49 protein-coding genes, 1 pseudogene and 1 riboswitch (1 of these 51 only partly in view) are annotated in these 56,394 nt (G+C 69.3%); of the genes and pseudogenes, 17 read left to right on the forward strand and 33 right to left on the reverse strand.

Annotated features, from left to right (window positions below):
* The coding region (locus tag DYS74_RS19060; protein ID WP_147435480.1) for an integrase core domain-containing protein at positions 1-151 on the forward strand (151 nt) is incomplete at its 5' end.
* A 36-nt stretch (positions 152-187) separates the two neighbouring features.
* Here DYS74_RS19060 and DYS74_RS08910 read toward each other — a convergent pair.
* Positions 188-785: pseudogene (locus DYS74_RS08910) on the reverse strand (IS5 family transposase); the annotation flags it as partial.
* 717 nt (positions 786-1,502) lie between these two features.
* Between DYS74_RS08910 and DYS74_RS08915 the strand changes: the two are divergent.
* Entirely contained in the window at positions 1,503-2,483 is a 981-nt protein-coding gene (locus tag DYS74_RS08915) for an ATP-binding protein (RefSeq protein WP_121532989.1), read from the forward strand.
* Positions 2,484-2,823: 340 nt separating this feature from the next.
* Here the strand turns inward: DYS74_RS08915 and DYS74_RS08920 are convergent, their stop codons facing one another.
* From DYS74_RS08920 to DYS74_RS08930, 3 genes are all read right to left on the reverse strand, one after another.
* Positions 2,824-3,849, reverse strand: coding sequence for a GlxA family transcriptional regulator (locus DYS74_RS08920; protein WP_121532991.1), 1,026 nt, complete (start codon positions 3,847-3,849; stop codon positions 2,824-2,826).
* Positions 3,850-3,970: 121 nt separating this feature from the next.
* Positions 3,971-5,320 carry an esterase-like activity of phytase family protein gene (locus DYS74_RS08925; protein ID WP_121532993.1) on the reverse strand — a complete coding sequence of 450 codons (1,350 nt, stop codon included), beginning with the start codon at positions 5,318-5,320 and terminating at the stop codon, positions 3,971-3,973.
* A gap of 94 nt (positions 5,321-5,414) precedes the next feature.
* On the reverse strand, positions 5,415-6,323 hold the full coding sequence (locus tag DYS74_RS08930) for a LysR family transcriptional regulator (RefSeq protein WP_121532995.1): 909 nt from the start codon (positions 6,321-6,323) through the stop codon (positions 5,415-5,417).
* 100 nt (positions 6,324-6,423) lie between these two features.
* Between DYS74_RS08930 and speB the strand changes: the two genes are divergently transcribed.
* On the forward strand, positions 6,424-7,368 hold the full coding sequence (speB, locus tag DYS74_RS08935; RefSeq protein ID WP_121532997.1) for an agmatinase: 945 nt from the start codon (positions 6,424-6,426) through the stop codon (positions 7,366-7,368).
* Between the two features lie 15 nt (positions 7,369-7,383).
* Here speB and atzF read toward each other — a convergent pair whose 3' ends face one another.
* The 15 genes from atzF to cyoA form a co-directional block, all read right to left on the reverse strand.
* Complete coding sequence (atzF, locus tag DYS74_RS08940) at positions 7,384-9,177, reverse strand: allophanate hydrolase (RefSeq protein WP_121532999.1); 1,794 nt, start codon at positions 9,175-9,177, stop codon at positions 7,384-7,386.
* Positions 9,177-12,677, reverse strand: a complete 3,501-nt coding sequence (locus tag DYS74_RS08945; RefSeq protein WP_121533001.1) for a 5-oxoprolinase/urea amidolyase family protein — start codon at positions 12,675-12,677, stop codon at positions 9,177-9,179. Before DYS74_RS08945 ends, atzF begins: the two co-directional genes overlap by 1 nt.
* A gap of 4 nt (positions 12,678-12,681) precedes the next feature.
* Positions 12,682-13,278, reverse strand: a complete 597-nt coding sequence (locus DYS74_RS08950; RefSeq protein WP_121533003.1) for an urea amidolyase associated protein UAAP2 — start codon at positions 13,276-13,278, stop codon at positions 12,682-12,684.
* Between the two features lie 10 nt (positions 13,279-13,288).
* A complete protein-coding gene (locus tag DYS74_RS08955) occupies positions 13,289-14,089 on the reverse strand; it encodes an urea amidolyase associated protein UAAP1 (RefSeq protein WP_220668837.1) in 801 nt (266 codons plus the stop codon).
* Positions 14,061-14,918 (reverse strand): ABC transporter ATP-binding protein, encoded by an 858-nt coding sequence (locus DYS74_RS08960; RefSeq protein ID WP_121533005.1) that lies wholly within the window; start codon positions 14,916-14,918, stop codon positions 14,061-14,063. Before DYS74_RS08960 ends, DYS74_RS08955 begins: the two co-directional genes overlap by 29 nt.
* Complete coding sequence (locus DYS74_RS08965; RefSeq protein WP_121533007.1) at positions 14,915-15,733, reverse strand: ABC transporter permease; 819 nt, start codon at positions 15,731-15,733, stop codon at positions 14,915-14,917. Before DYS74_RS08965 ends, DYS74_RS08960 begins: the two co-directional genes overlap by 4 nt.
* A gap of 12 nt (positions 15,734-15,745) precedes the next feature.
* Positions 15,746-16,813 (reverse strand): putative urea ABC transporter substrate-binding protein, encoded by a 1,068-nt coding sequence (locus DYS74_RS08970; RefSeq protein ID WP_121533009.1) that lies wholly within the window; start codon positions 16,811-16,813, stop codon positions 15,746-15,748.
* 80 nt (positions 16,814-16,893) lie between these two features.
* Positions 16,894-16,999: riboswitch (guanidine-I (ykkC/yxkD leader) on the reverse strand.
* Positions 17,000-17,166: 167 nt separating this feature from the next.
* Positions 17,167-20,658 carry an error-prone DNA polymerase gene (locus tag DYS74_RS08975; RefSeq protein ID WP_245965244.1) on the reverse strand — a complete coding sequence of 1,164 codons (3,492 nt, stop codon included), beginning with the start codon at positions 20,656-20,658 and terminating at the stop codon, positions 17,167-17,169.
* Complete coding sequence (locus DYS74_RS08980) at positions 20,655-22,136, reverse strand: Y-family DNA polymerase (RefSeq protein WP_121533011.1); 1,482 nt, start codon at positions 22,134-22,136, stop codon at positions 20,655-20,657. The genes DYS74_RS08975 and DYS74_RS08980 overlap by 4 nt, the downstream gene beginning before the upstream one ends.
* Positions 22,078-22,641, reverse strand: coding sequence for a hypothetical protein (locus DYS74_RS08985; protein WP_121533013.1), 564 nt, complete (start codon positions 22,639-22,641; stop codon positions 22,078-22,080). The genes DYS74_RS08980 and DYS74_RS08985 overlap by 59 nt, the downstream gene beginning before the upstream one ends.
* A 39-nt stretch (positions 22,642-22,680) precedes the next feature.
* Complete coding sequence (locus DYS74_RS08990) at positions 22,681-23,403, reverse strand: SURF1 family protein (protein ID WP_121533015.1); 723 nt, start codon at positions 23,401-23,403, stop codon at positions 22,681-22,683.
* Positions 23,404-23,484: 81 nt separating this feature from the next.
* Positions 23,485-23,853: a cytochrome o ubiquinol oxidase subunit IV gene (cyoD, locus tag DYS74_RS08995; protein WP_113900636.1), complete on the reverse strand. Its 369-nt coding sequence runs from the start codon at positions 23,851-23,853 to the stop codon at positions 23,485-23,487.
* The gene (cyoC, locus tag DYS74_RS09000; RefSeq protein WP_113900637.1) at positions 23,853-24,491 is read right to left on the reverse strand and encodes a cytochrome o ubiquinol oxidase subunit III; all 639 of its coding nucleotides are present in this window, start codon (positions 24,489-24,491) and stop codon (positions 23,853-23,855) included. Before cyoC ends, cyoD begins: the two co-directional genes overlap by 1 nt.
* Positions 24,488-26,482, reverse strand: coding sequence for a cytochrome o ubiquinol oxidase subunit I (gene cyoB / locus DYS74_RS09005; RefSeq protein ID WP_121533017.1), 1,995 nt, complete (start codon positions 26,480-26,482; stop codon positions 24,488-24,490). Before cyoB ends, cyoC begins: the two co-directional genes overlap by 4 nt.
* The gene (gene cyoA, locus DYS74_RS09010; protein WP_121533019.1) at positions 26,472-27,545 is read right to left on the reverse strand and encodes a ubiquinol oxidase subunit II; all 1,074 of its coding nucleotides are present in this window, start codon (positions 27,543-27,545) and stop codon (positions 26,472-26,474) included. Before cyoA ends, cyoB begins: the two co-directional genes overlap by 11 nt.
* A gap of 382 nt (positions 27,546-27,927) precedes the next feature.
* Between cyoA and cyoE the strand changes: the two genes are divergently transcribed.
* Entirely contained in the window at positions 27,928-28,875 is a 948-nt protein-coding gene (gene cyoE / locus DYS74_RS09015; RefSeq protein ID WP_121533021.1) for a heme o synthase, read from the forward strand.
* A gap of 75 nt (positions 28,876-28,950) precedes the next feature.
* Entirely contained in the window at positions 28,951-29,559 is a 609-nt protein-coding gene (locus tag DYS74_RS09020; protein ID WP_121533023.1) for a GntR family transcriptional regulator, read from the forward strand.
* On the opposite strand, the gene DYS74_RS09025 is transcribed toward DYS74_RS09020, so the two are convergent.
* Genes DYS74_RS09025 through bioB form a run of 6 tightly spaced genes read right to left on the reverse strand, consistent with a single transcriptional unit; the run spans position 29,538 to position 34,950 of the window.
* Positions 29,538-30,299 (reverse strand): methyltransferase domain-containing protein, encoded by a 762-nt coding sequence (locus DYS74_RS09025; RefSeq protein ID WP_121533025.1) that lies wholly within the window; start codon positions 30,297-30,299, stop codon positions 29,538-29,540. The two genes, DYS74_RS09020 and DYS74_RS09025, sit on opposite strands and share 22 nt — an antisense overlap.
* Positions 30,296-30,910 (reverse strand): pimeloyl-ACP methyl esterase BioG family protein, encoded by a 615-nt coding sequence (locus DYS74_RS09030; RefSeq protein ID WP_121533027.1) that lies wholly within the window; start codon positions 30,908-30,910, stop codon positions 30,296-30,298. Before DYS74_RS09030 ends, DYS74_RS09025 begins: the two co-directional genes overlap by 4 nt.
* Positions 30,907-32,193 (reverse strand): adenosylmethionine--8-amino-7-oxononanoate transaminase, encoded by a 1,287-nt coding sequence (bioA, locus tag DYS74_RS09035; RefSeq protein WP_121533028.1) that lies wholly within the window; start codon positions 32,191-32,193, stop codon positions 30,907-30,909. The genes DYS74_RS09030 and bioA overlap by 4 nt, the downstream gene beginning before the upstream one ends.
* On the reverse strand, positions 32,193-32,822 hold the full coding sequence (bioD, locus tag DYS74_RS09040; protein WP_121533030.1) for a dethiobiotin synthase: 630 nt from the start codon (positions 32,820-32,822) through the stop codon (positions 32,193-32,195). The genes bioA and bioD overlap by 1 nt, the downstream gene beginning before the upstream one ends.
* Positions 32,819-33,949 carry an 8-amino-7-oxononanoate synthase gene (locus DYS74_RS09045; RefSeq protein WP_394342950.1) on the reverse strand — a complete coding sequence of 377 codons (1,131 nt, stop codon included), beginning with the start codon at positions 33,947-33,949 and terminating at the stop codon, positions 32,819-32,821. The genes bioD and DYS74_RS09045 overlap by 4 nt, the downstream gene beginning before the upstream one ends.
* On the reverse strand, positions 33,946-34,950 hold the full coding sequence (gene bioB / locus DYS74_RS09050) for a biotin synthase BioB (protein ID WP_121533034.1): 1,005 nt from the start codon (positions 34,948-34,950) through the stop codon (positions 33,946-33,948). Before bioB ends, DYS74_RS09045 begins: the two co-directional genes overlap by 4 nt.
* A 317-nt stretch (positions 34,951-35,267) precedes the next feature.
* On the opposite strand from bioB, the gene DYS74_RS09055 reads away from it, so the two are divergent.
* The 5 genes from DYS74_RS09055 to DYS74_RS09075 all read left to right on the forward strand — a co-directional run bounded on the left by DYS74_RS09055 (position 35,268) and on the right by DYS74_RS09075 (position 42,094).
* Positions 35,268-37,052, forward strand: coding sequence for an ATP-binding protein (locus DYS74_RS09055; RefSeq protein ID WP_245965245.1), 1,785 nt, complete (start codon positions 35,268-35,270; stop codon positions 37,050-37,052).
* Positions 37,049-38,368: a sigma-54-dependent transcriptional regulator gene (locus DYS74_RS09060; RefSeq protein WP_121533038.1), complete on the forward strand. Its 1,320-nt coding sequence runs from the start codon at positions 37,049-37,051 to the stop codon at positions 38,366-38,368. Before DYS74_RS09055 ends, DYS74_RS09060 begins: the two co-directional genes overlap by 4 nt.
* A gap of 212 nt (positions 38,369-38,580) precedes the next feature.
* Entirely contained in the window at positions 38,581-39,531 is a 951-nt protein-coding gene (locus DYS74_RS09065; protein WP_121533040.1) for a TAXI family TRAP transporter solute-binding subunit, read from the forward strand.
* A gap of 92 nt (positions 39,532-39,623) precedes the next feature.
* Complete coding sequence (locus tag DYS74_RS09070) at positions 39,624-41,726, forward strand: TRAP transporter permease (protein ID WP_121533042.1); 2,103 nt, start codon at positions 39,624-39,626, stop codon at positions 41,724-41,726.
* Positions 41,723-42,094, forward strand: a complete 372-nt coding sequence (locus DYS74_RS09075) for a DUF1850 domain-containing protein (protein ID WP_121533044.1) — start codon at positions 41,723-41,725, stop codon at positions 42,092-42,094. The genes DYS74_RS09070 and DYS74_RS09075 overlap by 4 nt, the downstream gene beginning before the upstream one ends.
* A 3-nt stretch (positions 42,095-42,097) precedes the next feature.
* On the opposite strand, the gene DYS74_RS09080 is transcribed toward DYS74_RS09075, so the two are convergent.
* From DYS74_RS09080 to DYS74_RS09115, 8 genes are all read right to left on the reverse strand, one after another.
* On the reverse strand, positions 42,098-43,945 hold the full coding sequence (locus DYS74_RS09080) for an FUSC family protein (protein WP_121533046.1): 1,848 nt from the start codon (positions 43,943-43,945) through the stop codon (positions 42,098-42,100).
* Positions 43,942-44,406: a MarR family winged helix-turn-helix transcriptional regulator gene (locus DYS74_RS09085; RefSeq protein WP_121533048.1), complete on the reverse strand. Its 465-nt coding sequence runs from the start codon at positions 44,404-44,406 to the stop codon at positions 43,942-43,944. The genes DYS74_RS09080 and DYS74_RS09085 overlap by 4 nt, the downstream gene beginning before the upstream one ends.
* 132 nt (positions 44,407-44,538) lie before the next feature.
* Positions 44,539-45,381 (reverse strand): dipeptide ABC transporter ATP-binding protein, encoded by an 843-nt coding sequence (locus tag DYS74_RS09090; RefSeq protein WP_121533050.1) that lies wholly within the window; start codon positions 45,379-45,381, stop codon positions 44,539-44,541.
* Complete coding sequence (locus tag DYS74_RS09095) at positions 45,378-46,217, reverse strand: ABC transporter ATP-binding protein (protein ID WP_121533052.1); 840 nt, start codon at positions 46,215-46,217, stop codon at positions 45,378-45,380. Before DYS74_RS09095 ends, DYS74_RS09090 begins: the two co-directional genes overlap by 4 nt.
* Positions 46,218-46,224: 7 nt before the next feature.
* Positions 46,225-47,079, reverse strand: coding sequence for an ABC transporter permease subunit (locus DYS74_RS09100; protein ID WP_394342952.1), 855 nt, complete (start codon positions 47,077-47,079; stop codon positions 46,225-46,227).
* Between the two features lie 59 nt (positions 47,080-47,138).
* The gene (locus tag DYS74_RS09105) at positions 47,139-48,146 is read right to left on the reverse strand and encodes an ABC transporter permease subunit (protein ID WP_121533055.1); all 1,008 of its coding nucleotides are present in this window, start codon (positions 48,144-48,146) and stop codon (positions 47,139-47,141) included.
* Between the two features lie 69 nt (positions 48,147-48,215).
* The gene (locus DYS74_RS09110) at positions 48,216-49,820 is read right to left on the reverse strand and encodes an ABC transporter substrate-binding protein (RefSeq protein WP_121533057.1); all 1,605 of its coding nucleotides are present in this window, start codon (positions 49,818-49,820) and stop codon (positions 48,216-48,218) included.
* A gap of 171 nt (positions 49,821-49,991) precedes the next feature.
* The gene (locus DYS74_RS09115) at positions 49,992-51,167 is read right to left on the reverse strand and encodes a M24 family metallopeptidase (protein WP_121533059.1); all 1,176 of its coding nucleotides are present in this window, start codon (positions 51,165-51,167) and stop codon (positions 49,992-49,994) included.
* A gap of 256 nt (positions 51,168-51,423) precedes the next feature.
* Between DYS74_RS09115 and DYS74_RS09120 the strand changes: the two genes are divergently transcribed.
* The 7 genes from DYS74_RS09120 to DYS74_RS09150 all read left to right on the forward strand — a co-directional run.
* Positions 51,424-52,572, forward strand: coding sequence for a CaiB/BaiF CoA transferase family protein (locus tag DYS74_RS09120; RefSeq protein ID WP_121533361.1), 1,149 nt, complete (start codon positions 51,424-51,426; stop codon positions 52,570-52,572).
* Positions 52,573-52,632: 60 nt separating this feature from the next.
* Entirely contained in the window at positions 52,633-53,760 is a 1,128-nt protein-coding gene (locus DYS74_RS09125; protein WP_245965246.1) for an aminodeoxychorismate synthase component I, read from the forward strand.
* On the forward strand, positions 53,721-54,353 hold the full coding sequence (locus DYS74_RS09130) for an aminotransferase class IV (RefSeq protein WP_342769157.1): 633 nt from the start codon (positions 53,721-53,723) through the stop codon (positions 54,351-54,353). The genes DYS74_RS09125 and DYS74_RS09130 overlap by 40 nt, the downstream gene beginning before the upstream one ends.
* 68 nt (positions 54,354-54,421) lie before the next feature.
* Positions 54,422-55,468: an aldo/keto reductase gene (locus tag DYS74_RS09135; protein WP_121533063.1), complete on the forward strand. Its 1,047-nt coding sequence runs from the start codon at positions 54,422-54,424 to the stop codon at positions 55,466-55,468.
* Positions 55,446-55,793, forward strand: a complete 348-nt coding sequence (locus tag DYS74_RS09140) for a hypothetical protein (protein WP_121533065.1) — start codon at positions 55,446-55,448, stop codon at positions 55,791-55,793. The genes DYS74_RS09135 and DYS74_RS09140 overlap by 23 nt, the downstream gene beginning before the upstream one ends.
* A complete protein-coding gene (locus DYS74_RS09145) occupies positions 55,781-56,281 on the forward strand; it encodes a lipocalin (protein ID WP_121533067.1) in 501 nt (166 codons plus the stop codon). The genes DYS74_RS09140 and DYS74_RS09145 overlap by 13 nt, the downstream gene beginning before the upstream one ends.
* Positions 56,281-56,394, forward strand: partial view of a DMT family transporter gene (locus tag DYS74_RS09150; RefSeq protein ID WP_121533069.1) — the 5' end (the start) only. 768 nt of this gene lie beyond the right edge of the window; the window shows 114 of its 882 coding nt (coding positions 1-114); its start codon is at positions 56,281-56,283; the stop codon falls past the right edge of the window. Before DYS74_RS09145 ends, DYS74_RS09150 begins: the two co-directional genes overlap by 1 nt.

Raw genomic sequence — 56,394 nt, forward strand, 5'->3', positions numbered from 1 at the left:
CAAGGAGCAATGCGTTCATCGCCATCGCTTCGAGAGCATCCAGCACGCGACCCGCGTCATCGGTGACTGGATCAGCTTCTACAACAACCGCCGCCCTCATCAGGCCCTTGCCATGCGCACACCTGCCGAGGCATTCAGATTAGCGGCTTAAACTGAGCAGATTCCGCTGGGTCGATACATGGCTCTCGGGGATCCGGCTGAGCAGATCGGGTAGCACCGGCGCATCGCCGATGTGGCTCCCGGTGATCTCAACGGCCCGGACCTCCAGTGTTTGCTCGTCGACCCCGAGGTGGATTTTGCGCCAGACCCGCCGTTTGGGGCCGCCATGTTTGCGCGCGTGCCATTCGCCTTCACCTTGGACCTTGATCCCTGTGCTGCGGACAAGAAGGTGCAATGGCCCCTTGGAGCCGCGATACGGGATGTTCACAGCCAGGCTCTTCTGGCGACGAGACAGGGTGCTGAAGTCGGGCACCGCCCAGTCGAGACCGACCAGCCGTAGCAGACTCTCGATGAACCCGGTTGTCTGCCGAAGAGCCATGCCGAACAACACCTTCATCGAAAGGCCAATCGTCGGGAAAACAGTCCCCCGGACTGTTTTCTGATCCTCCTCATATCTGGATGGCGGCGTCGCTATAGCTCTGCTAGCGGCCACGCCTGCCGGTCGGCGCGGCCTCCCAAATCATCTCGGGGTCGAACCAGATCGTCAGCGAGCCCCGCCGCTTGAGCGCTTCGTTATAGGCTGGCCAGTTTCTGGTCTTGTAGGTCGGTGGTGTCGGTCTGCTCATGCTTCCCAGCTACCATGCTGGATTCACAAGATGAATCCCTCACAGGATTTGCGCAACAGAGCCCTTGGACGGGGAAAGTGCTGTGAAGTTCGCTGAGAGTTTTGCCATGCTTGATATCCGGACCAGCCGTGGATTCGCGTTATCAAGCCTGACCAGAACCATCCGTGACTGGCACGAAAATGAACAGCAATGAGAATTCGCCTACGTTTGCTGGCCTCGGTTGTGGGGCCACTGATCTGGGAGCCGGGCCGGGGCTGCGTGAATGCAGAAGCGGATGCCCCGATACGGATTGGGGCGCTGGCAGATCAGCGAGCGCTCGCTCTGAGCACGGGCTCGCGGATCTAAGATTGCTCGGGTCAGCCCGCTTTGCGCAGATGCTCCGGCCCGCGAGCCCTCGATTGCTCAACGTGGCCTTCCGAGCACGTCCCAATGCATCGCTCCACTTAGCCAAGCTGAACCGTTCGGCTTGATCCTGACGATTTACCGCCTGCGAGCCAGGCCTTCTGCCAGCTGTAGTAGGCTGACAGGCTGATCGGCGGCCCATCGAGTGCCCTTAGAAGGCTTAAGACAGATTCGCCGCGTTTCCCCTTGGCGAGCATCTGTGCAGCTACGGTTTCCCGCTCGGCGGTCATGACTTTCGGGCGACCTGGAGCCGCCTGAGGGTGCCGAAGATACCCCGCAGGTGTTCGCGCGCCCGAACACCGAGGGCAAGCTGCAATGAGTTTCGTGAAGCCCGGCACAGCCTCGGCCCTCGTCGCTCTTCGGGGCGCCCATTATGCCTTCCCGCGCGCGGATCTACTGCGCGAAGGGCTCGAGTGGATGCTGACCGACTATTGGTCGAAGGCGGCGCTCGATCGCCGGTTCGAGGCGCGCGGCCTTCTCGTGACCGGTCCCTGCCGCACCGGAAAATCCGCCGAGATCCAGCACCTGTTGGCGCAGGTCAATGATGGCCAGACACGGATGCCCGACGGCCGACCGGCCCGGATCGTCAGTGTCGTTCTGGCCGGTTCGCTCACCTGGAAGGATCTCGGGGTTCATACCCTGCGCGAAGGGTTGCAGATGCCCACGCGCGGAAAGATGACGCAACGGCAAATCTGGGATCTCGTCTGTTTTCAGGCTCGCGCCCAAGGCGTGCACGGGATCCATTACGACGAGTGCCAGCATATCTTTCCCAAGCGGAGTGCTGAGGGCAGGGCGATGATTCTCGACAGCTTCAAGTCCCTGCTGAAAAACCCGGACTGGCCGCTTATGCTGATCCTCTCCGGCGTCGATGAGTTGGTGGGTCACATCAATACCGAGGAACAGCTCGCCTATCTTCTGCGCCCCATCGCGTTCCAGGAAATCTCACTGGCGCGTGCCGAGGATCAGGCCGAGCTTAACGCGCTTTGCTTCGCCTATGCCGATCGCGCGGGATTGGATTTCTCGGGACTCGCCGCACTCGACTTCTTTCGCCGCCTTGCGATCGCCTGCGGACATCGGTGGGGCCTGGTGATCGAGCTTCTGATCGAAGCCTGCGTCGAAGCCACGCAAGCCGGAGAGCGAGACCCTCTGTCTGAGCACTTCTGCCGGGCCTTCACCGCGCGCACCGGCCTCTCGCCGGGATATTCGCCGTTCTCGGTCGAGGAGTACGAACGGCTCTTCAAGGGGGAGAACATGTTCGAGCTTTGGGAGAGGCAAAAGGCGCCCGAGCGGAGGTAATTCACGCCTCAGACTGAGGTGCTTTTGGTCAGGCACGTGCGAAAGCACGGGCTTTTTCTTGCGCATAGGCTCGGGCTGAATCTGCACGCAAATGCTCCAAATCGGCACGTAATTGGGTAAATTTGTGCGGCGCTCTGAAAACACATTTTAGTTCAATGTATTACGTGTGATTCGAGCGGGCTTTCACGAGGATCGGCATACATATGGGTTCAGCGACATTCCACCGAAAATCAGAAAGCGATTTCAACGCCATCCGGCGTTGATGGTGTTTTCAGCGGATGACATTCAGGCCCCGTCGCGGCACGCCCGCCCGGGGCCGTGTCACGTCCGGGCCACTGTGTCAGCGTGTCTTGCGCGCGCCGCGGATGGTGCGGTTGAACTTCGTCGGGGCGGTGCCGAAACGCGCCTTGAAGCTCTTCGAGAAATGCGCGACCGAGCCGAAGCCGCAGGCCAGCGCCACCTCGAGCAGCCCCATGTCGGTGGTCGACAGCAGCGTGCGGCCGTGGTCGAGGCGGATCCCGCGATAGAACTCGCCCGGGGTCTCGCCCAGGACCGACAGGAACATCCGCTCGATATGGCGCCGCGAATAGCCCGCCACGCGCGACAGGTCGTCAAGCGTCAGCGGGTCCTCGATATGGGCATTCATCAGCGTGACGATGTTCAGCAGGCCCGGATTGCGCGAGCGGATCAGCACCGAAAGCGAGCTGCGCTGTTCCTTCTCGATGCCGACCATCACCTTGCGCAGGCACATCTCGGAGACCATCGCGGAAAACTCCGCCCCGTGGTCCTCGGCAATGAGCGACAGCATCATGTCCGTCGCCGCCGCCCCGCCGCCGCAGGTCATCACCGGGCCCGAGATCTCGAAGCGGTTGGCCGAGGGGCAGAGCGCGGGGAAATCCTCGCGGAAGGTGGGCTGGTTCTCCCAGTGCAGGGTGAAGGCGTGGTCCTCGAGCAGGCCGGCCGCGGCAAGTGCCACGGCGCCGGTGCAGATCCCGCCGACGGCGCCGCCGAAGCGGGCGTGGCGCTGGATCGCGGCCACCACCTTCGGCGCGGCCGCGGCCGAGGGCGGATTGCCGGCGCAGACGAAGGCGCGGGTGGCGCGGTCCATCGGTCCGATCGGGGCATCGACGCAGACCGAGATTCCGGACGAGCTTGCGACCGGTGCGCCGGTTTCCGACATCAGCTGCCAGCGGTAGAGCGGCTGCTGCGAGAGCTGGTTGGCGATGCGCAGGGGCTCGACCGCCGAGCTGAAGGCGAGAAGGGTGAAGCCGGGCACGAGCAGGAAGGCATAGGAGCGCGTCGGGCTGCCCGCGGGCACCGGGAAATAGGCCGCCCCGAGGGGTACGATGGTGTCGTCTGTGGGCATGACCGCTCCCCTTCCGCCTGTCCTCACCGCTCTAGCACCTCGGCGGGCGCGGTGACAGGGGATCGGGCGGGGGAGGTGGCCGGCGCCCCGTGGGCCGCCGGCCTGTTGCGGGTGACGGGGCTTACTTCGCCGAGAGCAGGTCCGGCACCGAGAGCAGGATGAACTCGTTGTTCGCCGCCGTGCCGACCTCGCGCCCGCCCGAGAACGGCAGGTTGTTGTCATTCGCCACCAGGATGTGGGTCTCGTCCACCCGCGCCACGTCCTCGATGGTGAAGAACGGGAAGGTGAAGGGGCCCGCGGCGGGCTTCATCCCGGCGAGCGCCTTGCCCTCGGGATCGGCGATGTTCAGCAGGTCGATATGGCCGATGCGGCGGATGTAGCCGTCGGCGTCGATCGAGGCGGTGTCGAGCAGAACGATGTTCTTCACCTTCGCCGGGATCGGGTAGCAGGCCGAGGTGTCGGTCGCGCCCGCGGCACAGGCCCTGGCCGCATCGCCCTCGCCGTTGTCGCGCTCGATCACCAGCGCATGGGTGGCGTCGATGAAGTTGAAATCGCCGATCGCCGTCGCGCCTTCGGAGAGGCGGAACTTGAAGCTGTCACCGGTCCAGTCCTTCTTCGCCGGATCGAAGGTCATCACCCGCAGGAAATCGCCCTCGGTGCCGCCGCCGGCCACCAGCAGCGGCTTTTCCAGCATCGCCCAGAGCAGGTTGGTGCCGGGCTGCAGCGCCATGCCCTCGTACCCGCCCGAGCGCTGCACCTGATAATCCTTGCCCGCCTCGGCCGGAACCTTGACGCCGGGGGTGTCGGGGCCGGCCAGAACCGCGCCGTCAAGCCGCGTCGGGATCACGTCCAGGATCGCGCCGTCGCCCGCCACATGCAGCAGATAGGGGCCGAACTCCTCGCCGATCCAGAACGTGCCGTCGAGAGACTGCAGGCTTTCCGGGTCGAAATCGGCGCCGGTCAGATAGCGGCTGTCGGTGCCTTCGTTGGCGATGCGGAACGGCACCTTGTGGTCGGGGTCGTGCAGGAAGATGGTTTCCTTGCGGGTCACCGTGCCGGTGGCAAAATCGGGCGCCATGCGGTGGAAGAACAGCATCGCATCGGGGCTGTTCGCCTTCGAGCCGAAACCGTTGTCGGTCAGCGCGAACCAGCTGCCATCCTCGGCGCGGTTCATCGCGAAGCCCGACATCCCCTGCACCGGCTGGCCGATGAAGGGCAGGGCGATGCCGGTCTCGTGGCCGCCATAGCTCTTGCCGACATTGCCCATCACGCTCATCGGCACCTCGTTGCGGGTGGTGCCGGTGAACTTGCCCGAGACCCACAGATCGCGCGGCGCATCGGCGGGCGGCGCGACGAGCGACAGCGCCGGCAGGAAGGCGTGGCCGGCAAGCGTCGCCGGGAAGACCTCTTCGGCGAGGGCGGGGGTGGCAAGCGCGGTGCAGCTCGCCAGCAGGGCGATTTTGAAGGACATCCGTGTCTCCTGTGATTGATGAGGCAGGAGCTAGCGGTGCCAAATGACGATCACGCAAAACGTGAGCGATGATTTCTTGAAGGAAATGTAGCGCTTAGCCCGCACTCGCCTGGGCCGCGACGGCAGCGACCAGCTCGCGCAGGAACAGATCCTGCAGCGGCGTCGCCCGCACCCCGGCCCGCGTCGCCAGCATCAGCCGCGAGCTCAGGGGGAAGCCCGGGCCCAGGACGCGCAACTCTCCAGCCGCGACATGGGTCTTCGCGTAATGCGCCGGCAGATAGCCGATGTAGCGCCCCGAAAGCAGGAACATCGCCTGCGCCTCCATGTTCGCGGCACTGGCCGGCATCACCGCGCCCGGGAAGGGGCCAAGCTCGCGCTGGTTCGCATAGGGCCGGCCGACGAAGGGCCAGCGCGCGATCTCGGCGGTCTCGGTGACCTCGGCCGCGCGCGGGAACAGCGGATGGCCGCGGCCGCAATAGAGCAGGTGGCGCTCCTCGTGCAGCGGGCTCAGCCGCAGCCCCTCGGCAAGCCGTGTCTCGGGCAGGATCGCCAGATCGAGCGCACCGCCGGCCAGTCGCGCCACCAGCGTCTCGGGGTCGGCCATGGCGATGTCGAGCCGCGCCTCGGGCGCCCGCGCGCCGATCCGGCCGATCACCTGCGGCAGCGGCAATCCGCTGTCGGTCACCGTGTTGTCGATCATCCCGATCCGCAGCGTGCCGGTGATCCGGTCGCGCAGCCGGCCGACCTCGCTCTCGAAGGCGTCGAGCGAGAGGAACAGCGCGTCCGAGCGGGCATGGACCAGCGCGCCGCGCTCGGTCAGGGCAAAACCGCCGCGGCCGCGGCGGCACAGCGCGAAGCCAAGCCGCTCCTCGAGCGCCTTGACGTGAAAGCTGATCGCCGATTGCGACAGGCCAAGCGCGATCTGCGCGCCGGCGAAACCCTCGTGCTCGACCACCGCGCGGAACACGGCGAGGGCGCGCAGATCGGTGTTGGCAATCTTCATTCACATCAACCTTTCCGATGTGAAGATCATATGTTCCGTATTTTCGGGCGCAATGCCCCGTGTCATCCCTTGGTGCAAAGCCCTGCGGAAAGGACCCCCGATGGCACATGGTTACGAGAGCGGCCGGCTGAATCTGCCCTTCGTCGGCATCTCCACCTTCGCGAAATCGCCCTACGAGCCGGACTGGAGCCGGATCGACGCCGATGTGGCGGTGATGGGCGCGCCCTTCGACTGCGGCACGCAATGGCGCGCCGGCACCCGGTTCGGCCCGCGCGGCATCCGCGAGGCCTCGACGCTCTTCGCCTTCGGCCATGCCGGGGCCTATGATTTCGACGACGACACGACCTATCTCGACGGCGTGCGCATCGTCGACATCGGGGATGCCGACATCATCCACACCGACACCGCGGCAAGCCACGCGAATATCGAGGCCGGCGTGCGCGCGATCCTGCGCGCGGGTGCGCTGCCGGTGGTGCTGGGCGGCGATCACTCGATCAACATCCCCTGCATCAACGCCTTTTCCGACGAGGCGCCGGTGCATGTGGTGCAGATCGACGCGCATCTCGATTTCGTCGACGAGCGGCATGGCGTGCGGGTCGGCCACGGCAACCCGATGCGCCGCGCGGCCGAGAAGCCCTGGGTCGAGGGGATGACCCAGATCGGCATCCGCAATGTCTCCTCGACCGCGAAGGAGGGCTACGAGGCGGCGCAGGCGATGGGCTCGGACATCCTCTCGGTGCGGATGGTGCGCCGGCTCGGCATCGAGGCGGTGCTCGAGCGGATCCCGGCGGGGCGGCGCTATTACCTGACGCTCGACATCGACGGCTTCGACCCCTCGATCGCGCCGGGCACCGGCACGCCAAGCCATGGCGGCTTCCAGTATTACGAGGTGCTCGACATCGTCGCGGGGCTGGCCAGGCGCGGCACGATCGTCGGCATCGATCTGGTCGAGGTGGCGCCGGATTACGACCACACCGGCACCACCGCGATCCTCGCCGCGCAGATCCTGCTCAACACGCTCGGCCGGATCTTCGCGGCGCGCTGAAGAGGCGGGGCGGGCTCAGCCCGCCTTCGCCGCGCAATAGGCGCGCCAGCCGCCGAAGCCGGTGATCTCCTCGGCGCCCGCGAGCGCATGGGCCTCGCACAGGAAGCCCGTCACCTGCCGGCCGTCGTCAAGCGTCACCTTGCCGACGCCGAGCGGCGCCGGGATCGCGGCGACGAAGGTGCCGAAGGCGGCGGGCGGCAGCGCCCAGAGCTCGAGCGCAATGCCCGGGCCGGCAAACGCCGGGTCGAGCACCATCCCCGGTTTCGCCGGCACCGTGCCCGCCAGCGCATAGAGCCGATAGCCGGGCGCGCTGCGCGCCGTGCCAAGGCACCGCCCGCCGGGGCCGGTCAGCTCGCGGTTCAGCGGCATGCCGCTCAGATGCGCGCCGACGACGGCGAGCGTGCACCAGCCCTCGGGCAGGCGCGGCTCGGCCGGCGCGGGCACCGGCGCCGTGCGGTCGCGCCCCATGCCGCAGGCGGCGGCCGCGTGCATCGCGCCCGCGAAGGGCACCAGCGCCTCGTCCGAGAAGGCCGGCCCCACCAGCTGCACCCCCACGGGCAGGCCCGAGGCGCCGAACCCCGCCGGCACCGCGATCGCGGCGTATCCCAGAAGGTTCGCGAAGTTGGTGTAAAGGCCGAACTGGCTGTTCCGCCCGATCGGATCGGCCAGCATCTCGGCCACCGTCGCGCGGGTGGGCGAGGTCGGCAGCAGCAGCATGTCCACCGCCTCCCAGGTCGGCGCGACCTGCTGGCGCAGCTCGTTCAGGCGATAGAGGCCGCGGAAGGCCTCGACCGCGCTGCGCCCCTTCGCGCCCTCGATGATCTTGCGCACCGTGGGTTCGAAGTCGTCCGCGTTTGTGGCGAGGAACGCCTCGACCGCGGCCAGACGTTCGGCGACCCAGGGCCCGTCGTAAAGCAGCGCCGCCGCCTCGCGAAAGGGGGCATAGTCGAAGGGGACGAGCGTCGCGCCAAGCGCCTCGGCGCGGGCGCAGGCGGCGTCATAGGCGGCCGCGACCTCGGCATTGCCGTAGAACTCGCGCTCGGCCGCGGTCAGCACGCCGATGCGCGGACGGGCGGGCAGGGCGACGGGCGCGGCCTTGCGCGAGAACGGATCGGCGGGGTCAAGGCCCTCGATCAGCCGGCGCACCTCGGCCGCCTCGTCGACGGTGCCGGCGAAGACGGTGATGACATCGACCGAGCGGCAGGCCGGCACGCAGCCGGTGTTCGGCACGAGCCCGGGGCTCGGCTTCAGCCCGATGAGGTTGTTGAACATCGCCGGCACCCGGCCCGAACCCGCGGTGTCGGAGCCGAGCGAGAAGGCGCACAGCCCCGAGGCCACCGCCACCGCCGAGCCCGAGGACGAGCCGCCCGAGACATAGTCGGCATCGAACACGCAGCGCGGCGCGCCGAAGGGCGAGCGGGTGCCGTTCAGCCCGGTCGCGAACTGGTCGAGGTTGGTCTTGCCGATCACGATCGCGCCCGCCGCACGCAGCCGCGCGACGGTCGTCGCGTCGCGCGCGGGCGAGGTGCCGAAGGCCGGGCAGGCGGCCGTGGTCAGCAGCCCGGCGACGTCGATATTGTCCTTCACCGCGAAGGGGATGCCGTAGAGCGGCAGGCCCTCGGGGCCGCGCTCGGCCAGACGCTTCGCCTCGGCGCGCAGGCTCTCGGCCGGGGTTTCGGTGATGAAGACGGCGCGGTCGGCCAGCGCGTCGCGCCGGGCGATCACCTCCTCGATCACCTCAAGGGGCGTGGCGCCGGCGGCATAGGCCGCGCGAAGCGCCGCGATCGTCATCATGTCGGGGAGCTGCATCAGTCGGTCTCCAGAATGGCCAGCACGTCGCCGGCATGAACGGTGCGGCCGGGGGCGGCGCGGGTCTCGCGCAGGCGGCCGGCGGCGGGGCTGTGGACGGTGATCTCCATCTTCATCGACTCGACGATGGCGACGGGATCGCCCGCGGCAAGGCGGGTGCCGGGTTCGACGAGGTATTTCCAGACGTTGCCGGGCACCGGGCTTTCGACACCGGTGCAGCCCTCGGGGACCGCGGCCTGCTCGAAGACGCCGCCCTCGTCGGCGACGAACTGGTCGAGCCCCTCGGCCTTCCAGCGCGCCCGCTCGGCCTCGAAGGCGGCCTGCTGGCGGGTTTTGAAGGCGGCGGTGCCGGCGCTGTCCTGCGCGGCCTTCTCGGCCGCCCAGTCGAAGGTGCCCTCCTCGATGCGCAGGTCGTAGCGGCCATGCGGGAAGGCCTCGCGCGCCTCGGTCAGTTCCGCGTGGCTGACCGGGAAGAAGCGGACCTGATCGAAATGGCGCAGCAGCCAGGGCGTGTCGGCAAAGGCCGGGGTGCGCTGCCAAGTGTTCCACATCTGGATGGTGCGGCCGAAAAGCTGATAGCCGCCCGGTCCCTCCATGCCATAGATGCACATGTAGGCGCCGCCGATGCCCACCGCGTTCTCCGGTGTCCAGGTGCGGGCGGGGTTGTATTTCGTCGTCACCAGCCGGTGGCGCGGATCGACCGGCGTCGCCACCGGCGCGCCGAGATAGACATCGCCCAGCCCCATCACCAGATAGCGCGCGTCGAAGATCGTGCGCTGCACCGCGGCCTCGTCCGCAAGCCCGTTGATGCGGCGGATGAACTCGATGTTCGAGGGACACCAGGGCGCGTTCGGCCGCACCAGCTCCTGATACTTGCGCATCGCAAGTTCCGCCTGCGGGTCGTTCCAAGAGAGCGGCAGCCAGACCGTGCGGGTCGGCACCTTCACCGTCTCGGCCGCGGGCAGCCGGGCCTCGATCGCCGCCAGCTCGCGCAGCAGGTCGGGGCGCGAGATCTTCGCGGTGTCGTAGTGCAGTTGCAGCGAGCGGATGCCGGGGGTGAGGTCGATCACCGGCAGACCGGCCGCCTCGACCGCCTGCATCAGAAGCTGCACCCGCAGTCTGAGCCCGATGTCGAGGCTCATCGGCCCGTATTCGACCAGCAGGTTCTCGTCCCCCTGCCGGCGATAGGCGACAGGCACCGGGGCGTCGGGCAGTGCACCGACCAGCGGCGAGCCGAGCCGGGCGATTGCCGGGCCCGCGACCGGGTCGGCGCGGCGCGCGGCGGGGCGGAAGCGCACCCGGTCGCCGGGCTTCAGCTGACCCAGCTTCCAGCGGTCGGCGGTGCTGACCACACCCGGGCAGACGAAACCGCCAAGGCTCGGCCCGTCGGGGCCGAGGATGATCGGCATGTCACCGGTGAAGTCGATCGCGCCGATGGCATAGGCGTTGTCGTGCAGGTTCGAGGGGTGCAACCCGGCCTCGCCGCCATCCGTGCGCGCCCAGTCGGGCGCCGGGCCGATCAGCCGCACGCCGGTGCGGTCAGAGTTGAAATGCACCTCATAGGCGGTGGCAAAGAGGGTCTCGATGTCGCTCTCGCGGAAGAAGTCGGGCGCGCCATGCGGGCCGTAGACAAGCTCCAGCTCCCAGTCCTCGGTCAGCTCGGCAGGCTCGGGCGCGGCCGGGGCGTCCTGCGCCACGCGGCCCACATGCAGCACGTCGCCGGTCTTCAGCGTGCCGGTCGCATGGCCGCCGAAATGGCCAAGCGCGAAGGTCGCGCGCGAGCCGAGCACTTCGGGCACCTTGAACCCGCCGGCAACGGCGAGATAGGCGCGCTGGCCCGGCCCCGCGACCCGGCCGATCGCCAGCGTCGCACCGGCGGGCACCTCGAGCACCGGGCCCTCGACCGCCACGCCGTCAAGGGTCAGGGCCATCCGCGCCCCGGCAATCGCCACCCGGGCGGCGCGCAGGAAGCGCAGCGTCGGGCCGGCCACCGTCATCTCGAGCGTCGTGGTGTCGGGGTGCTGGCCGAGCAGGCGGTTCGCGTTGCGATGCGCGCGCGGGTCCATCGGCCCCGAGGGCGGCACGCCCACGCCCCACAGCCCGAGCCGGCCCGGCAGCTCCTGCACCGAGCTTTGTGCGCCCGGCGCCAGCACCTCGATCCCCTCGGGGGCGAAGGCAAAGCCCGCAAGCGCCGTCGTCGCCACCTTGCCCGAGGCGAAGAGATCCGATCCCGCAATCGCGCGCAGATAGTCGAGGTTGGTCTCGATCCCCGAGACATGGGTGGCGGCCAGCGCCGTGCCGAGCTTCGCGATCGCCTCGGCGCGGCTGGCGCCATGCACGATGATCTTCGCCAGCATCGGGTCGTAGAAGGGCGTCACCTCGGTGCCGGTGGCGATCCAGCCATCGACACGGGCGTCCTCGGGGAAATGCACCTCGGTCAGCCGCCCGGCCGAGGGGCGAAAGCCCGCATGCGGCATCTCGGCGTAAAGCCGGGCCTCGATCGCGGCGCCCTGCGGGGCGGGCAGGGTGGCCGGGATCGGGTCCTCGCCCGCCGCCTGACGCACCATCCACTCGACCAGGTCGATGCCCAGCACCGCCTCGGTCACCGGGTGTTCGACCTGCAGGCGGGTGTTGACCTCGAGGAAATAGAATTCCTCGCGCGCCGGGTCGTAGATGAATTCGACGGTGCCGGCCGAGGCATAGCCGACCTCGGCGCAGAGTTCCTCGGCGGCGCGGTGCAGCCGGGCGCGGATCTCGGGGCGCAGGCCCGGGGCGGGGGTTTCCTCGAGCACCTTCTGGTTGCGCCGCTGCAACGAGCAGTCGCGCTCGCCAAGCGCCACCGCCCGGCCGCGCCCGTTGCCGAAGATCTGCACTTCGACATGGCGGGCATCGGCGACGAAGCGTTCGAGATAGACGCGGGCGTCGCCGAAGCTGGCCTGTGCGGTGCGCTCGACGCTGGCGAAGGCCGCGCGCAGCGCGGCCTCGTCGGCGCACAGACTCATGCCGATGCCGCCGCCGCCGGCGGTGGATTTGAGCATCACCGGATAGCCGATGCGGGCGGCCTCGGTCGCGGCGGCCTCGGCATCGGGCAGAAGCCCGGTGCCCGGAAGCAGCGGCACACCGGCCCGCGCGGCGATCTCCCGCGCGGTGTGCTTCAGCCCGAAGGCCTCGATCTGCTCGGGGCGCGGGCCGATGAAGGCCACCCCCGCCGCCGCCAGCGCCGCGGCAAAGCGGGTGTTCTCGCTCAGAAACCCGTAGCCCGGATGCACCGCCTCGGCGCCGGTGTCGCGGCAGGCCTGCACCACGGCCTCGATCTGCAGATAGCTTTCGGCCGCCGGCGCCGGCCCAAGCCGCACCGCCTCGTCGGCAAGGGCGACATGGGGGGCGAAGCGGTCGGCGTCGGAATAGACCGCGACCGAGGCGATCCCCATCGTCTTCAGCGTGCGGATGATGCGCACCGCGATCTCGCCGCGGTTCGCCACAAGAACCTTCTGGAACATCGGCTTACCCCCGGATCACGACCTGGATCGGCGTCGGGTCGAAGCCGTTGCAGGGGTTGTTGATCTGCGGGCAGTTCGAGATGAAGACGAGCAGGTCCATCGCCGCCTCCATCTCGATGTAATCGCCGGGGTGGCTGATGCCGTCGTCGATGGTCATCGCGCCGTTCTGGCTGATCGGCACGTTCATGAAGAAGTTCAGGTTCGGCACGATGTCGCGCTTGGTCATCCCGTATTTCGAGAATTCCAGAATGAAATTCTCGCGGCAGGCATGCAGATACGAGGTCTCGTGGCCGAAGCGCACGGTGTTGCTCTCGCGCGAGCAGCAGCCGGCATTGGTGTCGTGCCGGCCCGAGGTCGCCTCGATGATCGTCGCCATCAGGTTGCCCTCGGACGAGATCAGCTGCGTGCCCTTCTCGATATAGGCGCCGTTCTGCACCCGCATCGTGTCCTGGCTCGAATAGCGCTCGGCGGTGTCGGCGGCGTTGTACAGGAGGGTGTCGATCGCCTGCTGGCCATAGCTGTCGATGATGCGGATGGTCTGGCCCTGTTTGACGAGGCCCGACCAGGGGCGGTTCGCGGGGATGTCGTGGATCTGTTCCATGGAGGGGACCTCAGGCGCGTGCGGTGTTCTCGAAGCCGCGGACGGCTTCGGCGGTGGCGGTGCGGCACAGGTCGTCCTGGGCGATCGGACGCGCGGCAAGGCGCGTCGCGCGGACGGAGGGAACCTCCGGACCCGTCGTCGGGTCAAGCGGGTGGCGGGTGTTCGACAGCGCGATCAGCAGATCCTGCTCGGCGCGCAGCTCGACCCAGTCGTCGCCGTTCAGGAGCGCCGGGTTCCAGAAGAACTGCCCCTCGCCATCGACGCGCACCGGCGCGAAGAAGGTCAGCAGCGCGGGCAGGTCGCGCTTGTCGAGGCCGAGCTTGGCGGTGGCGAGGATCATGTTCTCGCGCGTCGAGCGGAAGGCGGGGGTGAAGGGCGCGCGCGCCGGCATCCCGCCGCTCAGCGCGTCGTTTGCGCCCGCCGAATCCTCGGTGATCGAGAACAGCACCCGCCCCATGTCGGAAAACACCACGCGGCCCTTCTTCAGGTCGGTCGTCCATTGCAGCTTGCAGGTGTCGGGCAGGTTCTGCCGTTCCGAGCTGTCGGCGGCGGACCAGGCAGCCAGGCTGACTGAGCCGCCCAGCCCGCCCGCCTCGAGCCGCAGGCTCTGGCCGCGGGCGAGCCGGCAGGTGTAATACCAGCCCCCCGGCACGGTCTCGGCCCAGATCACGCCCTCGGGCGCGGGGGCGGGGCGGGGGCTTGGCGCCGGAAGCGCCTTCGGCGCGGCGTTCAGCCCCTTGCGCTGGTGCTCCTCATAGCGCGCGCGGTCGGCGGCGATGGCGTCAGCGGAGCGGGGGATATGCGTCAGCATCGGGTTCCTCCTTGGGCCAGGTCGTCCCGGCGATGGGCCCCGGAATGGTCGGGTCGTCCCGACCGGGCAGGAGATCTGCGTCCCAGATCGTGGTCTTGCCGGCACTGCGCGGCGGCCAGATCAGGATGTCCCTGGTGATCGTCGCGCCATAGCGCAGCCGTTCCTCGGGACGGTCGCGGGTGCGCTCGAAGGCGATGATCCGGGTGGCGAGGGTGAAGGCCTCCCTGAGGTCATGCGTCACCATCACCACGGTCATCGGCACCTCGTTCCACAGCCGCTTCATCAGCCGGTGGATGTCGGAGCGGATGCCCGGATCGAGCGCGCCGAAGGGCTCGTCCAGAAGCAGCACCTTCGGCTTCATCATCAGCGCCTGCGCAAGGGCAAGGCGCTGCTGCATGCCGCCCGAAAGCTGGGCGGGATACTTGTCTTCGCTGCCGGCGAGCCCGACCTCGGCCAGCATCGCGTGCGCCTCGTCTGCGATCGCGCGGCGGCGCACGCCGAAGGTGCGGCCGAGGAGGCGGCTTGCCCGCAGCTCGGGCCCGGCCATGACATTGCCGAGCACCGTCATGTGCGGAAAGACCGAATAGCGCTGGAACACCACGCCGCGGTCGGGGCCGGGCTCGTGCGGCAGCGGTGCGCCATCAAGGGTGATGGTGCCGCGCGTCGGCGCCTCCTGTCCCAACAGCATGCGCAGGAAGGTGGTCTTGCCGCAGCCCGAGGGGCCGACGAGGGCGATGAAGGCGCGCGGCGCAATCGTCAGATCGACGTTTTGCAGCACGACCTGATCGCCGTATTCCTTCCACAGGTTCCGGATCTCGATGCCGCTCATCTGCCGCGCTCCAGCTCCGACCAGGGGAAGACCCGCCGGCGCAGGGCGGTCAGGCCAAGGTCCATCGCCACGGCAAGCAGGGTGATCCAGGCCACATAGGGGAAGATCACGTCCATCGAGAGATAGCGGCGCACCAGAAAGATCCGGTAGCCCAGCCCCGAGTCGGCCGAGATTGCCTCGGCCGCGATCAGGAACAGGAAGGCCGGGCCGATCTGCAGCCGCAGGCTGTCGATCAGCCGCGGCAGCACCTGCGGCAGCACCACCCGGGTCGCGATGAGCCAGGTCGAGGCCGAGAGCGTCTCGGCCTTGATGATCTGCTCGCGCGGCAGCGCCTGCGCCGAGAGCGCAAGGTCGCGGATCAAGATCGGCGCGACGCCGATCACGATCAGCGTGACCTTCGATACCTCGCCAAGGCCCAGCACGATGAACAGGATCGGCAAGAGCGCGAGCGGCGGCACCATCGAGACGACGGCGACGAAGGGCGCCAGCACCGCGCGCACCACGGGCAGGATGCCGTTCAGTAGGCCCAGCAGCAGCGCGAGCGCCGTGGCGATGCCGATGCCGGCGAACAGCCGGCCAAGGCTTGCCGCGCTGTCCGACCACAGCAGATACAGCCCGGTGCGGCGATCGGCGGTGAAGGCGTAGAGCTTCACCGTCTGCACGATCGTCGACAGCGCCGGCAGCAGCTTGTCACTCGGGTTTTCCGCCAGCCGCACCGCCGAGCCCACCAGATAGGCGAGCGCCAGCACCACGAAGGGCAGGCAGGCGAGGAGGACTGCCGTCCCCCGTCGCGGTCTGACATTGATGAGCCGCATCGCCCGACCCGCTTACAGCTTGCCGTCCCGGGCGAGTTTCATGAACGCGTCGGTATAGCGGAACTTGACGTTCGCGCTGTCGCCCAGCACGGCGCCGCCGGGCATCTCGATGCCGATCGCATCGGCCGAGGTCGCACCGGTGCCGAGCAGCCCCTTGTCGAAGAGGAAGGTGCGCACATGGTCCATCGTGGTCGGCAGCTCGGCCGAGGTGACGAAGGCGACGCCATCGGCGGGCTTGTCGAAGAGGCGCGTCGCGGCAAGCTGTTCCTCGAACCCGGCCTGATCGGTGCCCGAGGCGGCGCCCATGGCGGCGCGCGCGGCGGCGCCCTCGGCGCTGTCCGCCTGCATCAGCGTCACGGTGTCATACCAGATCCCGGCAAGGGCCTTGCCGAAATCGGGGTTCTCCGTCAGCACCTCGGTGTTCGCCACCATCATGTCGATGATCTCGCCCGGGATCTTCGAGCTGTCGAAGACGACATGGGCATCGGGCAGCTTGGCGATTTCCGACACCATCGGGTTCCAGGTCACCATCGCGGTCACGTCCGGGGTCTGGAAGGCGCCGACCATGTCCGGATCGGCGGTGTTGACCACCTTGACGTCCTTCTCGGTCATGCCGGCGCTTTCGAGCCCGCGCACCAGCAGGTATTCCGAGACCGAGAACTCGACGAGGTTGACGCTCTGGCCCTTGATGTCGGCCAGGCTGTCCTTGCCCTTCAGGATCACCGCGTCATTGCCGTTCGAGAAATCGCCGATCACCACCGCGGTGGTGTCGACGCCGCCCGCGGCCGGGATCGACAGCCCGTCCATGTTGGTCAGCGTCACCGCGTCATAGGCGCCGGCGGTGTACTGGTTCATCGACTCGACATAGTCGTTGAACTGGGTGACCTCGATCGTCAGGCCGTATTTGTCGGCCCATTTCTGCACGATGCCATGGTCGGCGGCATAGCCCCAGGGCATCCAGCCGGCATAGATCGACCAGGCGACCTTGAAATCGGTCTTCGGAGCGGCAAAGGCGGGCGAGACGGCGAAGGCGGCCAGGGTTGCGAGCGAGCCGAGAAGGGTGGCGCGGCGGGTCGTCATGGGTCGTTCCTTTCACGTTCAAACTGCATACATGAAGGGACGAACGGACCATCGTTCCGCCAATCCCTTGGCTGGACGAGGTCTCCCGGGTTTTTATCCCGCCGTGCGCCGAACGGGGATGTCTCCCCCGCCGGTGGCAGCTCTCGGACCAGACGCATCTCTGCCGGAACCCTAGCCGCCAACTCTGGTCCCATGACGCCAAGCGGGGCGGGATGGGTCAAGGATTTCACCCGCCCCGCGCGGCAGTGCGGCGCGGGCGGGGGCGCCTTGCCCGTCTGCGCGACGCAATTTCCGGCCGGCGGGCAAAAATGCGGCAGTTCCGGCACGGGGCGAGGCGCGACTCGGCCCGGGGCTCAATGGAAGTCGCGGCTTGGAAACAGCCGTTTCGCCTGCTCGCGCGGGTGGCGGGCGCGCGGAGGCACGCGGGCGGGGCGGGGGGCATCGTCCGCCTCGGGCCGGGTCAGCCCGACCACCGTGTCGAGCGGATGGCCAAGCGCGGAAAGCCGCGGCGACAGATCCTCGATCGTCTCGGCGATCAGGTGCACGACGATGCCCTCGCGCTCGAGCCGGCCGGTCACCCGCAGCAGTCGCCCGCCGATCACCGCGCGGCGGAAGCGGGCATAGACCGCGCGCCAGACCACCACATTCGCGGTGCCGGTCTCGTCCTCGAGGGTGAGGAAGATCACCCCCGAAGCGGTGCCGGGCCGCTGTCGGGTGATGACGAGGCCGCAGACCGAGACCCGCTGCGGCGGCGCGGTGGCAAGATCTGCCGCCGGGATCAGACCCGCGATCCCGGGCCGCAACAGCTCCATCGGATGGGCGCGCAAGGTCAGGCGCAGCGCGACGTAATCCTCGACCACCTCCTCGCCCAGATGCATGGGCGGCAGCTCGACCGCAGGCTCGGCCCCGCCCTCGCCATCGAGCGGATCGGCAAAGAGCGGCAGCGGCGCCGGCGCCCGGATCGCCCGCACCGCCCAGAGCGCATCGCGCCGGGTGAGCCCCATGCCGGCGAAGGCGTCGGCCTCGGCCAGACGTTCGAGCGTGGGGGCGCGGGTGCCGGCACGTAGCCACAGGCTTTCGGGGTCGGGATAGCCGTTGCCGCGAGCGGCGACGATCCACTCGGCCTCTTCCGCGCGAAAGCCGCGGATCTGCCGGAAGCCGAGCCGCAGCGCCAGCCGGCCGTCACCGCGCCGCTCGAGGCTGTTGTCCCAGCCCGAGTGGTTGACGCAGACCGGCCGCACCTCGACCCCGTGCTCGCGCAGGTCGCGCACGATCTGGGCGGGGGCGTAAAAGCCCATCGGCTGGCTGTTCAGCAGTGCGCAGGCGAAGATTGCCGGGTGGTGGCATTTCAGCCAGGCCGAGACATAGGTCAGCATCGCGAAGGCGGCGGCGTGGCTTTCGGGGAAACCGTAATCGGCAAAGCCCTCGATCTGCGCGAAACAGGCCTCGGCCACCTCGCGCGGATAGCCGTTCGCCTCCATCCCGCCGACGAAGCGGGCGTGATGGGCGCCGATCGTGCCCATGCGGCGGAACGAGGCGAGCGAGCGGCGCAGCTGGTCGGCCTCCTCGGCGGTATAGCCGGCGCCGACCACCGCGATCTGCATCGCCTGTTCCTGAAACAGCGGCACGCCAAGGGTCTTTGCGGTGACCGCGGCCAGCGCCGGGCCGAAGGGTTCGGGCGCCTCGAGCCCCTGACGGCGGCGGATATAGGGTTTGACCATGCCGCCCTGGATCGGGCCGGGGCGGACGATCGCCACCTCGATCACCAGATCGTAGAAGGTGGCGGGCTTCATCCGCGGCAGGAAGTTCATCTGCGCCCGGCTTTCGACCTGGAACACCCCCACGGCATCGGCGCGCGACAGCATCCGGTAGGTGGCGCCGTCCTCCTGCGGCACGCTGGCAAGGGTGAGTGTGGGCCCGCCGGTCCCGGCGAGCAGCGCGAAGGCCTTGCGCAGGCAGCTGAGCATGCCGAGGCTGAGCACGTCGACCTTCAGGATGCCGAGCGCGTCGATGTCGTCCTTGTCCCATTCGATCACCGTGCGCCCCTCCATCGCCGCGTTCTCGATCGGGCACAGCGCATCAAGCCGGTCGCGGGTGATGACGAAGCCGCCGACATGCTGGCTCAGATGGCGCGGAAAGCCGATGATCTCGGCGATCAGCGCGACGGTGCGGGCGAGGCGCCGGTCGTCGGGGTTCAGCCCGATCTCGCGCAGCCGGGCGGGGTCGGGCCCGGCGTTCGAGCTGCCCCAGATCTGGCCCGAGAGCGCCGCCGTGACATCGGCCGAGAGCCCCATCACCTTGCCCACCTCGCGGATCGCGGCGCGGGTGCGGAAATGGATGACGGTGGCGCACAGGCCCGCCCGCTCGCGGCCATAGCGGGCATAGATCCACTGGATCACCTCCTCGCGCCGCTCGTGCTCGAAATCGACGTCGATGTCGGGCGGTTCGCCGCGGTGGCGCGAGATGAAGCGTTCGAACACCATGCCGATCATCTCGGGGCTGACATCGGTGATGCCGAGCGCCCAGCAGATGATCGAATTCGCCGCCGAGCCGCGGCCCTGACACAGGATCGCGCGCGAGCGGGCGAAGGCGACGATGTCGTGGACGGTGAGGAAATAGGGCGCATAGCCGAGCTCGCCGACCAGAGCGAGTTCCTTGCGGGCAAGGGCGTGGTAGCGCTCGGGGATGCCGTCGGGGCAGCGCCGGTCCAGGCCTTCGCGGGTCAGCCGCTCGAGCCGGGCCTGCGGCGGTTCGCCGTTCTCGACCTCGTCGGGGTATTGATAGCTGAGCTCGCCCAGATCGAAGGCGCAGCGCGCCGCGATCTCGAGCGTGCGGCGCAGCGCGGCGGGGTGGCGGCGGAACAGCCGCGCCATGTCGGGCGCGCCCTTCAGCCGGCGCTCGGCATTGGGCAGGGCGCGGGTGCCGATCGTGTCAATGGTGACGCCCTCGCGCAGGCAGGTGAGCACATCGGCAAGCGGGCGGCGCGCGGCGCGGTGCATCAGCACATCGCCCACGGCCACCATCGGCGCCGAGGCGGCGAGCGCCAGCGCCGCGCAGGCATCGAACCAGGTCTGATCGGAGCCGTCATAGCGCGGCGCGGCGCCGGTGAAGACCTGCCCCGGGAAGCGGCGCTGCACCCGGGTCAGGGGGGCAAGCGCGGCGGCCGTGTCGGCGGGCGGCAGCGCGATCAGCACGAGCCCCGCGCCGCGGGCAAGCAGGTCATCGAGCCCGAGCGCACATTGGCCCTTCGGTGCCCGCCGCCGGCCGAGGGTCAGAAGCTGCGTCAACCCGCTCCAGCCGGCGCGGTCGATCGGCAGGGCGAGCCATTCGACCGGGCAGTCGGTCAGCACGATCCGCGCCCCGGCGATCAGCCGCGGCAGGGTGACGGGGGGCGCCACGGCGCAGGGCGTGGCGGGCGACAGCTCCTGCCGCGAGGAGGGGTCGACCTGCCGCGTTGAGCGCACCGCCGCCTGCGCCTCCTCGCGCAGCACCTTCAGCGCGGTCCAGGCCCGCACCACGCCCGCGACCGAGTTGCGGTCGGTGATCGCGAGGGCGGCAAGCCCGAGCTCGGCCGCGCGCACCACCAGTTCCTCGGGGTGGGAGGCGCCGGTGAGGAAGGTGAAGTTCGAGGTGATGCAGAGCTCGGCATAGGCCGGGGGGGCGGTGAGGGGGGCGGCAGAGGGGGCGCTGCCCCCGGCGCCTGCCGGCGCCTCCCCCGAGGTATTTCGGGCAAGGAGAAAGCCCGGGGGCGGGGTGGTGGCGGCGTGGGGGGGCGGGACTGCGGTTCCGGCGGCCGCGGGCGCGTCGGCCGGCCGGGGCGGCCCGGGCGGGGGCGGGGCGGTCATGCGAATTCGCCCTGCACCCACCAGCCCGGTTCCTGCGGGGTGTGGAACAGCCACAGCCGCCGGCCCTGCCACGTCTCGATCCGCCAATAGTCACGCAGCCCGCTGCGCCAGGCGGGATCGTCGAACCACCATTCCGGGGCAAGCCGTTCCGGCCCCTCGGCGCGGGCGGTGCTGAGCGCCATCCGGCGCCAGCGGAAGGCGCGCGGCGGGGTGCTGCCCGCCGCGGCGACGGGTTCGGGCGGGAACAGGACGAGCGGGCGCGGCCGCGGGGCGTTCCAGCCGCTCGCGGGGCGCGAGAAGACGGCCGGCGCGGTGAGGAAGCCTCGCTCGGGCACATGGCTGTCGGCCGGCAGCAGACGCAGGATGTTCTCGAGCCCGATCCGGGTGCCGATCCGGCTGAGCAGGTCGCCAAGCCGGGTCGGGTCGCCCGGGGCGGTGGTCGTGCCGAGCTGCTCGGCGGGCAGGGGCTCGACCTGCACCGCCTCGAGCCGCAGCTGGTCGATGCCGAAGCCCGCGTCCACCGCCTCGATCCCGCGGGTGAAAAGCGGCAAGATCCGCGCCGGGTCGCGCAGCGCGGCGGCAAGGCGCAGCTCGACCTCCTGCGTGTCGCGGTCGACGCGGCGCAGGGTCAGGCGCAGCACCCGCGCTCCGGCCTGTTGCGCGGCGAGCCGCTCGCACAGCGCCGCGAGCAGCCGCGCGGTGCCGGCCTGCACGTCGGCCACAAGGCCGATCGGGTCGGGCAGGGTCAGGCGCAGCGCGAAGCGGGGCGGTTCGGCGCCCGGGGTCAGGGGCTCGGGCGTGGCGCCGGTCGCGGCATCGAGCCGGTCGAGCAGCGCGGCACCGAAGCGGCGCGCGAGGGGCGCGCGCGGGGTGCGGGCGAGATCGCCGACGTGGCGCAGGCCAAGCCGCTGCAGCGCCGTCACCGTCTCGGGCGCGAGCCGCAGCGCCGCGACCGGCAGCCCGGCGATCGCGGCAAGATCTGCGCCGGGCGGCGCCACCCCCTCGCCGTGATGGGCCAGCGCCCAGGCCGCGCCGCGGCTCGAGGCGAGGCCGAGGCAGGCAGTGAACCCCGCCCGCGACAGCCGCGCGCGCAGATCGGCAAGCACCCCCGCCTCGCCGCCGAAGAGATGCGCCGCGCCGGTGATGTCGAGGGCAAGCCCGTCCTCGCCCTCGAGCCCGACCCAGGGGCTGTAGCGCGTGGCCCAGCGGCGCAGCGCCGCCAGCAGCTGTGCCTCGCGGTGCAGATCGGCCGGGCGGGTCTGCAGCGCAGCGCAGAACACCCGCGCCTCGGCCAGCGCCATGCCGCGAAACAGCCCCGCCGCCTCGGCCGCGCGGTTCAGGCAATGCAGCCGCTCGGCATTGCCCTGGCGCAGGGTCAGCGCGAAGGGCCCCTCGAGCGGGTGCGCGCGCAGCGCCCCGTCACTCGCGAGACGGGGAAACCACACGCAGACGATGCGTCGCTGCTTCCCACAGAACATCCCAGGCCCCCGTTGTTCCTGATTTGTTCTTTATACTTTCCCAGCGGAACGGAGTCGAGTCCGGCCCCGGTTGCGGCGCAAGGCGGGGCGTGGCGCGCCAGCGCGTCTCGGCGGCGTTGCTGCCCATGCCCTCGGGGATCAGGCACAGCCCGGTGGCGCCGCCCGCGCCCGCGGCGAGCTGCAGCCGCCGCCCCTCGCGCAGATCGAGCGGGCGGGTGACGGCCAGCACGACCAGCGGCACGGTGCCGTCCTTCAGCGCCTCCTCGGCCACGGCAAGGCTGTCGGCCTGCGTGCGGGTCTGGGCGATCAGCAGGCGGGCGGGGTCGAGGAAGGGAAGCAGGCCCTGCGGGGTCAGCGCCTCGCGGCTGTGGGCCTCGCGGATCCACAGCACCGGCCCCGTGCCCGGGGCGGCGCAGATCGCGGCGAAGGCGGTGGCGCCGGGGCCGCAGACCTCGTGGACGCGGCCGGGGCGCAGCGGGTAACCGGGGATCGGGGTGTCACTCATGCGCGCAGGATAGCCGCGCGCGGGGCGACGGGGAAGGGCTCAGCCGCGGCCGCGCAGCTCGTGCCGGAAGACGAGCGCCGCGCCAAGCGCCACCACCGCGGCGAGCGCGAACCAGGTCAGCGCATAGCTCAGATGGGCGTTGCGGAAGGCCACCACGGTCTGCCCGCCGCGCGGCCAGGCGGCGGGATCGCCGAGCTCGGCATCGACGAAATAGGGTGCGGCGGGGCTGAGGCCCAGCGTTTCGGTGATCGAGCCGATGTCGCGGCGATACCATTTGCGTGCCGCCGGATCGTTCTCGCGCGAGAACAGCCAGCCGCGATCTTCCGAGATCCGCAGCAGGCCGGTCACTGTCACCGGACCCTCGGGCTTGCGGAAGTCGCCGACGCGGCCGAGGGCCTCGGGCAGGAGGCCGCGGTTGACCATCACCACGGTGCCGTCGTCGCGTGCAAGCGGGGTCAGCACCCAGAAGGCCGGGCCGTAATCGGACGGCGTGTAGATCAGCACCGTGTCGGCGTTGAGGAACTGGCCGGACAGGGTGACGCGGCGATACTCGGCGCTTTCGGCGCTGATCCCGGGCCAGTCGGCGGGGCCGGGGGCGGGCACCGGTTCGGCATGGATGCGGGCATCGACGCGGGCGATCAGGTCGAGCTTCCAGTGCAGGCGCTCGATCTGCCAGACCCCGAGCGCCGAGAAGGCGGCGATGCCGAGGACGGCAAGAAGGGCGGTCAGGATCAGGCGGGCAGGGCGGCGGGGGCGGGACATCGTCCTTCTCCTCATGCGAACGGGCCTCATGCAAACGGGGCCGGAAGACCGGCCCCGTCGGGATGCGTCACGCGGCGGGGCTCAGCCCTGCTGCGATTGCAGCGTCATCATGTGATCCATGTCGGGCATCGGCATCATGTTCTCGTTCATGTTGTGCATGACCCAGAGCGAGCCCGCGAGCACGATCACGAGGATGATCACCGAGAAGATCGAGGCGGCGAGCGTCCAGCCCCCCTCGGCCGAGCGGTTCACATGCAGGAAGAACACCAGATGCACGAGGATCTGCACCGCGGCGAGCCCCATGATCAGGCCGATCATCGCGATGCGGCTGATCTGCACCTCGCCCATCACCAGCGCGAAGGGAACGATGGTGAGCAGCGCCGCGAGGGCAAAGCCCGTCATCAGCGTGCCCATGCTGCCGTGGCTGCCGTGTTGCGTATGTGCGCTCATCAGATCAGCCTCACCAGATAGACGAAGGAGAAGACCCCGATCCAGACGAGGTCAAGGAAGTGCCAGAACATGCTGAGCGTCGAGAGCCGCTGCATGTTCGCCGGCACCAGACCGCGCTGGCCGACCTGAACGAGCAGGGTGACCAGCCAGATCAGGCCCGCGGTGACGTGCAGACCGTGGGTGCCGACAAGCGCGAAGAAGGCCGACAGGAAGGCCGAGCGGTCCGGCCCCGCGCCGATATGCACGAGGTGGCGGAACTCGTAGACTTCCATGCCGATGAAGCCCGCGCCGAAGAGCGCGGTGACCACCAGCCAGGCCATGGTGGCGCCACGCGCGCCGGCCTCGGCCTTCAGCATCGCGAGGCCGAAGGTGACCGACGAGATCAGCAGCAGCGCGGTTTCCACCGCGACGAAGCCGGGCTCGAACAGGTCCTTCGGGCCGGGCCCGCCGGCATAGTTGCCGCCGAGCACCGCATAGGTCGCGAACAGGCAGCCGAAGATGATGCAGTCGCTCATCAGGTAGATCCAGAACCCGATCGCGGTCGGGCTGGAATGGCCGGCGCCGTGGTCATGGTCATGGGCCTGCGCGGCGGCGAGGCCGGGGATCGCCCCGGCCCGGGTGGCGTCGAACGGGGTCATGCCGTCGCTCCTTTCGCTTCGGTCGCGGCAACGGTGGTCGCCGGGATGAAGTAGTCGCGGTTGTAGTTGAAGGTATGGCCGATGCCGATGGCGATCATCGCGAGGAAGGCAAGGCCGGCCAGCCACCAGATGTACCACACCATCGCGAAGCCGAAGGCGAGGGCGAAGGCTGCCAGCAGAACGCCGGTCGCGGTGTTCTTCGGCATGTGGATCGGCGCATAGCTTTCCGCCCAGGTGAAGCCTTCCTGCTTCATCCGCCAGAACTCGTCACGGCCGCGCACATGGATTTCCTGCGGGAAATTGTAGGGCGCGGGCGGCGACTGCATCGCCCATTCGAGCGTGCGGCCGTTCCACGGGTCGGGCCCGCAGGCGAGCTTCTTGCGGTTCAGGATCGAGTAGCCGAAGTTCGCGAAGGTGCAGAGGATGCCGCACAGGATCAGCAGCGCGCCGAAGGCCGCGACGATGAAGTAGGGCTGCCAGGCGGCATCGGCATAGGAGTTCATCCGCCGCGTCACGCCCATCAGGCCAAGCGCGTAGAGCGGCATGAAGGCGAACCAGAAGCCGATGAACCAGAACCAGAAGGTCGCCTTGCCGAGCCGGTCGTCAAGCTTGAAGCCGAAGGCCTTGGGCCACCAGTAGCTGACCGCGGCATAGACCGCGAAGACCACGCCGCCGATGATCACGTTGTGGAAGTGCGCGATCAGGAACAGCGTGTTGTGGAGCTGGAAGTCGACCGGCGGAACCGCCAGCAGGACGCCCGTCATGCCGCCGATGGTGAAGGTCACGAGGAAGCCGATCGTCCACAGCATCGGCACTTCGAGCCGGACCTGGCCCTTGTACATGGTGAACAGCCAGTTGAAGATCTTCACCCCCGTCGGCACCGAGATGATCATCGTGGTGATGCCGAAGAAGGTGTTGACGTTCGCGCCCGAGCCCATGGTGAAGAAGTGGTGCAGCCAGACGACGAAGCTCAGCACCATGATGCAGGCGGTCGCATAGACCATCGCCTTGTAGCCGAAGAGCGGCTTGCCCGAGAAGGTCGCGACGATCTCCGAGAAGATGCCGAAGCAGGGGATGATCAGGATGTAGACTTCCGGGTGGCCCCAGATCCAGATCAGGTTGATGTACATCATCGCATTGCCACCAAAGTCATTGGTGAAGAAATGCGTGCCGAGATAGCGGTCGAGGGTCAGCAGCGCGAGCGAGGCGGTCAGCACCGGGAAGGCCGCGACGATCAGCACGTTGGTGCACAGCGTCGTCCAGGTGAAGACCGACATGTCCATCAGCTTCATCCCCGGCGCGCGCATCTTCAGGATGGTGGCGATCAGGTTGATGCCGGAGAGCGTCGTGCCCACGCCCGCGATCTGCAGCGACCACAGGTAATAGTCCATGCCCGGCCCGGTCGAATAGGCGGCGCCCGAGAGCGGCGGGAAGGCGAGCCAGCCGACGCGCCCGAACTCGCCCACGAAGAGCGAGATGTTCACGAGGAGCGCGCCCGCCACCGTCATCCAGAACGAGAAGTTGTTCAGGAACGGGAAGGCCACGTCGCGCGCGCCGATCTGCGCCGGCATCACATAGTTCATGATCCCGGTCACGAAGGCCATGGCGACGAAGAAGATCATGATCACGCCATGCGCGGTGAAGACCTGGTCGAAGTGGTGCGGCGGCAGATAGCCCGTCGCGCCGCCCGCGGCCATCGCCTGCTGCGCGCGCATCATCAGCGCATCGGCAAAGCCGCGCACCATCATGATGAAGCCGAGCACCATGTACATGATGCCGATCTTCTTGTGGTCGACCGAGGTGACCCAGTCGCGCCACAGCGGCATCCACAGCCGGAAATAGGTCATCAGCGCCAGGACGGCGAGGCCGCCGAGCGCGACGCCCGCGAAGGTGCCGATCAGGATCGGCTCGTGATAGGGAATCCAGTCGAGGGTCAGCCGCCCGAAGATCGGGGAGATCACCTCGCCGGCGTTTGCAACTTCAGTTGACATGGATCGCAGCCTCCGTGCGGCCGGTGCCGCAGATCAGGTCGGGGTTGGTCAGGAAGGCCTCGTGGAAAGCCATCGGTTCGGGTGCGGGCAGGTCGAGCGGATTGCCGAAACCGTCGATCGCGCGGGCGCGGTCGTAGTCGTAGGCGGGCGCGTTCGCGATGCCGTTCAGCCCGCCGCCACCCATCTTGTCCTGCATCATCATGTCGCCGACGCAGACCTTGCCGGCCTCGACGCAGAGCCCGACGATGCGGGCGAACAGCCCGTCCTCGACCGAGCCGTAATGGCGCACCGGTTCGGCGATGGTCGGCCGCTCGAGCGCCAGATAGGTGTCGCGGGTCAGCGCCTCGGGGCTGGCCTTGGCGGCCGCGACCCAGGCGTTGAAGTCGTCGTCGCTCATCGCGCGGGTGTCGAAGGTCATCTGCGAGAAGCCCGGGCCCGAGTAATGCGCCGAACGGCCGGCGAAGGTGCCGGGATTGTCGGCGATCAGGTGCAGCTGGGTCTCCATCCCGGCCATGGCATAGACCATGCCGCCAAGTGCGGGGATCGAGAGCGTGTTCATCACCGTCGAGGAGCTGATCCGGAAGTTCACCGGCCGGCCGGCGGGAATAGCCAGCTCGTTCACCGAGGCGACGCCGAGCTCGGGATAGATGAACAGCCATTTCCAGTCGAGCGAGACGGCCTCGACCTCGATCGGGGTGCCGGCGTTCAGCGCGCTCAGGTCGCGATAGGGATCGAGCCGGTGGGTGTAGATCCAGGTCACCGCGCCAAGTGCGAGGATGATCAGGATCGGCACGCCCCAGACCACCACCTCGAGCTTGTTCGAATGGGTGAAGGTGGGATCGTAATCGGTGCTGTCGGGGCGGTCGGCGCGATATCGCAGCGGGAAGTAGACCGCCATGAACAGCACCGGCACGATCACGATCAGCATCAGCAGCGTCGCGATGACCAGAAGGTTGCGCTCTTGTCCTGCGACCCAGCCCTGGGGCGACAGAACGTCGAACTGGCAGCCGGAAAGCGCGAATGCGCCAGCCGTCGCCAGCAGGAGTTTCGGTGATCTGAGCAAGTCTTGCCTCTTGAGCTTGTCCGGGCGCGGCTGCGGGCCGGGGAGGCGGGCAGGCCGGGCGCGTTTGCGCTATCGGGCTAGGGCGCGATGCGACAATATGCGCCGCGACATTCTGTCGCACGGTCTTGAAACCCCAATATTGAGAAAAATCCTCGCGCATTCGTGACCGTGTGTGAGCGGCCGCGTGCGGCGGAAATGGGCCGATGCCCGGGTTTTGTGCGCGTGGGGGCAGAACTCCGGCCGTTCCGAGTCGGATCGCGCAGCTGCGCACGCTTGCGTGAGCAAGGCACCGCCGACGCCCCTGCGCCTTGCCCCGATGCGCCGCCCTGTCATATCAAGCCCCGACTCCCGTCCGTTGCGGGACCAGCAGGGGCAAGAGGACATGAGGACGCAGCAGATCGTCGATCCGACCCTCGCCGAGGGGCAGCCGGGCCCGCGCGCGGGCGATTACATCGTGCTGCTGAAGCCGCGGGTGATGTCGCTTGTCGTGTTCACCGCGCTCGTCGGCATGCTGGTCGCGCCGGGGCACCTTGATCCGCTGCGCGCCGCGATGGCGATTGCCTGCATCGCGGTGGGCGGCGGTGCCTCGGGCGCGCTGAACATGTGGTGGGATGCCGACATCGACGCCAAGATGAAGCGCACCGCCGGCCGGCCGATCCCGGCGGGCCGCGTGGCCGCACGCGAGGCGCTGGCGATCGGGCTGGCGCTGTCGGTGCTGTCGGTCGGGCTGCTGGCGGTGGTGGCGAATGGCATCGCCGCGGCGCTGCTGGCCTTCACCATCTTCTTCTATGTGGTGATCTATTCGATCTGGCTGAAGCGCTCGACGCCGCAGAACATCGTGATCGGCGGTGCCGCCGGGGCCTTCCCGCCGATGATCGGCTGGGCGGTGGCGACGGGCGGCGTCTCGCTCGAAAGCCTCCTGATGTTCGCGCTGGTCTTCATGTGGACGCCGCCGCATTTCTGGGCGCTCGCGCTCTTCGTCAAGTCGGATTACGGCCGCGCCGGCATCCCGATGCTGACCGAGACGCATGGCCGCCGCGTCACGCGCAACCACATCCTCGGCTACACCCTGCTGCTGATCCCGACCTCGCTTTCGCTCGGGCTGACGGCGATCGGCGGGCCGGTCTATCTGACCGTGGCGGCGGGGCTGAACCTGCGCTTCCTCGCCGGCGCCTGGCGGGTCTTCCGCCGGCCCGAGGCCGCCGCCGAGGCCGATGGCCAGGCCGCCGAGAAGCGGCTGTTCCGGCTGTCGCTCTCCTATCTCTTCCTGCATTTCTGCGCGCTTCTGGCCGAGGCGGCGCTGCATGGCGCGGGGCTCGCCCGCTGGTAGGCGGTTGGCATCGGGGCGCGGGCCGGTCTAAATGCCCCTGAGCCCCGGGGTCGGGGCACAGCGCCGGGGCCGCCGATGACCGAGACACGCCAGCCCAGTTCCGCCCGCATCGCCGAGGAGCTGATCTTCCGCATCATCCGCGGCGAGCTGATCGCCGGCGAGCGGCTGCGTCAGGACCATATCGCCGAGGAATTCGGCACCAGCCATGTGCCGGTGCGCGAGGCCTTCCTGCGGCTGATCGGCAAGGGGCTGGCGGTGAGCGAGCCCAATCGTGGCGTGCGCGTCGCGCCGCTCGACCCCGCCGCGCAGCGCGAGCTGCGGGCGATGCGCGGCGTGCTCGAACCGTTGGCGCTGCGCCATTCGGTGCCGCATCTGAGCCCGGTGCAGATCGCCGAGGCCGAGGCTGCGCGGCGCCTTTGCGACGCGGCGCAGAACATCTTCGACTGGGAAGAGGCGAACCGGGCCTTTCACAGCGCCACCTATGCCGGCTGCGGCATGCCGCGGCTGCAGGAGGAGGTGGCGAACCTGCAACTGCTCGCCGCGCGCTATCAGCTGGTGCATTACAAGGAACGCTGGCGACCGCGCATCGATCCAGACCATCACGCGATCATGGCGGCGATCCGGCGGCGCGACCCGAAGGCTGCGGGCGCGGTGCTGGAACGTCACCTGTCGCGGATGAGCTGAGACGCGCGGCGCGCGACCAGCCAGCTTGCGGCATAGGTCAGCGGCACGCCCTCGGTCGTGGCAAAGCGGTCCTCGTAGGCGTGCAGGAACCGCAGCAGCGCGCCACGCGAGCGGATCTGCCCGGCCCGCGCATTCACCCCGGTCGCGCGCAGATGCTGCAACACCGCAAGCGCGCTGTCGAACTTCAGCGTGACCGACCAGTCGCCCGCGCCCGCGACCTGCCAGCCCGCGGGCAGAAGCGCGGCAAGCCCGGCCCCGCTCAGGCACGACGGCGCGCCCGCGCCGCTGCCAAGCGCGCGCAGTTCGGGGAAATGGTCGGGGCCGAAGCCCGAGAGCGCGAGGAACCCGCCCGGCGCCACCGCCCCGGCCAGCCGTGCGACGACCGCGCATGGGTCCTCGAGCCACTGGATCATCGAGGAGGAGGCGACGAGGTCGAGCTTGGCGGGCAGCGCGATCTGCGCGATGTCGCCGGGCAGCGCCACGGCGCGGGGCAGGGCAGGCGGCGTCGCACTGAGGTCGTTGAGCCAGAGCCGATCGGGCGCGAGGGTGCTCAGATGCCGGCTCAGATGCCCGCTGCCGCAGCCGGCCTCGAGCACGCGGGCGAACCGTTTCGGCCCGGCCGCGGCGCGCAGCGCGGCAAACAGCCGGGCGGCGATCTCGCGCTGTGCCACGGCCGCATCGTGATAGCTGCCCGCGCCGCGGGCAAAGCTGTGCGCGACGCGCGGGGTGAGGGCGCTCATGTCAGTGCCTCCGTCCAGTGTCGCCAGCCGGCGAAGGGATTGTGGCCGGTCTCGGTCCAGCGCAGCCGGTCGGCCTGCCCCTCCCAGGCAAGCGTCAGCGCCTCGGGGGCGAAGATCCGGTCGCGGCGGGCAAGGGTGATCCGGTCGAAGGCGGGCACCGGCGCGGGCGGGCGCGCGGCGACGGCATGCAGCTCGTCGCGCAGCGCGGCGATGTCGGGGACGGGGACGGGCGCACCGGCACGGCGGGCAAAGCGGGCAAGGCTTGCCTCCGACAGCCCCTCGGCCGTGGCGCGCAGCACCCCGGGCGCGATGCCGCGGCGCGCGTCGCAGGGGAAGGGCGAGCCGCAGACGGCATGGAGTTGCACGGGCGGGCGGGGCAGTTGCGCGAGCACCGCGCCCGCCGCCGCGACGCCGAAGGAATAGGCGACGAGGGTGACGCGGTCATAACCCGCCGTCACCGCGTCGCGCCAGTCGAGGGCGCGATAGTCGCTCAGCACCAGCACGTCGGCCGCGGTTCCAAGGTGCCGGAAGGGCTCGGCCCCGACCGCCCATCCGCCAAGGACCAGCAGCAGATCGGCCCGGCCCACGCGGCTCAGCCACTCGGCTCTCATGTCGCCTCCCGCGCGATGGCGACCATCGCGGTGGTGATGCGCGAGACGTCCTCGGGCCCGGTGACAAAGGGCGGCATGGTGTAGAGAAGCCGCCCGAAGGGGCGCAGCCAGACACCGGCCTTACGGCAAAACCCGTGCACCTGCGCGCCATCGAGGGCCGCGCGCATCTCGATCACCCCGATCGCGCCGAGGGTGCGGACGTCGGCCACCTCGGGCAGGTCGCGGGCGGGGGCAAGCTCGCGGGCAAGCTGCGCCCCGATCCGGGCAACGGCGCCCTGCCAGTCGGTCTCGGCCAGCAGATCGAGGCTTGCGCAGGCCGCCGCACAGGCGAGCGGGTTCGCCATGAAGGTCGGCCCGTGCATCAGCACCCCGGGATCGCCGGCCGAGATCCCGGCTGCGATTGCTGTGCTGGCGACGGTGACCGCGAGGCTCATCATGCCGCCGGTCAGCGCCTTGCCCAGACACAGGATGTCGGGCGTGACCCCGGCGTGCTCCATCGCGAACATCCGCCCGGTGCGGCCAAAGCCGGTGGCGATCTCGTCGAAGATCAGGATCACCCCGTGCCGGTCGCACAGCGCGCGCAGCCCGCGCAGGAAGGCGGGGTGGTAGAACCGCATCCCGCCCGCGCCCTGCACCACGGGCTCGAGGATGAAGCCGGCGATCTCGGCCGCCTTTTCCTCGAAGAGCGCGGCCACCGCGCCAAGCCCGTTTCGGGCCGGGTCCTCGGGCCAGTCGGCGCCGAAGGCCACCGGCGGCGCGGGGGTGAAATGCTGCACCGCCAGCGCCGCGCCGAAATGGCCGTGCATGCCGGTGACCGGGTCGCACAGGCTCATCGCCGACCAGGTGTCGCCGTGATAGCCGCCGCGCACCGTGGCAAAGCGGGTGCGGCCGCGGGCGCCGCGGGCGAGTTGTGCCTGCACCGCCATCTTCAGCGCCACCTCGACCGAGACCGAGCCGCTGTCGCAGCAAAAGATCCGGTCGAGCCCCGGCGGCAGCAGCGCCACCAGCCGCGCCGCCAGTCCGATCGCCGCGTCATGCGTCAGCCCGCCGAACATCACATGCGGCAGGCTGTGCAGTTGCGCCTCGAGCGCCGCGACCAGCCGCGGGTGGCGGTGGCCATGCGCCGCGCACCACCATGACGACATCGCGTCGATCATCGGCGTGCCGTCGTCGAGGGTGAGCCAGATCCCCTCGGCTTCGCGCACCCGGTGCACGGGCTGCGGCGCTGCCATCGAGGTGTAGGGGTGCCACAGGTGGGTGCGGTCGATCGCCAGCGGGTCCATCACCACACCTCGTGCAGCGGCGAGAGATCGAGCCCGGCGAAGGCCGCGGCGAGGGTGGTGGGCGTGAGCGGGTCGAGCCGCGGCAGGCGGCCGAGCGTCGCGACCCGGCCGATCTCGCAGATCACCGACTGGGTGTCGGCGACCTCCTCGCCCAGAAACACCACGCCGGCGACGCGCACGCCGCGCGCCCGCAGCGCCTCGAGCGACAGGAGCGTGTGGTTGATCGTGCCGAGGGCGGTGCGCGCGGCGAGGATCACCGGCACATCCCAGCCGGCGATGATGTCGAGGAAGAGGCTGCGGCGGGTCAGCGGCACCATCAGCCCGCCGGCGCCCTCGACCACCAGCGGCCCCGGCACCTCGGGCAGCGTCAGGCGGGCAGGGTCGATCTCCACCCCCTCGCGTTCTGCCGACAGATGCGGCGAGGCGGGCAGGCGCAACCGATAGGCCTCGGGCAGCACGGGCCGGCCGGAAAGCCGCGCGACGGTGTCGCTGTCGGTCGGGCCGTCAAGACCCGATTGCACGGGTTTCCAATAGCTTGCCTTCAGTGCGGCCGTGAGGCCCGCGCTGAACACGGTCTTGCCGATATCGGTATCGGTGCCGGTGACGACGACAGTTTCGGGGCGGCTCATGATTGGCTCCTGAGCTGGGCGAGGGTTTCGAACAGCGCGGTGATCTCGGCGGGGCCCACCGCTCCGGTGAGCGAGAGGCGCAGCCGCGCGGTGCCGCGCGGCACGGTCGGCGGGCGGATCGCGCGGACGTCGAAGCCGCGCGCCTGCAAGGCCGTGGCGCGGGCCAGCGCGCGGCCGTCCTCGCCCTCGATCACCGGCAGGATCTGGCTGGTGGCGGGGGGCAGGCCGCACAGCCGCGCGGCCTCGGCCCCGGCATGGGCAATGCGCGCCTGCGCCGCCGCCTGCAGTTCGGGGCGTTCGACAAGGCCGCGCAGCGCGGCGCGCAGGATCGCGGCCATCAGCGGCGCGGGGGCGGTCGCGAAGATGAAGGGGCGGGCGCGGTTCACCAGCGTCTCGATCAGCACCCGCTCGGCGCAGATCAGCGCGCCCGAAGCGCCAAGCCCCTTGCCGCCGGTGTGCAGCGTGACCAGCGCAACGTCGGTCAGCCCATGCGCAAGCCCCGCGCCATGCGGCCCGAAGACGCCGGTCGCATGCGCCTCGTCGACCACCAGCACGGCGTCATCGGCGCGGGCGAGGGTGGCAAGATCGGCAAGCGGCGCAAGGTCGCCCTCCATCGAATAGACGCTCTCGACCGCGATCCAGACCCGGCCGGTGCCACCCGCGCGCCGCCATGCGGCGATCAGGTCGGCGGCGTCGGTCACGTTGTTATGGGCGAAGGCGCGGGTCTCGGCGCGGCCAAGGCGCATCCCCTCATGCGCGCTCGCGTGCACCAGCGCATCGTGCAGGATCAGGTCGCCCCGCATCGGCAGCGTGGCAAAGATCGCCTGGTTCGCCTGAAAGCCGCCGCCCATGAACAGCGCCGCCTCGGCCCCGAAGAAGGCCGCGGCCTCGGCCTCCAGTGCCTCGTGCTCGGGATCGTTGCCGCGCAACAGACGCGAGCCGCCGGCGCCGATCGCCACGCCACGGGCCAGCGCCGCGGCGGCGGCCTCGCGCAGCAGGGGGGAGGCCGCAAGGCCCAGATAGTCGTTCGAGGCGAAATCGAGCCCCCGCGCCGGCGCCAGCGCCCGCCCCCGGCCGCGCGCGGCCAGCGCGCGCAGCGCCGCGGCGTGGCGGGGAAAGGCGCTCATGCCGCGCATCCGCCGCAGCAGCCGGTGCCGCAGCTGCCGTCGGGCGTCGCCTCGACCTCGACCTCGGGGCCGGTCTCGGCGGCCAGGCCGAGCTTGGCGAAGAGCATCGCGTCACGGTCCTCGCCGGGGTTGCCGGCGGTGAGCAGCCGATCGCCCACGAAGATCGAATTCGCTCCGGCGAAGAAACACATCGCCTGCAGCTCGTCGCTCATCTCGCTGCGCCCGGCGGAGAGCCGGACATAGGAGCGCGGCATCAGGATGCGGGCGGTGGCGATGGTGCGCACCAGCTCGATCGGGTCGAGCCGCGGCGCCGCGGCGAGCGGCGTGCCTTCCATCGGCATCAGCATGTTGACCGGCACCGATTGCGGCGGTTCGGGCAGATTGGCGAGCGTCTCGAGCATCGAGATCCGGTCCGCGGCGGTCTCTCCGAGCCCCAGAATGCCGCCCGAACACACCGAGATCCCCGCGGCGCGCACCGCCTCGAGCGTGTCGAGCCGGTCGCGGAAGCTGCGGGTGGTGATGATCTCTGGGTAGAAGCGTTCCGAGGTGTCGATGTTGTGGTTGTAGTAGTCGAGCCCCGCGCCGCGCAGCCGCACCGCCTGGTCGCCCGACAGCATGCCAAGCGTCATGCAGGTCTCGAGCCCGAGCGCCTTGACGCCGCGGATCATCGCCTCGACCGCGGGCATGTCGCGTTCCTTCGGCGAGCGCCAGGCGGCGCCCATGCAATAGCGCGTGGCGCCCGCGGCCTTCGCCCGGCGCGCCTCGGCCAGCACCCGCTCGACCTCCATCAGCTTCGAGGCCGACAGCTCCGACCCGTTGCGCGCCGATTGCGAGCAATAGGAACAATCCTCGGGACAGCCGCCGGTCTTGATCGAGACGAGCATCGAGCATTGCACCCGGTTCGGGTCGAACTGCGCGCGGTGCACGGTTTGCGCCTCGAACAGAAGGTCCATCAGCGGCTGGTGGTAGATCTCGGCGGCGGGGCGAGTCTTAAGGCTCATGCGCATCCTCCCTGCGGGTCTGTGGCGTCGATTATTGATAGCGATGCTGACTTTCCGGATTCATCCATAAAATAATCTATGATTTTGCCGGATGGGGCTTGCCGGACGGCGGCGGTAAGGCCGGAAGATCCACCGGAACTTGCATATTTCCTGAACTTTCGTTCAGAAAATATGCGTGACAAAATTATCTATGATTTTACATGAGGGTCCGGGTGCCCGGCGATCTCCGGCCGCTGTGCCGCCGCGCAGCGGGCCGCCGGCTTGCACCCCGGGTGGCAAGCGGGCAAAGCTCGGGCGAGAGCGAAGGAGCCCGCCCCGTGATCCGCAGACCGGCCGGTGAAACACAGCACGCCCTGATCGCCGCCGCGGTGGTGGTGACGCTGGCCGCCGCGGGCGGCGCCTTCGTCGCCACCCGCGAGACGGCGCTGACGGCCCTCGATCAGGAACTTGCCGACCGGCTGACGGTGACGCGCTATGCCGTCGTCTCCGAGATCGAGCGCTATCGTTACCTGCCCTCGGTCGTCGGGCAGGATGCGCGCATCCTGCGGCTGCTCGATGGCGGCGACGCGCGGGCGGCGGACGAGGCGAATGCCTATCTGCAGACCGTGCGCGACCTGTCGCATGTCGACGAGCTGTTCCTGCTCGACGCCTCGGGGCGCACGGTCGCGACCTCGAACTGGAACACGCCGGACAGTTTCCTGGGCCAGGTCTATGCCTTCCGCCCCTATTTCCGCGAGGCGCTGACGAGCGGCGAGGGGCGCTATTTCGCGGTCGGCGTCACCACCGGCAAGCCGGGCTATTTCCTCTCGGTGCGGATCGGGCCGGCGGCGCATCCGATCGGCGTGGCCGTGGTGAAGATCGAGATGGCCTCGCTCGAAAGCACCTGGGTGCGGGCGAACGAGGCGGTGGGGCTCGCCGATGGCTTGGGCATCGTCTTCCTCGCCGGGCGGCGCGACTGGCGCTATCGGCCGCTGCATGCGCTGTCGGAGCCGGCGGTGGCGCAGCTTGTGGCCGAGCGCCGCTATGAGGGGCTCGGCGTGGCGACGAGCGCGCCGCTGGTCGAGGGCGGGCGGCTTGTCGCGGGGGGCGAGCGGCTGCGGCTGGCGGGGCTGGGCCTCGAGCCCGACGGCTGGCAGGTGCTGGCGGCCGCGCCCGAGGCGCCGGCGACCGCGACCGCCTGGCTGGTCGCGGCGATGACGGCGCTTGGCGGGGCGCTTCTGTCGGGCGCGGGCCTGTTCTGGCGCCAGCGCCGGCAGATCGTGCGGATGCGGCTCGAGCAGGCCGATGTGCTGGAGCGCCGGGTGGCCGAGCGCACCGAGGATCTCGCGCGCGAGGTCGAGGAGCGTCGCCGCGCCGAGGAGGAGCTGCGCCGCACCCATGAAAGCCTTGTCCATGCGGCGAAACTGGCGGTTCTCGGGCGGATGTCCTCGACCATCGTGCATGAGGTGAGCCAGCCGCTCTCGGCGCTCGACAACACCCTTGCCGCGGCCGAGCTGCATCTGGCGGCAGGCGCGCAGGCGAAGGTGGAGAAAAGCCTTGCCTCGGCGCGCGGGCTGTTGCGGCGGATGCAGGAGATGGTGCGCAGTCTGAAACGCTTTGGCGCCCGCACCCGGCCCGAGCCCGCCGCGCCGGTCAGCGTGGCGGCCGCGCTCGACACCGCGCTCGAGGTGCTGGCGCCGCGGCTGCGCGAACTGGCCGTGCCGGTCACGGCGGATCTGCCCGCCGATCTGCCGCCCGTCGCCGGCAACCCCGGCCAGTTGCAGCAGGTGCTGACCAACCTCGTGCTGAACGCGGCCGAGGCGACGGCGGGGGCAGGGGGCACCGCCCCCGTCACCCTGAGCGCCGAGGTGGGGGCGGGGCGGCTGACCCTGATCCTTGCCGACCGCGGCCCCGGCATCCCCGAGGAGCTGCGCGACAAGGTCTTCGAGCCCTTCTTCACCACCCGCGTCACCGGCGAGGGGCTGGGCCTTGGCCTTGCCATCGTGCGCACGATCCTCGATCACATGGGGGCGGGGTTCAGCTTTCGCGCGCGCCCGGGCGGCGGCACGCTCACCGTGCTCGAGCTGCCGCTCTTCGCGCCCCGGGACGGAGGACAGCCATGACGCGCGGCACCATCGCCTTCATCGACGACGAGCCGCGGCTGTGCGAGGCGGCGGCTGACTGGCTCGAGGCCTCGGGTTTTGCCGTCGCCACCTTCACCGACCCGCACAAGGCGCTGGCCGCGATCGACCCGGCGGCGACCGATTGCGTGGTGACCGACCTGCGCATGCCCGGGATCGAGGGGCGCGACGTGTTGCGCCACCTGCGCGCGGCCGATCCCGATCTGCCGGTGATTTTGCTGTCCGGCCATGGCGATGTGCCGGTCGCGGTCGAGGTGATGCGTGAGGGTGCGCATGATTTCATCGAGAAACCCTATGTCGCCGAGCATCTGGTGGCGGCGATCGACCGCGCCGTCGAGCTGCGCCGGATGCGGCGCGAGGTGCGCGCGGCGCGCTGGTCCGAGATCGCCTCGGTGCGGCTGGAATCGCGGCTTGCGGGCGTGTCGCCGGCGATGGCGGCGTGTCGCGAGGCGGTGCGGGTGCTCGCCGATCTGCCGGTCGATCTGCTGATCCGCGGCGAGCCGGGGGTGGGCAAGGAAGAGATCGCGCGGGCGATGCACGACTTCGGCCGCCGCGCCCGCCGGCCCTTCGTGGTGATCGATTGCGCGCCGCGCCCCGAACAGGCCTTCGAGGCCGAGCTTCTGGGCCACGAGCGCGGCTTCGTCGCCGGCACCACCGCGGTGCGGGTCGGCAAGCTGGAACATGCGAATGGCGGCACTGTCTTCTTCGACGGCATCGAGCGGCTGAGCCCGGCGCTGCAGGCGCGGTTGCTGCGCGTGCTGCAGGACCGCACGATCGAGCGCATCGGCTCGAACGCGCCACGCCCCGTCGACATCCGGGTGATCGCCGCGACCCATGCCGAGATGGGGGTGGAGATCGCCGCCGGCCGGTTCCGCGCCGACCTCTATCACCGGCTGACGGCGATCGACCTCGCCGTGCCGCCGCTGCGCGAGCGGCGCGAGGACATCGCGCTGCTGTTCACCCGCTTCGTCGAGGACGCGGCCGAGCGCTTCGGCCGGCCGGTGCCGGTGCTGCTTGATGCCGATCTGCGGCTTCTCGAGGGGCAGGACTGGCCGGGCAACGCGGCCGAGCTGAAGGCCGCGGCCGAGCGCCATGTGCTGGGCCTGCGCCTGCCGGTCGCCGCCCCGATCCCCGAGGCCGGCACCCTGCCCGAACGCGTCGCGCGCTTCGAGGCGGAGGCGATCGCCGAGGCGCTTCGCCTGCATGACGGGCGCTCTTCGGAGGCGGCGGAAATGCTGGGCATCCCGCGCCGGACGCTGAACGAAAAGATCGCGAAATACGGATTGCGGGCGGATTGAGGTGGGCGGAAATCCGCCCGCAGACTTATCTCTGGCGATTTATTGCCCGTTTTGACGGTGGCGATCACATTTTGCTCCCGGAAAAGTGACGCAAAATCAGCCGATTGCATCATTGTGACGAATTCATTGCCGGGGTGCGAAATTTCTTTGCGCGACGGAGGCGCTCGGTCAGGCTTTCGCCCATCGAAGCCAATGCTAGGGGAGGAAATCGCATGATCGGTTTCAAGGCCAAGGTCTTTTCCGCCGCGATGACGGCAGCCGCGCTGATCGCGCCGGCGGCGCAGGCGGAATTCATCAACATCGCCACCGGCGGCACCTCGGGTGTCTATTATCCGCTCGGCGTGGCGCTGTCGGAGATCTACGGCGAGAACATTTCGGGCGCGCGCACCCAGGTGCAGGCGACCAAGGCTTCGGTCGAGAACCTGAACCTGCTCGGCGCGAAGAAGGCGGAGCTTGCCTTCGCACTTGGCGACTCGGTCAAGGCGGGGCTGGAAGGCAATGCCGAGGCGGGCTTCCCGAAGCCGCTGACCGACCTGCGCGCGCTCGCCGCGATCTATCCGAACTACATCCAGATCGTCGCCGAGAAGGATTCGGGCATCAAGACGATCTACGACCTGAAGGGCAAGACGCTCTCGGTCGGCGCGCCGGCCTCGGGCACCGAGCTCAACGCGCGCGAGATCTTCAAGGCGGCGGGCATGAGCTATGACGACCTCGGCAAGGTCGAATACCTGCCCTATGCGGAATCGGCCGAGCTGATCAAGAACCGCCAGCTGCAGGCAACGCTGCAGTCCTCGGGCCTGGGCGTCGCCTTCATCAAGGACCTCGCCTCGACCCATGACATCACCATCGTCGCGATCCCGAAGGAAGTCGTCGAGAAGATCGGCGCCCCCTATGTGCCGGCGGTGATCCCGGCGGGCACCTATCAGGGCCAGACCGAGGACATCCCGACCGCGGCCGTGGGCAACATCCTTGTGACCCGCGCGGGTGTCAGCGACGAGACCGCCTATCAGATGACCAAGCTGCTGTTCGAGAACCTGACCAAGCTCGAGGCGGCGCATTCGGCGGCGAAGAACATCAAGCTCGAGAATGCGGTCACCGGCCTCTCGATCCCGCTGCATCCGGGTTCCGAGCGCTATTACCGTGAAGTCGGCCTGATCAAGTAAACCGGGCAGGACCGGACCCCGGGCGGCGTGGCCGCCCGGACCTTCGGGCGCCCTCGGCGCCCGCTTTTCCCTTGCCCAGCCGGAGACCCCTGATGTCCGCATCCCAATCCATCCATGACACCGCACACCCCGAGCACGAAGAGGCGCTCGAGGGGCTGCCGCCCGGCTTCGGCGAGGGGCTGAGCGGCAAGATCGCGTTCTGGATCGCCTTCGCCTTCTCGCTGTTCCAGCTTTTCGTTGCCGCCTATGGCACCTTGCCGAGCCAGATCCTGCGTGCGCTGCACGTCGGCTTCCTCGTGCTTCTGGGCTGCGTCCTCATCTCGAACCTGGTGATGAAGACGAAGCTCGGCAAGATCTGGTACTGGATCGTCGGCCTCGCGGGCTTCGCGACCGGCATCTACAACTGGATCTTCTACACCGACATCATCCAGCGCACCGGCTATCTGACGACGGCCGACCTCGTCACCGGCACGGTGCTGATCGTCGTCGTCTTCATCGCCTCGCGCCAGCTGATGGGCTGGCCGCTGGCGATCATCGCCTCGCTGTTCCTGGCCTATGCCGCCTTCGGCGAATATGCGCCGGGCGTGTTCCAGACCCGCGGCTATGACTTCGCCCAGCTGGTCGAGAACTTCTCCTTCGGCACCGAAGGGATCTACGGCACGCCGATCTATGTCAGCAGCTCCTACATCTTCATCTTCGTCGTCTTCGCGGCCTTCCTCGAACGGGCGGGGATGCTGAACCTGTTCAACGACTTCGCGCTCGGCCTCGTGGGCCATCTGCGCGGCGGCCCGGCGCAGGTCGCGGTGCTGTCCTCGGCGCTGATGGGCACGATCTCGGGCTCGGGCGTGGCGAACGTCGTGGCCTCGGGTCAGTTCACCATCCCGCTGATGAAGAAATTCGGCTTCCGCTCGGCCTTTGCCGGCGGCGTCGAGGCCACCGCCTCGATGGGCGGGCAGATCATGCCGCCGGTGATGGGCGCCGTCGCCTTCATCATGGCCGAGACGCTGAACGTGCCCTATGCCGCGATCGTCAAGGCCGCGATCATCCCGGCGCTGCTCTATTTCGGCGTGGTGTTCTGGATGGTCTATCTGGAAGCCGGCCGGATGGGCCTCAAGGGCATGTCGAAGGCCGAACTGCCGAACCCCTGGACCGCGGTGAAGGAACAGTGGCCGCTGGTGCTGCCGCTTGCTGCACTGATCTACCTGCTGTTCGCGGGCTATACGCCGATCTTCGCGGGCACCATGGGCCTTGGCCTGGTCGTCGTGCTGATCCTCGGCACGCCGCTCGCCGCGCTGATCGGGCCCACCGCCTTCCGCGTGGTGTTCTGGCTGGCGCTCGGCCTCGGCTGCGCCACCTTCCTCGAGTATGGGGTGAAGGCGCTCTTCGTGGTGATCGGCGCGCTTGTCATCGCAACGATCCCGTTCAAGGGCGGGCGGCATACGCTTGCGATCGTGCGGGATGCACTGGCGCAGGGCGCGCGCAACGCGCTGCCGGTGGGCATGGCCTGTGCCATCGTCGGCATCGTCATCGGCACGCTGACGCTGACCGGCATCGCCTCCACCTTCATCGGGGCGATCATCCAGATCGGGCACAACAACCTGTTCCTGTCGCTGGTGCTGACGATGCTCACCTGCCTGGTCCTCGGCATGGGCATCCCGACGATCCCGAACTACATCATCACCTCGTCGCTTGCCGGCCCCGCGCTGCTGGAACTCGGCGTGCCGCTGATCGTCAGCCACATGTTCGTCTTCTACTTCGGCATCATGGCCGACCTGACGCCGCCCGTGGCACTGGCCTGCTTTGCCGCCGGGCCGATCGCCAAGTCGTCGGGGCTGAAGATCTCGCTGCAGGCGATCCGGATGGCGGCCGCGGGCTTCATCGTGCCGTTCATGGCGGTCTTCACCCCCTCGCTGATGCTGCAGGACGGCGGCTGGATGGCGCAGCAGTTCGGCTATCCGGTCGAGGTCGCTTATGTCGTGACGAAGACGGTAATCGCGATTGCGCTCTGGGGCCTTGCGGTGGTGGGCTATCTGAACATGCCGCTGCGCTGGTACGAGCGGGTGCTCGCGTTCGCCGGTGGCGTGTCGCTGATCGTGGCGCTGCCGATCTCGGACGAGCTGGGCTTCGGCATCACGGCGCTTGTCGCGGGGCTGATCTGGCTGCGCGGGCGCAAGGGCGCGCCGGCCGCGGCATGACGCTGTGCATCCTCGCCGGCGGCAAGGCGCTTGCCCTTGCCGTCGGCACCTTCACCCTGAGCTGGACCCATTCGGTCCAGCACACCACCTGGTGGGAACGCTGGGAGGTCACGGGCGCCGGGCTGCGCCCGGTCGAGGCCCGGGTGACGAGCGCGGGGGCGGGCATGGAAGCGCCGCCCGATGCGATCCTCGAACCCGACGGCTGGCACTATTTCCCGAAATTGCCGCTGCAGCGCGAGGTCTTCCTTGCCGCTTCGGGCGCCACGCTCGGCGGCTGGACGCTCTGCGCCGAGGGCAGCTGCCGCGAGATCGGCACGTCCGAGGGCGCGCCGATCCGGCTCTGGGTCGCGCCCGGCTGCGACGGCTGAGGCTCAGGCCGCGCGGCCGGTGACGGCGGGGGCGGTGATCTGCGCCGCCGCCTCGGCGAAAAGCGTGGCATCCGCCCCGCTCAGCCGCGCGCCAAGCCGGGCCAGCGCCGCGCTGCTGTGCCCGGGATCGGCCGGGAACCGTGCCAGTCGTGCCAGCACCGCCCGCGCCGCCCGCGCCGCGGGCACGCCCGCGGCCTCGATCTCATGCGCGCGCATCGTCGCCTGACCAAGGCCCAGAAGCGCCAGGCCGATCTCCATCGCCTCGCCGCTTGCCCGGGCCGAGCGCCCCGACAGCCGCACCAGCCGCAGCACCCGGTGATAGAGCCGCGCCCGCCACACCTGCCGGTGGCTGAGCGCCTGCGGATCGGCGGCCAGATCGCCAAGGTCGCGCCGCATCATCGCGATCAGCGTCTCCTGCCGGCGCCGCAGGCTCGTCGGATAGACGAAGCGATAGGCGATCATCGCCACCACCGGCCCGGCCAGAACCGCAAGCCCCGCCGCCAGCGAGGCGTTGAGGCTGCCGCTCAGCGGCCAGTGCGGCTGCAGCATCAGCATCAGCACCATGTTGTAGTCGAAGCTTGCCCCCACGGTGCGGCGATGGCCGACGAAGAGAGGCCCGATCAGGATGAAGGGCAGGGTCGAGAGGATCATCTGCAGCTCGCTGCCGGCGAGCGGCCACGCGAGCCAGCGGCAGGCAAGCGCACCGATCACGCCGAGGATCTGGCCGTAGAAGACGTTGCGCATCTGTGCGGTGGGGTTCTCGAAGCTCGAGAACAGCGACAGCATCACCGACAGGCCAAGCAGCATGTAGGCGCCTGCGCTCCAGCCGGTGAGCTGCCAGATCGCGCCGAAGAGCAACAGCCCGCCAAAGGCGCGCAGCCCCGCCTCGCGCGCGCCGATCCAGTCGCGGTGCAGCACGACGGGCAGGGCGGTCTCGGTCGGCGGGGTCTCGGGGCGCAGCCAGCCGTGCAGGGCGGCGGCGAGGGGCGCGAGGGTCTCGGCCAGGTCGGGTCGGCCGGCGCAGGCGCGGGTCAGCGCCTCGGCCGCGGCCTCGGGGGCATCGGCGCGCAGCAGCTGCGCCGCGCGCATCAGCTCGGCCGCGACGGCGGCGGGCAGGGTCTCGGCGGTGCGCCGCCACAAGAGCAGCGCCATCGCCGCGATCAGCACCGCGCGCACCGCCCGCACGTCGCGCCGCGAACGGAACGAGCCCGCGCCATGCGGGTCGAGCCCGTCCTCGATCGCCGACATCTCGGCCAGAAGGGCCGGCGCGCGCTCGTCGCTTGCGGGCGTCGCCGCGGCCTCGAGCAGGTCGGCGACCAGCGCGGCGAGGCGCGCGCGCAGTGCGCCGCGTGCGGCCGGCGGCGCGAAGAAGGCGCCCACCACCATCGCGGTGACGACCCCCGTCAGCACCGTCGCGAAACGGTCCGCGCCAAGGTGCAGCACCTGATCGGGGTGCGCGGCATCGAGCAGCGACACCATCGCCGCGGTATAGCCCGCAAGCACCGTGCCATAGGCGACAAAGCCGCGCTGCAGGTTGCCGATCGCGGTGCACAGCCCGACCCAGAGCGCAAGCCCGAGGACCAGCAGCGCCGGGTGGATCTCCATCGCCAGCACCAGCGCGATGCCGGCGAGCGTGCCGCTGATCGTGCCGGCGACGCGGAAGAAGCCCTTTTCCAGCAGCTGCCCGCGCGTCGGTTGCGAGGCGGCCCAGACCGCCATCGCCGACCATTGCGGATGTTCGAGCCCGAGCGCCCAGCCGATGACGAAGGCGATGCAGGCGGCGACCGCGGTGCGCCCGGCAAAGGCGGTGCGGGCGGCGTCGAAGCCATAGCGTTCGAGGGTGGCGGTCATTTCGAGGTCTCCCGGTCGAGCATGGCCTCGGTGCGGGCCTTGATCCGTTCCATCGCATCGAGCATCCGGCCGATCTCGGCCTCCTCGACATCGGCGAGCAGCTCGGTCTCGATCCGGCCGAGCTCGGTCAGGATGCGCTCGACCTCGGCGCGGCCGGCCTCGGTCAGCAGCAGCCGGCGGGCGCGGCGGTCGGCGGGGTCGACCTGACGCTCGACGAAACCGCGCTCGGCGAGCAGGTCGATCAGCCGCACGAGGCTCGAGCCGTCAAGGCCCACGCGCGCGGCCAGCTCGGTCTGGCTGATGTCGTCGCCGTGGCGGGCAAGGTTGACGAGCGGCGCCCAGGTGGCGTCGCTGAGCCCGGCCTCGGCCAGGTGCAGGTCGACGACGCGCCGCCAGGCGCGGCCGAGCGAGACGAAGAGATATCCGAAGCGGAGGCGGGGGGAATCGGGCTCGATGCGCATCGGCTGCCTGTGCCTCAAAATGATTTGCATTGCAAACTATTTTGAGGGCAAGCGATGTGGTCGAGGCCGGAACGGGCAGGGGCCGGGCATCGCTGCCCGGCCCCCTTCGGGTTTCCGTCCTGGCCGCAGGCCTCAGCGTGCGGCGAGCAGTGCCTTGCGGCGCTCGACCCGGGCGCGGATCGCGGCGATGTCGGTGACCGGCGTCGCGGCAAACAGCTGCTGGGTGTAGGGGTGGCGCGGGTTCGAGAAGATCTCGTCGCGCGTGCCCTGTTCCACCACGTCGCCCTTGTGCATCACCATCACGTCGTCGGCGATGTAGCGCACCACCGACAGGTCATGGCTGATGAAGACATAGGTCAGGCCGAATTCTTCCTGCAGATCGGCGAGCAGGTTCAGCACCTGCGCCTGCACGGAAAGGTCGAGCGCCGAGACCGGCTCGTCGAGCACCAGAAGCGCCGGGTTCAGCATCAGCGCGCGGGCGATGGCGATGCGCTGCCGCTGCCCGCCCGAGAACATGTGCGGGTAGCGGTTGAAATGCTCGGGCGCGAGGCCGACCTTGACCAGCATCGCCTCGGCGCGGGCGCGCCGCTCGGCCGCAGGCAGCGTGGTGTTCAGCAGCAAGGGCTCCATCAGCACGTCGCCGATCTTCTGGCGCGGGTTGAGGCTGCCATAGGGGTTCTGGAACACCATCTGCACCTTCGAGCGCAGGGCATGGTCAGGCTTGCGCCGCGCGATGTCGACCGCCTCGCCGGCGATCTTCAGCACGCCGCCCGACTGGTGGTCGATCAGCGCGATGATCCGGGCGAGCGTCGACTTGCCGGATCCCGACTCGCCCACGATGGCCAGGGTCTTGCCCTTTTCCACCGCGAAGGAGGCGCCCTTGACCGCGCGCAGCGTCCGGGCCTTGCCGAACATGCCGCCCGGGATCAGGTAGTCCTGGGTGAGGGCCACGCCCTCGACGACGATCTCGGTCATTGCACGCCCTCCGCACCGAAGAAGTCCGACACCGTGGGCAGCCGGTCGCCCGTGGCGTTCTCGGGCAGCGCCGAGAGCAGCGCCCGGGTATAGGCGCTTTGCGGTGCCTCGAAGAGGGTGAGCACGTCGGCCTCCTCCATCTTCCGGCCCTTGTACTGCACCACGACCCGGTCGGCGGTTTCCGCCACCACGCCCATGTCATGGGTGATGAGGATCAGCGCCATGCCGTAATCCTCCTGCAGCTTCATCAGCAGGTCGAGGATCTGCTTCTGGATCGTCACGTCGAGCGCGGTGGTCGGCTCGTCGGCGATCAGCAGGCGCGGATTGGTGGCGATCGCCATCGCGATCATCACGCGCTGGCACTGGCCGCCCGACATCTGGTGCGGGTAGGCGTGGATCTTCACCTCGGGTTCCGGGATGCCGACGGCACGGAAGAGTTCGAGCGCGCGTTCATGCGCCGCGTGCCGCTTGAGGCCGAGGTTCAGCCGCAGCACTTCCTCGATCTGGAAGCCGACGGTGAAGGAGGGGTTGAGCGACGCGATCGGCTCCTGGAAGATCATCGTGATCTCGCGGCCGATGACCTGGCGGCGCTCGGCCGGGGTCATGTGCAGCAGGTCGTGGCCGTCGAAGGTCATCTCGTCGGCGGTGACGGTGGCGGTGTCGGGCAGAAGCCCCATCATCGCCAGCATCGAGACCGACTTGCCCGAGCCGGATTCGCCGACGATCGCCAGCACCTCGCGGGCATCGACGCGCACGTCGATGCCGTCGACGGCGGTGAAGCTGCCGGTCGAGGTGGCGAAGCGGACGGTGAGGTTGCGGATGGTCAGGAGTGCCATGGAGACCTCAGCTCTTCTTTAGTTTCGGGTCGAGCGCGTCGCGCAGGCCGTCGCCCATCAGGTTGATCGCCAGCACCGAGATCAGGATGGCAAGACCGGGGAAGGTGACGACCCACCAGGCGCGCAGGATGAACTCGCGCGCCTCGGCGAGCATCGTGCCCCATTCCGAGGCGGGCGGCTGTGCCCCCATGCCGAGGAAGCCAAGCGCGGCCGCATCCAGCACCGCCGAGGAGAAGCTCAGCGTCGCCTGCACGATCAGCGGCGCCAGGCAGTTCGGCAGGATGGTCTTGAACATCAGCCGCATGTTGCCGGCGCCGGCAACGCGCGCGGCGGTGACATATTCGCGTTCCTTCTCGCCCATCACCGCGGCGCGGGTCAGGCGGGCGAAATGTGGCTGGTAGACGATCGCGATGGCGATCATCGCGTTCAGCAGCCCCGGCCCGAGGATCGCGACCAGCACCAGCGCCAGCAGCAGCGAGGGGAAGGCGAGGATCACGTCCATCACCCGCATGATGACGGTATCGACCCAGCCGCCGTAGAAGCCCGCGACCATGCCGATCACGATGCCGCCGACGAGCGCGATGGAGACCACGACGATGCCGATGAAGAGCGAATATTGCGCGCCGTAGATCAGTCGCGAGAGCATGTCGCGGCCGACCGCATCGGTGCCGAGCAGGAAGTCGGCGCGGCCGCCCTCCTGCCAGACCGGCGGCACCAGCAGCGCATCGCGGTATTGCTGGGTCGGGTCATGCGGTGCGATCACCGCGGCAAGGACCGCGGCCAGGACGAGCAGCACGAAGACGATCATCCCCGCGACCGCGCCCTTGTTCTGTTTGAAGTGGAACCAGAAATCCGCAAGCATCCGGCGCCGGATTGCGGCGTCGCTCAGCTTCACGGCCGGGGTGTTGGTGACGGTCTCGGTCATTTGTGGCGGATCCTCGGGTTGATCAGGCCATAGGTCAGGTCGACGAGCAGGTTCACCAGCATCACGATGGCGGCGATCATCAGCAGGCCCGACTGCACCACCGGATAGTCGCGGCGCGAGATCGAATCGATCATCCACTTGCCGATCCCCGGCCAGGAGAAGATCGTCTCGGTCAGGATCGCGCCGGCAAGCAGCACGCCCACCTGCAGCCCGATCGTGGTGATCACCGGGATCATCGCGTTGCGCAGCGCATGCACCATCACGACGCGCGAATAGGGCATGCCTTTCGCCTTCGCGGTGCGCACGTAATCCTCGCCCATCACCTCGAGCATCGCCGAGCGGGTCTGCCGCGCGATCACCGCAAGCGGGATCGTGGCCAGCACCACCGAGGGCAGGATCAGATGGCTGAGCGCGGAGACGAACGCGCCCTTCTGCCCCGACAGCAGGCTGTCGATCAGCATGAAGCCGGTGACCTGCGGGAAGAAGAACATCAGCGAGATCCGCCCCGACACCGGCGTCCATTGCAGGATGCCCGAGAACAGGATGATGAGCAGCAGACCCCACCAGAAGATCGGCATCGAGAAGCCGACGAGCGCGGCCGTCATCGACACCTGGTCGAACCACGAACCGCGCTTGATCGCGGCGAGCACCCCCACCGGCACGCCGACGAGGGTCGCGATGATGATCGCCACGATGCCGAGCTCGACGGTGGCGGGGAAGAGGGTCAGGAACTCGCCCAGAACCGGCTTCTTCGTCACCAGCGAATTGCCGAGGTCGCCATGCAGAAGCCGCGTCAGGAAGTCGAAATACTGTGCCCAGACAGGCTTGTCGAAGCCGAGCTGGTGGGCAAGTTCGGCGTGGCGTTCGGGCGTCAGCCCGCGCTCGCCGGCCATCAGCAGCACCGGGTCACCGGGCAGCACACGGACGAAACCGAAAGCGACGATCGTGATCCCGAGGAAGGTCGGGACCAGATAGAGCAGCTTGGTGAGAAGGAAGCGTATCATGCGTTATATCCTCGACGGGCGCGCAAGGGGTTTTGCCCCTGCGCGCCCGCCTGTGATGTCAGCCGAGGATCACTCGGTGATGTCGACGTTTTCGAAGGTGAAGTCGCCCAGCGGGCTCATCGTGAAGCCGGTCACGTTCTTGCGCATCGGTACGAACTGGGTCGAGTGCGCGAGCGTGTCCCACGGCGCCTGCTCCTTGAAGATGACCTGCGCCTGCTCGTAGAGCTTGGTGCGCTCGGCCACGTCCGAGGTCTTCTTGGCCTGGGTCAGCAGGTCCGAGAACTCCTGGTTGCACCAGAAGGCGCGGTTCGCACCGCCGGCCTTGGCGCCGGCGCAGGACAGCAGCACCGACAGGAAGTTGTCCGGGTCGCCGTTGTCGCCGGTCCAGCCGAGGATGACGGCGCCGTCGCGGCCCTCTTCCATCGACTTCTTCAGGTATTCGCCCCATTCGTAGGAGACGATCTCGGCCTTGACGCCGACCTTGGCGAGGTCGGACTGCATCAGCTCGGCGGTGCGGCGCGCGTTCGGCATGTAGGGACGCTGCACCGGCATCGCCCAGATCTTCATCGACAGATCCTTGACGCCGGCGTCGGCGAGCATCTTCTTCGCCGCTTCCGGATCGTAGGCGTCGTCCTGCACGGCGTCGTTGTACGACCACATGGTCGGCGGGATCGGGTTCTTGGCGACCTGGCCGGCGCCCTGGAACACGGCGTCGATGATCGCCTGCTTGTTGATCGCCATGTTCAGCGCCTTGCGCACCTCGACCTTGTCGAAGGGGGCAACGGTGGTGTTGTAGGCGAGATAGGCGACGTTCAGGCCCGGCAGCTCGTCAAGCTTGAGGTTCGGGTCGGCCTTGATCGTGGCGAGGTCGGCCGGCGCCGGATAGGGCATCAGCTGGCATTCGTTCGCCTTCAGCTTCTGCAGGCGGACCGAGGCGTCGGGCGTGATCGCGAAGACGAGGTCGTCGATCTTCGGCGCCTCGCCCCAGTAGTCGGGGTTTTTCTGGAAGCGGATCACCGCGTCCTTCTGATAGGCGACGAACTTGAACGGGCCGGTGCCGATCGGCTTGTTGTTGAAGTCTTCCTTGGTGCCGGCCTTGGCCAGCGTGTCGGCGTATTCCTGCGACACGATGCGCATGAAGGGCATCGCAAGGTTGGCGATGAAGGGCGCCTCGGGGTGGTTCAGGGTGATCTTGACGGTCAGGTCATCGACCTTCTCGACCGATTTCACCAGATCGGGCATCTCCATCGAGGTGTAATACTCGTAAGTGATGCCGGGGATGTATTCGTGCCACGGGTTCGTCGCATCGCCCTGACGGACGAAGGAGAAGACCACGTCATCGGCGGTCAGCTCGCGGGTGGGCGTGAAGACGTCGTTCGACTGCCATTTCACGCCCTTGCGCAGGTGGAAGGTGTAGACGGTGCCGTCTTCCGAAACGTCCCAGCTCTCGGCGAGCGCGGGCACGACCTCGGTGGTGCCGGACTTGAACTCGACCAGGCCGTTGTAGACCGGGTGCGCCGAGGCGTCGAAGGTGGTGCCGGCGGTGTAGGGCGCCGGGTCGAAGCCCTCGGGCGAGGCTTCCGAGCAGTAGACGAAGGTCTTCGCCAGCGCCGGGGCCGCCGACATCAGCGCAAGCGCCGAGGCGGCCAGAAGGCTGCGGGAGAGGAGTTTCATGGGTGCTTCCTTTCACTCACTGTTGTTAGTGATTCGACATGCCGTTGTGATCCGGCAGTTTTTTCAAGGCGTTGCGGGTATTCTGCCGATGTCGCAAATTTGACCGCTCGTTCGAAAATCACAATATCGCGTTGCCGGTGCAATGGGCAACCCGACGTCAGTAAAGCCGATTCAGAACGGCGCGTCGAGGGTCATGGCCGGCGGGCAGAACCAGTGCGGGCCATCCTCGCCCATGTGCACGATATCCTCGAGCCGCACGCCGCATTCTCCATAGACGCACAGCATCGGCTCGATCGAGAACACCATGCCGGGGGCGAGGGGCGTCACATTGCCGCGCACGATGAACGGGTCCTCGTGGATGTCGAGGCCAAGCCCGTGGCCGGTGCGGTGCGGCAGGCCGGGCACGGCATAGTCGGGGCCATAGCCATCCGCGGCAAGCGAGGCGCGGGCGGCGGCATCGACCGCCTCGCAGGGCGTGCCGAGCCGTGCCGCCGCGAAGGCCGCGGCATGGGCGCGCCGCTCGGCGTTCCAGATCGCGCGCTGGCGCTCGGTTGGCGTGCCGAAGACATAGGTGCGGGTGATGTCCGAGCGATAGCCGTCGTTCAGGATGCCGCCGAGGTCGACCAGAACCATGTCGCCCTCCTTCAGCACCTGCGGATAGGGCACGCCATGCGGATAGGCCGTCGCCTCGCCGAACTGCACCGCGACGAAAAGCGGCGCGAGCCCCATCCGGCGGTGCGCCTCGTCGACGAAATCGCACAGCTCGGTGGTGGTGAGCCCGGGGCGCAGCAGGTCGTGCACGGTCTTCTGCAACCGCCAGCTCGCGTCCATCGCGGTCTGGATGATGGCGATCTCGGCCGCCGATTTCACCTGCCGCTGTGCCGCGATCATCGCCTCGGCCGGCACCACCGCACCCGCCATCGCCGCGCTCAGCCGGCCGGCAAAGCGGAAGGGCGTCGCCGGATCAAGCGCCAGCCCCGCGCCGGGGGCGGCGAGCTGACCCAGACGGGTGCCGATCATCGCGCAGGGGTCTTCGTGTTCCTCCCAGGGCAGGATCTCGCCGCCGATGCGCAGCATCGTCTCGAGCTTCGGCACCTCGAACTGCGGGCTGACATAGATCGGCGCGCCCTCGGCCGGGATCAGCGCGCCATGCACGCGTTCCGACAGCCCGATCGACAGACCGGTGTAATAGCGTAGCGAGGACGAGGCATCGAGCCAGGCGGCCTTCACCCCCTCGGCGCGCAGCCGCGCCTGCAGCCCCGACAGCCGCGCCGTCAGCTCCGCGTCGCCGATCGCCGGCGCGCTGACCTTCTCGAACCCGTCGAGAGCCTTGTCGAAATCATCCATCATCCACGTCCTTCTTCCGGCCGCGGCAGGTGTCCTGCCCCGCCCGCGGCTTGCGCGCGCGAGGATGGGCCTTGGCCGGGCGATGGTCCAGCCCTGACGCGATCGGGGGGGCAAGGCGGGGCGTTGCCGCGGCGATCCATGCGTTTTACACATGGTGTGCCGCGGAAAGAACGGTCGAACCCCGGGCCCGGCGGCGCTAGGTAGGGGACGGGGTGCCGCGACGGCATCGCGACGGAGACGGGAGAGCGGAATGGAGATGCGGGCAGAGGCGCCGCTGCGGGGCCTCAAGGTGGTGGAGCTGGCGCGGATCCTGGCGGGGCCGTGGATCGGGCAGGTGCTGTCGGACCTCGGCGCCGAGGTGATCAAGGTCGAGGCGCCCGAGGGCGACGACACCCGCCGCTGGGGCCCGCCTTTCGTCGAGCGCCCGCGCCCCGATGGCACGACCGAGACGGTGGCGGCCTATTACCACGCGGCGAACCGCGGCAAGCGCTCGGTCACCTGCGACTTCTCGAGCCCGGAAGACCTGAAGAAGGTCAAGGGCTTGATCGCCGAAGCTGATGTTCTGCTCGAAAACTTCAAGGTCGGCGGTCTGGCGAAATTCGGCCTCGATTACGCCAGCTGCGCGGCGCTGAACCCGCGCCTCGTTTATGCCTCGGTCACCGGCTTCGGCCAGACCGGGCCGCGGGCGAAACAGCCGGGCTATGACTTCCTCGTGCAGGGCATGTGCGGGATCATGGACCTGACCGGCGCAAAGGGCGGCGAGCCGCAGAAGGTGGGCGTCGCCTGGATCGACATCTTCACCGGGCTTTACGGCGTGATCGGCGTGCAGGCGGCGCTGGCCGAGCGGGAGCGCTCGGGTCAGGGCCAGCATGTCGATCTGTCGCTGCTCGACGTCGGCGTCGGCGTGCTGGCGAACCAGGCGATGAACTATCTGCTCGGCGGGGTGGTGCCGCATCGGCTGGGCAATGCCCACCCCTCGATCGTGCCCTATTCGGTCTTCCCCTCGGAAGACGGGCATTTCATCATCGCCTGCGGCAATGACCGGCAATTCCGCGCGCTGTGCGGCATTCTGGGGATGAGCGAATGCGACGATCCCGATTTCGCCACCAACCCGGCCCGGGTCGTGCGCCGCGACGAGATCTGCGCCCGCATCGCCGCGCGCACCGCGCTGCGCCCGAAGGCCGAGCTGATCGCGGCGATGGAGGCGGCGGGCGTGCCCGGCGGGCCGATCAACGACGTCTCCGAGGCGCTGGCCGAGCCGCAGGTGACGGCGCGGGCCATGCAGATCGCGCCCGAGGGCATTGCCGGTCTGCGCACGCCGATCGTCTTCTCGCGCTCGCCGCTGGCGCTCGATCACGCGAGCCCGGCGCTTGGTGACGGGGAATGGCACTTTTCCGTCGGTTGAGGCGTTGCACTTGCGCGCCGGCCCCCGCATATCTCGCGCGACCAAGCGCGTGAGGGGCCGGTGGCCGGGGAACTGAGTTTCGAATTCGATCGGGGGCCGGGCGGGGCTGGCGCGCGCTTTGCCGCGCCGCGCCGGGTGATCCGGGCCGAGGCCCCCGAAGACCTTGCCGCGGCCTTCGAGGCGATCGAGCGGGCGCGGGCGGACGGGCTGTGGCTGGCGGGGGTGTTCAGCTATGAGCTGGGCTATTGCCTGATCGGGCGGCTCGCCCCGCTGCTGCCCGCAGACCGCCCCCTGCCGCTGCTGCTCGTCGGCGCCTATGACGCGCCCGGGCGCCCGCGTCCGGCGGTCGAGCCCGCGGCCGAGGTGCCGGCCTTCGTCCCGGCGATCACACCCGCGGCCTATGCGGCGGCCTTCGACCGGGTGCAGGACTATATCTCGGCGGGCGACGTCTATCAGATCAACCTGACCTTCCCGCTGCACGCGCCCTGCGCCACCGATCCGCGCGCGCTCTATGCCCGGCTGCAGGCGAGCCAGCCGGTGGGCCATGGCTGTCTGGTCGAGGCTGACGATTTCGCGCTGCTGTCGCGCTCGCCTGAGCTCTTCTTCGCCGTCGATGCGCGGGGCCGGGCCGAGGTGAGGCCGATGAAGGGCACGGTGGCGCGCGGGGCGACGCCCGAGGCCGACCGGGCTGCGGCGGCGTGGCTGCGCGGCTCGGACAAGAACCGGGCCGAGAACCTGATGATCGTCGATCTTCTGCGCAACGACCTGAGCCGGATCGCGCATCCGGGCACGGTGAAGGTGCCGCGGCTCTTCGAGATCGAAAGCTATGCGACAGTGCATCAGATGACCTCGACCGTCACCGCGGATCTGGTCGAAAATCTCGACTTTGCAAGGATTTGCGCGGCGCTCTTCCCATGCGGATCGGTGACCGGTGCGCCGAAGATCCGGGCGATGGAGATCATCCGCGAGCTCGAGACCGGCCCGCGCGGCGCCTATTGCGGGGCGATCGGCTGGATCGCGCCCTCGGGGGCGATGGAATTCAACGTGGCGATCCGCACCGTGATGGTGCGGGATGGGCAGGCGGTGCTGAATGTCGGCGGCGGCGTGGTGCATGACAGCCGCGGCCCCGAGGAATGGGAGGAAGCGCTGTGCAAGGCGGCCTTCGTGAACGCGCCCCTGCCGGGCTGAGGCTGATCGAGACGCTCCGCTGGGAGCCCGCGACCGGCGCCGCGCGCCGCGCGCGCCACCTGGCGCGGCTCGATGCCGGCTGTGCGGCGCTTGGCATTTCGCGGCTGCCGGGCGAGGCCGAGGCGCGGCTCGATGCCGTGACCGGGCCGACGGCCCTGCGGCTGCGGCTGACGGTGGGGCTTGATGGTCGGGCGGAGCTGACGCAGGCGCCCCTGCCGGCCGCGAAACCGCTCTGGCGCGTGGCGATTGCGCCGGCGCGGGTCGACAGCGCCTCGCCCTGGCTGCGGCTGAAAACGACCGAGCGGGCGCTTTATGACACGGCGCGCGCCGCGCTACCCGAGGGGGTGGACGAGCTGATCTTCCTCAACGAGCGCGGCGAGCTGGCCGAGGGCACGATCACCAATCTCTTCGTCGCGCGCGGCGATGGGCTGCTGACCCCGCCGCTCGCCGCGGGCTGCCTGCCCGGCGTGCTGCGCGCCGAGCTGCTGGACGAGGGCCGTGCGCGCGAGGCGACGCTGCATCTCGACGACCTGAGCGAGGGGCTGTTCCTCGGCAATGCGCTGCGCGGACTGATCCCGGCCACGCTTGCGTGAGGCCCTTTCCTCTGCAGGCGCACTGTGGCACGGTCGCGCCCGCGAACGAGGGCAAGCAGGAGAACAAGATGCGCAAGCTGGAACTGGGCCGCACCGGGGTGATGGTGTCGGAAATCTGCCTGGGTTCAATGACCTGGGGCACGCAGAACACCGAGGCCGAGGGCCACGCCCAGATCGACCGCGCGCTCGACCGCGGCGTCACCTTCATCGACACCGCCGAGATGTATCCGGTCAACCCGGTCAGCGCCGAGACCGTCGGCCGCACCGAGGAAATCATCGGCAGCTGGTTCGCAAAGACTGGCCGGCGTGACGAGGTCGTGCTGGCAAGCAAGGTCTCGGGCATCGGGCTGAAGGCGGTGCGCGACGGCGACCCGATCACCCCCGCCTCGATCCGCACCGCGATCGAGGGCAGCCTGCGCCGCCTGCACACCGATTACATCGACGTCTACCAGTTCCACTGGCCGAACCGGGGCAGCTATCACTTCCGCCAGAACTGGGGCTTCAACGCCGCGAAACAGCCCTCGAAGGCGGTGATCGAGGCCGACATGATCGCCTGTCTCGAGACGCTTCAGGCGCTGGTGGCGGAAGGCAAGATCCGCCATTTCGGCCTGTCGAACGAAAGCGCCTGGGGCACCACCGAATGGCTGCGGCTGGCGGGCGAGGGCCACGGGCCGCGCGTCGCCACGATCCAGAACGAATATTCGCTGATGTGCCGGCTTTACGATCTCGACATGGCCGAGGTCGGCGTGCACGAGGCGGTGACGCTGCTCGCCTATTCGCCGCTCGCGGTGGGGATGCTGAGCGGCAAGTATTCGGGCGGCGCCGTGCCGGAGGGCTCGCGCCGGTCGATCGTGCGCGAGCTGGGCGGGCGCTCGAACGCGCGCGCCTTCGACATTGCCGATCTCTACGTCGACATCGCGCGCAAGGCGGGGCTCGACCCGGTGACGATGGCGATCGCCTGGGTGATGGGCCGGCCCTTCCCGGTGGTGCCGATCATCGGCGCGACCTCGGTCGAGCAGCTCGACAAATCGCTTGATGCGGCGGGGATGGTGCTGCCGGCCGAGGTGCTGGCGGCGATCGAAAGGGTGCATCATGCGCATCCGATGCCGTTCTGAGCTGGCGGCGCTGGTGCTGGTGCTGCTCGCCGCCTGCAAACCCGGGGGCGAGCGCGCCGCGGCGCCGCTGCCGCCGGTGGGCGAGGCGAAGGTCGCGCTGGAACGGGCGGCCTGTGTCAAGCGCGGCGGCGACTGGATCACCCGTGGCGATGCGCAGCTCTGCGCGACCCGCACCCGCGACAACGGCAAGGCCTGCCGCACCGCTTCTGACTGCCAGGGGGCGTGCCTTGCGCGCTCCCAGACCTGCGCGCCGGTGATCCCGCTCACCGGCTGCAACGAGATCATCACCTCCGTGGGAATGCGTGTGACCGAATGCGTCAACTGATCTGGGCCGCGATGCTGGCCCTTGCCGCCTGTGCGGCGAAACCTGCCCCCGAACCCGTGTCGCTGCGCGATCCGAAGGGCTGGATCTCTTCCGCCGTGATCTTCGATCCGGCGCGGTTCGGCGGCACATGGCATGTCGCGCAAAGCGGCGTTCCCGGCTGCGCCGGGGCACGGCAGGACTGGGCCTGGACCGGCACCGGCTATGCGCTGTCGGGCACCGACTGCTCGGGCACCAAGCCGCGCCGGCTCGAGGGGCGGCTTGCGATGACCGGGCCCGGCGCCCGCTTCACCCCGACCGAGGCCTTCGGCAAGGAGCCGGTCTGGGTGCTCTGGGTCGATCAGGATTACCGCATCGCGGTGCTGGGCACGCCGTCGGGTCACTTCGGCCAGGTGCTGGTGCGCGAGATGCCGGGCCGGGGCGATCTGATGACCGCGGCGCATGAGGTGCTTGACTTCAACAGCTACGACACCCGGCGGATCGGGCGCTGATGCTCTGGATCTGGGTGACGCTTGCCGCGGCGGCGGTGCAGACGGCGCGCTTCATGTTGCAAAAGCGGCTGGCGGGCGGCGGGCTGTCGACCGGCGGCGCGACCTTCTCGCGC

It is taken from the genome of Paenirhodobacter hankyongi (genome assembly GCF_003664585.1).
In the GTDB taxonomy this organism is placed as follows: Bacteria; Pseudomonadota; Alphaproteobacteria; order Rhodobacterales; family Rhodobacteraceae; genus Rhodobacter; species Rhodobacter hankyongi.

Coding starts and splice junctions, on each gene's coding strand:
- DYS74_RS08920 (WP_121532991.1), bottom strand. CDS start 3,849: ATGCCCACAGACGACACCATCGTACCCCTCGGGGCGGCCTATTTCCCG.
- bioA (WP_121533028.1), bottom strand. CDS start 32,193: ATGGACCCGCTGGCGATCGACCGCACCCACCTGTGGCACCCCTACACC.
- cyoE (WP_121533021.1), top strand. CDS start 27,928: ATGAGGACGCAGCAGATCGTCGATCCGACCCTCGCCGAGGGGCAGCCG.
- atzF (WP_121532999.1), bottom strand. CDS start 9,177: ATGCAGCTCCCCGACATGATGACGATCGCGGCGCTTCGCGCGGCCTAT.
- DYS74_RS09045 (WP_394342950.1), bottom strand. CDS start 33,949: ATGAGCGCCTTTCCCCGCCACGCCGCGGCGCTGCGCGCGCTGGCCGCG.
- DYS74_RS09100 (WP_394342952.1), bottom strand. CDS start 47,079: ATGCTTGCGGATTTCTGGTTCCACTTCAAACAGAACAAGGGCGCGGTC.
- DYS74_RS08960 (WP_121533005.1), bottom strand. CDS start 14,918: ATGAGCGGCATCGAGATCCGGAACCTGTGGAAGGAATACGGCGATCAG.
- bioD (WP_121533030.1), bottom strand. CDS start 32,822: ATGAGCCGCCCCGAAACTGTCGTCGTCACCGGCACCGATACCGATATC.
- DYS74_RS08955 (WP_220668837.1), bottom strand. CDS start 14,089: ATGCTGACGCATATCCCCCGCTCCGCTGACGCCATCGCCGCCGACCGC.
- DYS74_RS09110 (WP_121533057.1), bottom strand. CDS start 49,820: ATGAAACTCCTCTCCCGCAGCCTTCTGGCCGCCTCGGCGCTTGCGCTG.
- DYS74_RS08950 (WP_121533003.1), bottom strand. CDS start 13,278: ATGGAACAGATCCACGACATCCCCGCGAACCGCCCCTGGTCGGGCCTC.
- DYS74_RS08915 (WP_121532989.1), top strand. CDS start 1,503: ATGAGTTTCGTGAAGCCCGGCACAGCCTCGGCCCTCGTCGCTCTTCGG.
- DYS74_RS09070 (WP_121533042.1), top strand. CDS start 39,624: ATGTCCGCATCCCAATCCATCCATGACACCGCACACCCCGAGCACGAA.
- DYS74_RS09115 (WP_121533059.1), bottom strand. CDS start 51,167: ATGGATGATTTCGACAAGGCTCTCGACGGGTTCGAGAAGGTCAGCGCG.
- DYS74_RS09145 (WP_121533067.1), top strand. CDS start 55,781: ATGCGTCAACTGATCTGGGCCGCGATGCTGGCCCTTGCCGCCTGTGCG.
- DYS74_RS08970 (WP_121533009.1), bottom strand. CDS start 16,813: ATGACGACCCGCCGCGCCACCCTTCTCGGCTCGCTCGCAACCCTGGCC.
- DYS74_RS08975 (WP_245965244.1), bottom strand. CDS start 20,658: ATGACCGCCCCGCCCCCGCCCGGGCCGCCCCGGCCGGCCGACGCGCCC.
- DYS74_RS09060 (WP_121533038.1), top strand. CDS start 37,049: ATGACGCGCGGCACCATCGCCTTCATCGACGACGAGCCGCGGCTGTGC.
- cyoD (WP_113900636.1), bottom strand. CDS start 23,853: ATGAGCGCACATACGCAACACGGCAGCCACGGCAGCATGGGCACGCTG.
- cyoB (WP_121533017.1), bottom strand. CDS start 26,482: ATGTCAACTGAAGTTGCAAACGCCGGCGAGGTGATCTCCCCGATCTTC.
- DYS74_RS09075 (WP_121533044.1), top strand. CDS start 41,723: ATGACGCTGTGCATCCTCGCCGGCGGCAAGGCGCTTGCCCTTGCCGTC.
- DYS74_RS09135 (WP_121533063.1), top strand. CDS start 54,422: ATGCGCAAGCTGGAACTGGGCCGCACCGGGGTGATGGTGTCGGAAATC.
- DYS74_RS08925 (WP_121532993.1), bottom strand. CDS start 5,320: ATGTCCTTCAAAATCGCCCTGCTGGCGAGCTGCACCGCGCTTGCCACC.
- DYS74_RS09090 (WP_121533050.1), bottom strand. CDS start 45,381: ATGACCGAGATCGTCGTCGAGGGCGTGGCCCTCACCCAGGACTACCTG.
- DYS74_RS09065 (WP_121533040.1), top strand. CDS start 38,581: ATGATCGGTTTCAAGGCCAAGGTCTTTTCCGCCGCGATGACGGCAGCC.
- DYS74_RS08965 (WP_121533007.1), bottom strand. CDS start 15,733: ATGCGGCTCATCAATGTCAGACCGCGACGGGGGACGGCAGTCCTCCTC.
- cyoC (WP_113900637.1), bottom strand. CDS start 24,491: ATGACCCCGTTCGACGCCACCCGGGCCGGGGCGATCCCCGGCCTCGCC.
- DYS74_RS09140 (WP_121533065.1), top strand. CDS start 55,446: ATGCGCATCCGATGCCGTTCTGAGCTGGCGGCGCTGGTGCTGGTGCTG.
- DYS74_RS08985 (WP_121533013.1), bottom strand. CDS start 22,641: ATGAGTGACACCCCGATCCCCGGTTACCCGCTGCGCCCCGGCCGCGTC.
- DYS74_RS09105 (WP_121533055.1), bottom strand. CDS start 48,146: ATGATACGCTTCCTTCTCACCAAGCTGCTCTATCTGGTCCCGACCTTC.
- DYS74_RS08990 (WP_121533015.1), bottom strand. CDS start 23,403: ATGTCCCGCCCCCGCCGCCCTGCCCGCCTGATCCTGACCGCCCTTCTT.
- DYS74_RS08945 (WP_121533001.1), bottom strand. CDS start 12,677: ATGTTCCAGAAGGTTCTTGTGGCGAACCGCGGCGAGATCGCGGTGCGC.
- DYS74_RS08980 (WP_121533011.1), bottom strand. CDS start 22,136: ATGTTCTGTGGGAAGCAGCGACGCATCGTCTGCGTGTGGTTTCCCCGT.
- DYS74_RS09085 (WP_121533048.1), bottom strand. CDS start 44,406: ATGCGCATCGAGCCCGATTCCCCCCGCCTCCGCTTCGGATATCTCTTC.
- DYS74_RS09030 (WP_121533027.1), bottom strand. CDS start 30,910: ATGAGAGCCGAGTGGCTGAGCCGCGTGGGCCGGGCCGATCTGCTGCTG.
- DYS74_RS09020 (WP_121533023.1), top strand. CDS start 28,951: ATGACCGAGACACGCCAGCCCAGTTCCGCCCGCATCGCCGAGGAGCTG.
- bioB (WP_121533034.1), bottom strand. CDS start 34,950: ATGAGCCTTAAGACTCGCCCCGCCGCCGAGATCTACCACCAGCCGCTG.
- DYS74_RS09120 (WP_121533361.1), top strand. CDS start 51,424: ATGCGGGCAGAGGCGCCGCTGCGGGGCCTCAAGGTGGTGGAGCTGGCG.
- DYS74_RS08930 (WP_121532995.1), bottom strand. CDS start 6,323: ATGAAGATTGCCAACACCGATCTGCGCGCCCTCGCCGTGTTCCGCGCG.
- DYS74_RS09095 (WP_121533052.1), bottom strand. CDS start 46,217: ATGGCACTCCTGACCATCCGCAACCTCACCGTCCGCTTCGCCACCTCG.
- DYS74_RS09080 (WP_121533046.1), bottom strand. CDS start 43,945: ATGACCGCCACCCTCGAACGCTATGGCTTCGACGCCGCCCGCACCGCC.
- DYS74_RS09025 (WP_121533025.1), bottom strand. CDS start 30,299: ATGAGCGCCCTCACCCCGCGCGTCGCGCACAGCTTTGCCCGCGGCGCG.
- speB (WP_121532997.1), top strand. CDS start 6,424: ATGGCACATGGTTACGAGAGCGGCCGGCTGAATCTGCCCTTCGTCGGC.